The 56,824-nt window shown below is 56.0% G+C and carries 56 protein-coding genes, 3 pseudogenes and 2 riboswitches; of the genes and pseudogenes, 34 read left to right on the plus strand and 25 right to left on the minus strand.

The annotated features are described in order from the left end of the window. Together C5Y44_RS08855 and C5Y44_RS08860 are read left to right on the plus strand one after the other, a co-directional pair. A pseudogene (locus C5Y44_RS08855) lies at window positions 1-528 on the plus strand (IS3 family transposase); the annotation flags it as partial. A gap of 164 nt (window positions 529-692) precedes the next feature. Next, window positions 693-1,301, plus strand: a complete 609-nt coding sequence (locus C5Y44_RS08860; RefSeq protein WP_105324609.1) for a hypothetical protein — start codon at window positions 693-695, stop codon at window positions 1,299-1,301. A 142-nt stretch (window positions 1,302-1,443) separates the two neighbouring features. On the opposite strand, the gene C5Y44_RS08865 is transcribed toward C5Y44_RS08860, so the two are convergent. Further along, on the minus strand, window positions 1,444-2,019 hold the full coding sequence (locus C5Y44_RS08865; RefSeq protein ID WP_158255476.1) for a TetR/AcrR family transcriptional regulator: 576 nt from the start codon (window positions 2,017-2,019) through the stop codon (window positions 1,444-1,446). Window positions 2,020-2,095: 76 nt separating this feature from the next. On the opposite strand from C5Y44_RS08865, the gene C5Y44_RS08870 reads away from it, so the two are divergent. From C5Y44_RS08870 to C5Y44_RS08920, 13 genes are all read left to right on the plus strand, one after another. Further along, window positions 2,096-2,749: a CPBP family intramembrane glutamic endopeptidase gene (locus C5Y44_RS08870; protein ID WP_105324611.1), complete on the plus strand. Its 654-nt coding sequence runs from the start codon at window positions 2,096-2,098 to the stop codon at window positions 2,747-2,749. Between the two features lie 74 nt (window positions 2,750-2,823). Further along, window positions 2,824-3,249 carry a hypothetical protein gene (locus C5Y44_RS08875; RefSeq protein WP_105324612.1) on the plus strand — a complete coding sequence of 142 codons (426 nt, stop codon included), beginning with the start codon at window positions 2,824-2,826 and terminating at the stop codon, window positions 3,247-3,249. Next, window positions 3,246-3,593: a transcriptional regulator gene (locus C5Y44_RS08880; RefSeq protein ID WP_105324613.1), complete on the plus strand. Its 348-nt coding sequence runs from the start codon at window positions 3,246-3,248 to the stop codon at window positions 3,591-3,593. Before C5Y44_RS08875 ends, C5Y44_RS08880 begins: the two co-directional genes overlap by 4 nt. 52 nt (window positions 3,594-3,645) lie before the next feature. Beyond that, complete coding sequence (locus tag C5Y44_RS08885; protein WP_105324614.1) at window positions 3,646-4,068, plus strand: hypothetical protein; 423 nt, start codon at window positions 3,646-3,648, stop codon at window positions 4,066-4,068. Between the two features lie 31 nt (window positions 4,069-4,099). Beyond that, window positions 4,100-4,255: a hypothetical protein gene (locus C5Y44_RS13310; protein ID WP_158255477.1), complete on the plus strand. Its 156-nt coding sequence runs from the start codon at window positions 4,100-4,102 to the stop codon at window positions 4,253-4,255. Further along, entirely contained in the window at window positions 4,215-5,201 is a 987-nt protein-coding gene (locus C5Y44_RS13385; protein WP_199186021.1) for a GNAT family N-acetyltransferase, read from the plus strand. Before C5Y44_RS13310 ends, C5Y44_RS13385 begins: the two co-directional genes overlap by 41 nt. Next, a complete protein-coding gene (locus tag C5Y44_RS08895) occupies window positions 5,198-5,815 on the plus strand; it encodes a histidine phosphatase family protein (RefSeq protein WP_105324615.1) in 618 nt (205 codons plus the stop codon). The genes C5Y44_RS13385 and C5Y44_RS08895 overlap by 4 nt, the downstream gene beginning before the upstream one ends. Before the next feature lie 316 nt (window positions 5,816-6,131). Then, complete coding sequence (locus C5Y44_RS08900) at window positions 6,132-6,377, plus strand: hypothetical protein (protein ID WP_105324616.1); 246 nt, start codon at window positions 6,132-6,134, stop codon at window positions 6,375-6,377. Continuing rightward, the gene (locus C5Y44_RS08905; protein WP_105324617.1) at window positions 6,374-7,363 is read left to right on the plus strand and encodes an SRPBCC domain-containing protein; all 990 of its coding nucleotides are present in this window, start codon (window positions 6,374-6,376) and stop codon (window positions 7,361-7,363) included. The genes C5Y44_RS08900 and C5Y44_RS08905 overlap by 4 nt, the downstream gene beginning before the upstream one ends. 12 nt (window positions 7,364-7,375) lie before the next feature. After that, window positions 7,376-8,776, plus strand: a complete 1,401-nt coding sequence (locus tag C5Y44_RS08910; RefSeq protein ID WP_233189926.1) for an ABC transporter ATP-binding protein — start codon at window positions 7,376-7,378, stop codon at window positions 8,774-8,776. Between the two features lie 93 nt (window positions 8,777-8,869). Beyond that, a complete protein-coding gene (locus C5Y44_RS08915) occupies window positions 8,870-9,421 on the plus strand; it encodes a hypothetical protein (protein WP_146108486.1) in 552 nt (183 codons plus the stop codon). Window positions 9,422-9,465: 44 nt separating this feature from the next. Continuing rightward, window positions 9,466-9,633, plus strand: coding sequence for a hypothetical protein (locus C5Y44_RS13315; RefSeq protein WP_158255478.1), 168 nt, complete (start codon window positions 9,466-9,468; stop codon window positions 9,631-9,633). Then, window positions 9,630-12,143, plus strand: coding sequence for an AAA family ATPase (locus C5Y44_RS08920; protein WP_105324619.1), 2,514 nt, complete (start codon window positions 9,630-9,632; stop codon window positions 12,141-12,143). Before C5Y44_RS13315 ends, C5Y44_RS08920 begins: the two co-directional genes overlap by 4 nt. A gap of 846 nt (window positions 12,144-12,989) precedes the next feature. Here C5Y44_RS08920 and C5Y44_RS13250 read toward each other — a convergent pair. Then, on the minus strand, window positions 12,990-13,601 hold the full coding sequence (locus C5Y44_RS13250) for a transposase (RefSeq protein ID WP_146108487.1): 612 nt from the start codon (window positions 13,599-13,601) through the stop codon (window positions 12,990-12,992). Then, window positions 13,598-14,053: a hypothetical protein gene (locus C5Y44_RS13320; protein WP_105324623.1), complete on the minus strand. Its 456-nt coding sequence runs from the start codon at window positions 14,051-14,053 to the stop codon at window positions 13,598-13,600. Before C5Y44_RS13320 ends, C5Y44_RS13250 begins: the two co-directional genes overlap by 4 nt. 357 nt (window positions 14,054-14,410) lie before the next feature. Here C5Y44_RS13320 and C5Y44_RS08945 point away from each other — a divergent pair, with 357 nt between their 5' ends. Further along, entirely contained in the window at window positions 14,411-16,018 is a 1,608-nt protein-coding gene (locus tag C5Y44_RS08945; RefSeq protein ID WP_105324624.1) for a hypothetical protein, read from the plus strand. A 56-nt stretch (window positions 16,019-16,074) separates the two neighbouring features. On the opposite strand, the gene C5Y44_RS08950 is transcribed toward C5Y44_RS08945, so the two are convergent. Continuing rightward, window positions 16,075-16,263: a hypothetical protein gene (locus tag C5Y44_RS08950; RefSeq protein WP_105324625.1), complete on the minus strand. Its 189-nt coding sequence runs from the start codon at window positions 16,261-16,263 to the stop codon at window positions 16,075-16,077. Between the two features lie 277 nt (window positions 16,264-16,540). Here C5Y44_RS08950 and C5Y44_RS08955 point away from each other — a divergent pair, with 277 nt between their 5' ends. Then, window positions 16,541-16,963: a cupin domain-containing protein gene (locus tag C5Y44_RS08955; RefSeq protein ID WP_105324626.1), complete on the plus strand. Its 423-nt coding sequence runs from the start codon at window positions 16,541-16,543 to the stop codon at window positions 16,961-16,963. Window positions 16,964-17,025: 62 nt separating this feature from the next. On the opposite strand, the gene C5Y44_RS08960 is transcribed toward C5Y44_RS08955, so the two are convergent. The 3 genes from C5Y44_RS08960 to C5Y44_RS08970 form a co-directional block, all read right to left on the minus strand. After that, window positions 17,026-18,495, minus strand: coding sequence for an aldehyde dehydrogenase (locus tag C5Y44_RS08960; protein ID WP_105324627.1), 1,470 nt, complete (start codon window positions 18,493-18,495; stop codon window positions 17,026-17,028). 2 nt (window positions 18,496-18,497) lie between these two features. Then, on the minus strand, window positions 18,498-19,409 hold the full coding sequence (locus tag C5Y44_RS08965; RefSeq protein ID WP_105324628.1) for a dihydrodipicolinate synthase family protein: 912 nt from the start codon (window positions 19,407-19,409) through the stop codon (window positions 18,498-18,500). Window positions 19,410-19,499: 90 nt separating this feature from the next. Further along, window positions 19,500-21,005 carry a sodium:alanine symporter family protein gene (locus C5Y44_RS08970; protein ID WP_105324629.1) on the minus strand — a complete coding sequence of 502 codons (1,506 nt, stop codon included), beginning with the start codon at window positions 21,003-21,005 and terminating at the stop codon, window positions 19,500-19,502. Between the two features lie 248 nt (window positions 21,006-21,253). Between C5Y44_RS08970 and C5Y44_RS08975 the strand changes: the two genes are divergently transcribed. From C5Y44_RS08975 to C5Y44_RS09005, 7 genes and pseudogenes are all read left to right on the plus strand, one after another. After that, window positions 21,254-21,922, plus strand: a complete 669-nt coding sequence (locus tag C5Y44_RS08975; RefSeq protein WP_105324630.1) for a GntR family transcriptional regulator — start codon at window positions 21,254-21,256, stop codon at window positions 21,920-21,922. A gap of 207 nt (window positions 21,923-22,129) precedes the next feature. Continuing rightward, window positions 22,130-23,332: an FAD-binding oxidoreductase gene (locus C5Y44_RS08980; RefSeq protein ID WP_105324631.1), complete on the plus strand. Its 1,203-nt coding sequence runs from the start codon at window positions 22,130-22,132 to the stop codon at window positions 23,330-23,332. Further along, window positions 23,329-23,658: a (2Fe-2S)-binding protein gene (locus tag C5Y44_RS08985; RefSeq protein WP_105324632.1), complete on the plus strand. Its 330-nt coding sequence runs from the start codon at window positions 23,329-23,331 to the stop codon at window positions 23,656-23,658. The genes C5Y44_RS08980 and C5Y44_RS08985 overlap by 4 nt, the downstream gene beginning before the upstream one ends. Continuing rightward, entirely contained in the window at window positions 23,651-25,132 is a 1,482-nt protein-coding gene (locus C5Y44_RS08990; protein WP_146108489.1) for an FAD/NAD(P)-binding oxidoreductase, read from the plus strand. The genes C5Y44_RS08985 and C5Y44_RS08990 overlap by 8 nt, the downstream gene beginning before the upstream one ends. Beyond that, window positions 25,133-26,134 carry a proline racemase family protein gene (locus C5Y44_RS08995; protein ID WP_105324634.1) on the plus strand — a complete coding sequence of 334 codons (1,002 nt, stop codon included), beginning with the start codon at window positions 25,133-25,135 and terminating at the stop codon, window positions 26,132-26,134. It begins immediately after the preceding gene. Window positions 26,135-26,412: 278 nt separating this feature from the next. Continuing rightward, entirely contained in the window at window positions 26,413-26,814 is a 402-nt protein-coding gene (locus tag C5Y44_RS13475) for a hypothetical protein (protein ID WP_233189927.1), read from the plus strand. A 108-nt stretch (window positions 26,815-26,922) separates the two neighbouring features. Then, window positions 26,923-28,284 (plus strand): annotated as a pseudogene (locus C5Y44_RS09005) (bifunctional UDP-sugar hydrolase/5'-nucleotidase). 300 nt (window positions 28,285-28,584) lie between these two features. Here the strand turns inward: C5Y44_RS09005 and C5Y44_RS09010 are convergent. From C5Y44_RS09010 to C5Y44_RS09065, 10 genes and pseudogenes are all read right to left on the minus strand, one after another. Further along, window positions 28,585-29,073: a hypothetical protein gene (locus tag C5Y44_RS09010; RefSeq protein ID WP_105324635.1), complete on the minus strand. Its 489-nt coding sequence runs from the start codon at window positions 29,071-29,073 to the stop codon at window positions 28,585-28,587. Next, window positions 29,070-29,939, minus strand: coding sequence for a DUF3100 domain-containing protein (locus C5Y44_RS09015; RefSeq protein ID WP_199186023.1), 870 nt, complete (start codon window positions 29,937-29,939; stop codon window positions 29,070-29,072). Before C5Y44_RS09015 ends, C5Y44_RS09010 begins: the two co-directional genes overlap by 4 nt. Beyond that, on the minus strand, window positions 29,936-31,162 hold the full coding sequence (locus tag C5Y44_RS09020) for an amidohydrolase (RefSeq protein WP_105324637.1): 1,227 nt from the start codon (window positions 31,160-31,162) through the stop codon (window positions 29,936-29,938). Before C5Y44_RS09020 ends, C5Y44_RS09015 begins: the two co-directional genes overlap by 4 nt. Window positions 31,163-31,173: 11 nt before the next feature. Next, on the minus strand, window positions 31,174-32,721 hold the full coding sequence (locus C5Y44_RS09025) for an aldehyde dehydrogenase (protein ID WP_105324638.1): 1,548 nt from the start codon (window positions 32,719-32,721) through the stop codon (window positions 31,174-31,176). Between the two features lie 21 nt (window positions 32,722-32,742). Continuing rightward, window positions 32,743-33,654 (minus strand): NAD(P)-dependent oxidoreductase, encoded by a 912-nt coding sequence (locus tag C5Y44_RS09030; protein WP_105324639.1) that lies wholly within the window; start codon window positions 33,652-33,654, stop codon window positions 32,743-32,745. A 71-nt stretch (window positions 33,655-33,725) separates the two neighbouring features. Beyond that, window positions 33,726-34,601 (minus strand): MurR/RpiR family transcriptional regulator, encoded by an 876-nt coding sequence (locus C5Y44_RS09035; protein WP_105324640.1) that lies wholly within the window; start codon window positions 34,599-34,601, stop codon window positions 33,726-33,728. 594 nt (window positions 34,602-35,195) lie between these two features. Continuing rightward, a pseudogene (locus C5Y44_RS13605) lies at window positions 35,196-36,385 on the minus strand (IS3 family transposase). 105 nt (window positions 36,386-36,490) lie between these two features. Then, a complete protein-coding gene (locus C5Y44_RS09055) occupies window positions 36,491-38,149 on the minus strand; it encodes an amidohydrolase (RefSeq protein ID WP_233189929.1) in 1,659 nt (552 codons plus the stop codon). Beyond that, window positions 38,150-39,499, minus strand: coding sequence for an NAD(P)/FAD-dependent oxidoreductase (locus C5Y44_RS09060; RefSeq protein WP_105324642.1), 1,350 nt, complete (start codon window positions 39,497-39,499; stop codon window positions 38,150-38,152). A 55-nt stretch (window positions 39,500-39,554) separates the two neighbouring features. Next, the gene (locus C5Y44_RS09065; RefSeq protein WP_105324643.1) at window positions 39,555-41,042 is read right to left on the minus strand and encodes an APC family permease; all 1,488 of its coding nucleotides are present in this window, start codon (window positions 41,040-41,042) and stop codon (window positions 39,555-39,557) included. A gap of 216 nt (window positions 41,043-41,258) precedes the next feature. Between C5Y44_RS09065 and C5Y44_RS09070 the strand changes: the two genes are divergently transcribed. Continuing rightward, entirely contained in the window at window positions 41,259-41,849 is a 591-nt protein-coding gene (locus C5Y44_RS09070; RefSeq protein ID WP_105324644.1) for a TetR/AcrR family transcriptional regulator, read from the plus strand. Between the two features lie 56 nt (window positions 41,850-41,905). Further along, on the plus strand, window positions 41,906-42,856 hold the full coding sequence (locus C5Y44_RS09075; RefSeq protein ID WP_105324645.1) for an aldo/keto reductase family oxidoreductase: 951 nt from the start codon (window positions 41,906-41,908) through the stop codon (window positions 42,854-42,856). Between the two features lie 9 nt (window positions 42,857-42,865). On the opposite strand, the gene C5Y44_RS09080 is transcribed toward C5Y44_RS09075, so the two are convergent. Then, entirely contained in the window at window positions 42,866-43,480 is a 615-nt protein-coding gene (locus C5Y44_RS09080) for a YdhK family protein (RefSeq protein ID WP_105324646.1), read from the minus strand. A 63-nt stretch (window positions 43,481-43,543) separates the two neighbouring features. Then, complete coding sequence (locus C5Y44_RS09085; RefSeq protein ID WP_105324647.1) at window positions 43,544-45,625, minus strand: heavy metal translocating P-type ATPase; 2,082 nt, start codon at window positions 45,623-45,625, stop codon at window positions 43,544-43,546. 156 nt (window positions 45,626-45,781) lie between these two features. Here C5Y44_RS09085 and C5Y44_RS09090 point away from each other — a divergent pair, with 156 nt between their 5' ends. Beyond that, window positions 45,782-46,396 carry a CueP family metal-binding protein gene (locus tag C5Y44_RS09090; RefSeq protein ID WP_105324648.1) on the plus strand — a complete coding sequence of 205 codons (615 nt, stop codon included), beginning with the start codon at window positions 45,782-45,784 and terminating at the stop codon, window positions 46,394-46,396. Here the strand turns inward: C5Y44_RS09090 and C5Y44_RS09095 are convergent. After that, window positions 46,389-47,465, minus strand: a complete 1,077-nt coding sequence (locus tag C5Y44_RS09095; RefSeq protein WP_105324649.1) for a low specificity L-threonine aldolase — start codon at window positions 47,463-47,465, stop codon at window positions 46,389-46,391. The genes C5Y44_RS09090 and C5Y44_RS09095 overlap by 8 nt on opposite strands. A gap of 47 nt (window positions 47,466-47,512) precedes the next feature. Then, window positions 47,513-47,722: a hypothetical protein gene (locus C5Y44_RS13485; RefSeq protein WP_233189930.1), complete on the minus strand. Its 210-nt coding sequence runs from the start codon at window positions 47,720-47,722 to the stop codon at window positions 47,513-47,515. A 377-nt stretch (window positions 47,723-48,099) separates the two neighbouring features. On the opposite strand from C5Y44_RS13485, the gene C5Y44_RS09105 reads away from it, so the two are divergent. The 7 genes from C5Y44_RS09105 (at window position 48,100) to C5Y44_RS09135 (ending at window position 53,217) form a co-directional block, all read left to right on the plus strand. Beyond that, entirely contained in the window at window positions 48,100-48,558 is a 459-nt protein-coding gene (locus C5Y44_RS09105; RefSeq protein ID WP_105324651.1) for a type II toxin-antitoxin system Phd/YefM family antitoxin, read from the plus strand. A gap of 2 nt (window positions 48,559-48,560) precedes the next feature. Further along, a complete protein-coding gene (locus C5Y44_RS09110) occupies window positions 48,561-48,911 on the plus strand; it encodes a hypothetical protein (RefSeq protein ID WP_105324652.1) in 351 nt (116 codons plus the stop codon). A gap of 95 nt (window positions 48,912-49,006) precedes the next feature. Continuing rightward, window positions 49,007-49,102, plus strand: a riboswitch (TPP riboswitch). An 85-nt stretch (window positions 49,103-49,187) separates the two neighbouring features. Further along, complete coding sequence (gene thiM, locus C5Y44_RS09115) at window positions 49,188-49,997, plus strand: hydroxyethylthiazole kinase (RefSeq protein WP_105324653.1); 810 nt, start codon at window positions 49,188-49,190, stop codon at window positions 49,995-49,997. Beyond that, window positions 49,994-50,644: a thiamine phosphate synthase gene (gene thiE, locus C5Y44_RS09120; protein WP_105324654.1), complete on the plus strand. Its 651-nt coding sequence runs from the start codon at window positions 49,994-49,996 to the stop codon at window positions 50,642-50,644. The genes thiM and thiE overlap by 4 nt, the downstream gene beginning before the upstream one ends. 8 nt (window positions 50,645-50,652) lie before the next feature. Next, window positions 50,653-51,699: an ABC transporter substrate-binding protein gene (locus tag C5Y44_RS09125; protein ID WP_105324655.1), complete on the plus strand. Its 1,047-nt coding sequence runs from the start codon at window positions 50,653-50,655 to the stop codon at window positions 51,697-51,699. Next, window positions 51,699-52,481, plus strand: a complete 783-nt coding sequence (locus tag C5Y44_RS09130) for an ABC transporter permease (protein WP_105324656.1) — start codon at window positions 51,699-51,701, stop codon at window positions 52,479-52,481. Before C5Y44_RS09125 ends, C5Y44_RS09130 begins: the two co-directional genes overlap by 1 nt. Continuing rightward, a complete protein-coding gene (locus C5Y44_RS09135) occupies window positions 52,471-53,217 on the plus strand; it encodes an ABC transporter ATP-binding protein (protein ID WP_105324657.1) in 747 nt (248 codons plus the stop codon). Before C5Y44_RS09130 ends, C5Y44_RS09135 begins: the two co-directional genes overlap by 11 nt. 1 nt (window position 53,218) lies before the next feature. Here the strand turns inward: C5Y44_RS09135 and tenA are convergent, their stop codons facing one another. The 4 genes from tenA to C5Y44_RS09155 all read right to left on the minus strand — a co-directional run bounded on the left by tenA (window position 53,219) and on the right by C5Y44_RS09155 (window position 56,743). Next, on the minus strand, window positions 53,219-53,890 hold the full coding sequence (gene tenA, locus C5Y44_RS09140) for a thiaminase II (RefSeq protein WP_105324658.1): 672 nt from the start codon (window positions 53,888-53,890) through the stop codon (window positions 53,219-53,221). Then, window positions 53,890-54,552 carry a TenA family protein gene (locus tag C5Y44_RS09145; protein WP_105324659.1) on the minus strand — a complete coding sequence of 221 codons (663 nt, stop codon included), beginning with the start codon at window positions 54,550-54,552 and terminating at the stop codon, window positions 53,890-53,892. The genes tenA and C5Y44_RS09145 overlap by 1 nt, the downstream gene beginning before the upstream one ends. Beyond that, on the minus strand, window positions 54,549-55,397 hold the full coding sequence (gene thiD / locus C5Y44_RS09150; protein ID WP_105324660.1) for a bifunctional hydroxymethylpyrimidine kinase/phosphomethylpyrimidine kinase: 849 nt from the start codon (window positions 55,395-55,397) through the stop codon (window positions 54,549-54,551). The genes C5Y44_RS09145 and thiD overlap by 4 nt, the downstream gene beginning before the upstream one ends. Before the next feature lie 67 nt (window positions 55,398-55,464). Beyond that, window positions 55,465-55,555, minus strand: a riboswitch (TPP riboswitch). Between the two features lie 36 nt (window positions 55,556-55,591). Continuing rightward, window positions 55,592-56,743, minus strand: coding sequence for a calcium:proton antiporter (locus C5Y44_RS09155; RefSeq protein ID WP_105324661.1), 1,152 nt, complete (start codon window positions 56,741-56,743; stop codon window positions 55,592-55,594). Window positions 56,744-56,824: the final 81 nt, after the last annotated feature.

Genomic DNA, 56,824 nt, shown 5'->3' on the forward strand with positions numbered 1-56,824 from the left:
GCATAGTAGGTAGAATACCTTTCCTCCCAGCCCTAACGGCCGAGAATCTAGATGTCTACCAAACAGGGGTCAGGTCCCTGTATCTCGCCACGGTGATCGACTGCTTCAGCCGCCGCTTGGTGGGCTGGGCCATCGCGGACCATATGCGTACTGAGCTCGTCGCTGATGCGCTCAAGGCCGCTGCCGCGACCCGTGGATCGCTGGCCGGCGCGATCTTCCACAGCGACCACGGCTCGGTCTACACCTCCAAGGCATACGCCGAGCTCTGCGCCCAGCTCGGACTGACCCAGTCGATGGGAGCTGTCGGTTCCAGCGCCGACAACGCGATGGCGGAGTCCTTCAACGCGACAGCGAAGCGCGAAGTCCTCCGGGACGCTGCGTGCTTCACCGACGAACTTGTCCTGCCGTCGAAAGATGTTCCGCTGGCTGACCCGCTACAACACCAGGCGCCGCCACTCCTGGTGCCGCTACCAGCCCCCGAACACCTACGAACGCACCCACTCCGATAAGCTCGCGCTCGCAGCGTAAACAACCCCCGTGTCCACGAACCGGGGTAGGGCCCGACCATCGAGGCCGAGCAGCGAACATGGGCGACGATTGCGCACCTCGCCGATCAGTACGAGACGATCGCGCAAGAAGCTCAAGCCGAGCACATCACCGAGCTGTTGGAAGGCACAGGGCTCGAATCTGACGTGCTGGCGCAGATCACCGACTCCGAGACGTTCGGATCGATCGTGACTACGCTCCGCCGAGCAGAGGCCACCTGTCATCAGCCCGAGCGCCTCATCACTCGCGCGCTCAAAGCTGGCCCCGTCAGCAGCGCGGACGATCCGGCGAGCCTGTTGCGTCACCGCATCCAGCAGCTTGCGACCCGCACCACGCCCGGACGCCGCACCAGCCAGCGTCGCCGGTTCATCACGGGATTCATCCCTGAAGCCACCGGCACCATGCCCGCCGATATGAGACATGCTCTGGATGAACTCCGGCAACACATCGAGGAACGAGCAGAAGCCCTTGCAGAGGAAGCCGTCACGACCCGCCCTGCCTGGATGAAGAGCCTTGGCACCGTGCCGAGAGAAAGCACGAACGCACGTGAGCGATGGGAGAAAACGCTCCGCGCGGTCGTCGCCTACCGGGACCGATACGGAATCGACACCCCTACGAGCTTGCTTGGTCCGGCATCGGACAACACGCAACACCGCATCGACCGGGAACGCATCGAAACGCTTCTCGCCGAGCCCGCTGAGCCCGCCTCGTCCCACGCTCCATCAGCGATGACTCGGGAAGGGGTGCAGCGGTGACGGCTGAATAGTGCGTTGCGTCGACGACTTCGCTCACTACCTCAGGATGCTGCCCCGCTGGCTCACCTCATACCCGTACGAAGTCCCCTGTTCCTGCATCAGACCCACGCGTCATACTGTGCTCTTGGCGGGAGGTGGATGGTCATGCAAGCACGGCGAGGCGGGCTAGGTAGGTGTCGAGTGCGGTGGTGATGCTGTCGGGGGTGAAGGTCTTGGGGGCAGTGATCGCGTTGAGCGTGAGGCCGTCGGTGAAGGCCCGTAGCAGGGTGGCTTCGCGTGCGACGTCGGCACGCGGAGCGAAGGCGTGCACGGTGACCTGGCACAGGTGCTGAAGCCCGTCGTTGATCTCTTGGACGATTGTTCGGAGTTCCGGGGTTCGCGCTGTTGCGGTGATGGCGAGCCAGACGTGTGCCTCGGTGCGGCGGGTGTCGTCCAGTGGGAGTGCGTGAAGCCAGGCCTGTCGGATGTCGTCTCGTGTGCTGCCAGTCGGCGTGAGGGTGGCGAGTCGTTCAGCCTGATCATCGCGGAGCAACTGGATGGTCGAGGCGAGCATGCCGTCGCTGCTGGGGAAGTAATGCCGCAGCGTGGACGGCTGTATGCCCGCTTCGGCGGCAACCGTGCGCACGGATACGGTATGGATGCCGTCGCGTTCGATCACCCGGGCAACGGCGCGTGAGATCGCCGTCCGGCGTGCATCGTGATCAACGATCTTTGGCATCGAGTCTCCTTTGCCTGTACCCATCCCTATTATGGTACGACTGTACTACAATATTTAGCGCCTCCGGAAGGATCCCATGTTCAAACTCTCGGCCCGTCACGTCACGGGGCTCCTCGTTGTGGGCACGACCTCGGGCATGGCCATCCCGCTGACGCTCTGGCTGCTTCGCGATCCTGTACGCTTCACTGCTGATCTCCTCGGGATCGGCCAATCCGCGGGCTTGATCCCATGGGCCTGGGGGATGGCGACGGTCATCGCCATCACTTATGTCACCTATACATTCTGGGCGGTCCCCTTCGTGAGGGAGCACGCCACAGAGCTCACCGGCCTGAAGCTCCTTGCCGTTCCGCTGGCGCTGGTCAGCGGAACGCTAGAGGAGCTGATATTCCGGAAGTTCCTTATGGACTGGCTTGATGCCCTTGGCGCAGCCGGCTTCCTGCAAGTCCTCGGGACCGGAGTGGCTTTCGGTGCCGCACATTCTTTGTGGGTGCTGTTCTCGCGCGATGCGCGGATCATCCTTCCCGTCATCACCGCTACCACCGTCCTCGGGGCGGCGCTCGGGGTGACTTACCTTCTCGCGGATCGCAACGCGCTCCCGGTGATCGTTGCGCACATCGTCATCAATCTCATCATCGAGCCATGGCTCCTTCTGAGTGCGGTCAGTGAGAGGTGGGGCGCGCCGCAACCTGTACCGGCGGGTCACGAGCTATCGCGCGCGAACTGTCCCTAGCGAGGTCCGGCATCCTCAGGGCGGCGCGCCTGGCCGGTTGGTCAGACAGACTTTATGTCTGATAAAGTAATTGCATGCCTGATAAGAAGTTCTCTGTTGATGATGCAACTCGTCTGGTCGCTGTGGGCGAAAAAGCCGAGACGGGCGCGCGGCGCGCGGTGCGGTGGTTCCGTGTGTTCGTGGTCATGCAGGCGGTGTACGCGCTAGCGTTCACCGTGTCGATCGATGTGGCCGGAGTGGACTATTGGAAGGCGTTCGCGCCGTTCCTGCTGGTCACGCTGTGCATCTGGATGATCGCGCTCCAGCACCGGCAGTCCGCGCCGCGGCACGGCCTGCGGAACGTGGGCATCGCGGTGGCGACGTGGTTCGCGCTGTATACGCTGATGCTCGACCCGGCGCTTCAGCTGTTCGGCGCGTCTTCGCCGTGGTGGTGGGTGCTTGCCGGCATGGTTTCGGTCACACCGATCCTGGCCTGCGTGTTCGCGAGCTCGCGGCGATGAGCCATCCCCGCAAGGACATCGACACACTCATCCACTCCCCGGTGCGGTTCTCGCTGCTGGCCGCGCTGCGCAACCTCGAAGACGTCGATTTCCGGTTCCTCGCTGACCTGTTGGAGGTCAGTGACTCCACGCTTTCCCAGGCCCTGACCGTGCTGTCGGAGGCGGACTTGGTGAGCGTCCGCAAGGAGGCGGTCGGGCGTCGCACCCGCACCTGGGTCAGGATCACCAAGATCGGGCGTGAGGCGTTCGAACAGCACCTTGCGACCCTGCAGGCCATCGTCGAAGCCGGCACCCAGACCTCACGTGGAGAAGAGAAGCCCGATGACACACCAGCTCCCGCATGATGACACGGCACGACCTGAAGAACCTCGCTTGGAAGAGCCACGTCTTCCGGGGATGAGCTCAGCGACGATATGGCCGAGCACGCTCATCCTGACCGCGGGAATCGCGGGGCTCGCCGTCCTCAACGCAGAAGGCGATCTGAAGCTCCCCGGCTCGGAACGGTTGCAGGTCCTTGACGATCCTGAGGGGCTGATGGGGCTGATCTCCTACGCCGGAGTCGTCCTCGGCGCCATCGCCTTGGGCGCACTGGTGTTCAGCTGGTGGCGCGGGCGTCGCAAACCCGCTCATGCTCTGACCTACTGCGGATCGGGACTTGTCCTCTGCGCGCTCGGCGTGGCACTCATCATCGGTGGCGGCGGTGAGCGCCCTGTGCCTTTCGCCGCGCTGGCCTGGATCACGACGGCGACCGGCCTGATCATGACGGCCTCCTCGCTGACGCGTTTGATCAAGCCTCATCCGGCTGACCGAAGCCCCTGACTTAAGAAAAGGCCGACGCACCCGTACCTGGGTGGCGATCACCGACACCGGCCGTGATGCCTTCGCACGCCACCTGGCGACCCAGGCCATCATCGGCTCCGGCACTACCGACCCAGCAGCACCGCAGACCCTCAAGAAAGTGACCGATGAGCACCTCCATCCTCCTAGCCCGCCCAAGCGATCTTGATCCGGCCGCCGATACGCTCACTTCTGCGTTCGAGGATTACCCGTGGACCCGGCACGTCATCCCCGAGAACGACTACACCGCACGACTGCGTCAGCTGCAGCGTCTCTATCTCGGCTACGCGCACGCGCACGGCCTGGTCGCCGTGACCGAGGACCTGGCAGGGGTCATCGTGCTCCTGCCTCCGACCGCTCCTGAACCGGATACGGAGATGATCGAGCAGATCCTCCAGTTGCATGGGGACCGGATCGACAGGATCGCTCCTGGTGAACCGCCGGCAGGCGCATGGCGGTTGGAGACTCTCGGCGTACGCCCGGACCGGCAAGGACGCGGGATCGCCACTGCGCTGCTGACCTTCGCGCTGGCCGAGGTCGCCGACCGGGGTGGGAAGCAGGTGGTGCTCGACACCTCGGACCCGCGCAATGTCCGCCTGTATGAACGTCATGGTTTCCGTGTCACCGCGCACATCCCAGGAACTGATGGCCCACCGGTGTGGACGATGCGCGCAGCCATCGAACGACCACCCGGCCATGTAACGTCGTTCCCCGCTTCCGCCGAAGTCGCCCTGAGTGAGTACCTGAAGGCGACCAACACGCATGACTTCGATCAGGTCGAAAAGATCCTTACCCCCGGCGCGGTCTACTTCTTCGGTGACGCGACCTGCGTCGGCCTCACCGAAGTCCGGGCCTACTTCGAGAGCACCTGGGCAGCGATCCCTGATGAGCGGTACTGGGCTGAGGACACCTCGTGGGTCGCTGACGGCGCCGACGCCGCGGTGGCCGTGTACACGTATCGCTGGTCCGGGACCCTGGACGGGGCGCTACGCTCGGGAGCCGGGCGCGCCACGAACGTGTTCACCCGCACCGGCCAAGGGTGGCGACTGACCCACGAGCACCTCAGCGGCCTGCCCGTTACAGAGAACCCGAGAGCTCAGGAGGAGACCGCATGAGGACGCTGTGCGTCGTCACCCATCCCGAGGCCACACACCACGTGCATGAGCTCGTCGGGGGCTGGCACGACTCCGAACTCACCCACACCGGTCTAGAGGCCGCAGAGAGGATCGGCGCCACACTGGCCAAGCGTGTCCCTGCCGGAGAGCCGGTCGAGGTGTTCTCCTCCGACCTGCGGCGTACCGCGCAGACCGCGGAAGCGATCTGCCGATATCTCGCCGTGCCGCCAGTGTTCGATGCGCGGCTACGGGAGAAGTCGTACGGTGCCGCGGAAGGCAGATCGCAGGCGTGGCTGGATGCGCGCTTTCGCACCCCGCTGGCTCATGGTGAGCGGCTACGCCATGACGAAGGGATCGACGGGGCCGAGACGATGCACCAGTTCGCCACCCGCGTCTATGACGCCATGGACGAGATCCTGGCGCGCGAATGCGCGCATCAGATCATCTCCACGCACGGTGGTGCGCTCACCTTCATCGCGGCGGCATTCCTGCGCCTGCCCATTGATGCGCTCGGGCACATGCGACTGCGCTCCGTACCAGGTGGGATCACCGTGCTGCGGGAAGACGACTATTTCCATAACCGCATCCTGGTCGAGTTGAACACGGTGCCCTAACCGCCCGAGCTCCATTTCGGTCGCACCGACCGAAAGCTACCCACCCTTCCCGACGCTCTGTGAAGCCGTCTCAGAATCCGGTTAAGGCAACGTCGTTGTTGTCTACCCACCGGTGGCGGGGTCGTGTTCTCGTGCTCGAACAGAGGGCGCGCTGGGCGGCTCCGGGAGAAACTCGTGGCAGAAGACGACGACGATTTCGACAGGCCCCTTCGTCTAGGCGTGCGTAAGTTCCGCGTTACCGCTTCTTCCCTGCTGGCGATGCCCACGTCTTGCAACTCAGGTTGACAGACGTTTCTGTGCAACGTAGGTTGACAGTATGGAGTCTTCACAGGTCGCCGAGGTCGCGGAGGACACTACTGATCCGAGGGCGGGGTTGCGGGCGGTCGCGTCGTTGCGGGTGCTTGCGGACACGTTGGAGTTGCGGCAGGTTGAGGCTGCGTTGCGGGCGGGGATGACGTGGCAGGAGATCGCCGATGCGCTTGGGGTGAGCCGTCAGGCCGCGCACAAGAAGCATTCCAAGAGGGTCGATCCCTCGATCCCGATTGCCAGGAGGAAGTCATGAGTAAGTTCGTTCAGGCCGCGCAGACGAGTCAGGTGCTGTCCTTGACGGCGCTGGAAGAAGCGTCGCGGCAGGGGCTCCGGGAAGCGGACATTGAGCATCTCTTCCTTGCGCTCGTGCTGTCGGATCAGGTCGCAGGACGCGTGCTCCGGGAGATGGGGATCGGCATCGATGATGCGCGCCGGGCGGTGCGCGAGCAGCATGACGCGCAGCTGGCGTCCCTGGGCGTGCGGGCTGTGCTGCCCGATCCTGGACGGATCGTGTTCCACGAGACCGATGGGTACGAGTTGAAGCAGCGCGCCGCTGACTTGATCGGGCGTGCGGGCGGGAAGAGTCGGGATGGCAGTGCGGCGGCGGTGCTCCGTGAGCTGCTGGCCGAGCCCAGTGGCCTGATCGCGGATATTCTGCACCTACTCGATGCGACGCCGCAGGAAGTCTCGGAACGCCTCGACCGGAGCGTCGCAGGTGGTGTGGCGGCAGCGCCTGAGCCGAGCGTGGCGAAGGGCCGGACTACCGGCACGCAGGAGACATTCGTCCCCGCCCCAGCCGCACAGGTCTGGGACCTCCTTGCCGATCCTGTGCGCGTGCCCGAGTGGGAGGTCAGCGTCGGCTCGATCGAGCTTTCGGACCAGGAGGGGCGCCCTGGCGCGGTGTGGAAAGGCCGAGCGCCCGAAGCACGCCAGGACGGGAAGCCTCTGAAGATCAAGCCACTTTTCCGTCGTCGCCTCATCGAACTCGTGACCGCAGAATGCCCTCACAAGGTGGCGTGGAGCTTCGAGTATCCGGATGCGCCGCAGAGTCGTCCGATCCTCACCGAGTTCACGCTTGCGCCGACGACCGGTGGCACGCAGGTCACCATCACCACCTCATGGGCCAGGCGCACGGGATGGCGGCGCTTGATCGGTGTGCCGTTGCGTCCGTTGCAGAAACTCATGGTCTGGCTTCACCTGTTCCAGACCGGCAGCGCCATCAGCCGCGCTTTCCGCTAAAGCGCACTAAAGATGATCACGAAAGACACGATGACCTCCTCTGAATCTCCGATTGACGATATCGACGACGCGAAGTCGGGCAGCCCTGCGGTCCCGTTCCGTGAAGGTATCGCGCTGTTGTGGTCGTACTCGCGTCCGCATCTGCGAACCCTTATCGTCGGCGTGCTGCTGGGGTTGTTCGCAACGGCGATCACGCTTGCGACACCGATGGTCACCAAGTGGGTGCTCGACTCGCTCGGCACCGATCTCGACCTCGCCGGCCCGATCACAATCCTGGTGCTGATCCTGATCGTCGGAATCATCGCGAACCTCGCCCAGAGCGTGCTGCTGGGTAGGCTCTCAGAGCGCATCGTGCTGGATGCTCGCCGTGGCCTGGTCAGCTGGTTCTTCCTGGCGAAACTGGAACAGATTCAGCGCTTCCGCACCGGCGAACTCGTCACCCGCGTCACCAGTGACACGCTGCTCTTGCGGGAGGCGACGACGAACAGTCTCGTGCAACTCATCAACGGCCTGGTGTCACTGGTTGGAACCATCGTGTTGATGGCGATCCTCGACTGGCCTCTCCTGTTGACCACGCTCCTCGCACTGGTCGTGGTCGGCGCATTGTTCGGTGTGCTCGTCCCGCAGATCGGTAAAGCCGATAAACGTGCACAGGACGCCATCGGAGACCTCGGTGCGACATTGGAGGGCGGGGTGCGAGCCCTGCGTACGGTGAAGTCCAGCCGCGCCGAGCACCGCGAGATCGCACGAGTGAACACGAAAGCCGAAGAATCTGCCCGGCACGCTATCCGTTCGGTGTGGTTCTCAGCACTGACGTGGGCGGTCGCTGGCGGCGGGATGCAGCTGGCGATCATCGTCATCCTCGGTCTTGGTGCAGGACGCGTCGCACTCGGCGAGCTTGCCGTCTCCACTCTCGTCGCGTTCCTGCTCTATGCCTTCAACATCGTTGACCCGATCGCCTCACTGTCGGAGGCATTCGCGACTCTCCAGAGAGGTCTCGCCGCCGCCGCGCGCATCCGTGAGACCGAACACCTCGAACTCGAGAACACGCACGCTCGACCCGCCGATGCATCTACCCACCCGAGCACCCCCGATGCCCCGGTCCTCGCGCTCCGTGCAGTCACAGCGGGCTACGCCGACGCAGAAGCCCCCGCACTGCGCGACGTAACTCTCGCCATCCCACGCAAGGGGCACGTCGCGCTCGTCGGCCCGTCCGGAGCGGGAAGGACAACGGTCTTCTCGCTGTTGCTGCGCTTCATCGACCCCACCTCGGGGCGACTCGAACTGAACGGTGTTCCATATGATCGGTTGAGCATTGATGAGGTCAGGTCCGGCATCGCCTACGACGAGAACATCGACGCGCTCAAAGCGCGCCCGCTCGGTCGTCTGCACATCGAGGATGAACCGTCATAAGCGGCGTGCGGGGCGAGAGCTTGAAGAAGGCCCAGGATGGCGGAGAATGTTCGTCGGCCTCGCCCTCGGGCTTGCTGGTGCAGGGCGCCTCTGTTGTCGGTGAGAGCCGGGCGCACGTTCCTCGCGGTCCTGGGCACCGCGCTCGTCATCAGCGCTCTCTGGGTCGGGATCGCGTGCCTCACCGCCGACTCGCCACTGGACATCCTCCTCGCGCCTGCGATCATCGGCGTCATCGCGCTCGTCAGATTGCTCGTCGGCGCGCCGCTGCTCTGCCGCTTCGTCGAGGCACAGGAGGTCGCCGGCCGCCTCGAGGTACGGTACGTGCTGAGAGCCCGCGTGATCCCCGTCCCGGACATCGACGAAGTGGTCTTGGTGCGGACCCTGCGCCTATCCTCGTGGAGCGGTAGGCCGTCCTCGGCCCCGCGGGTAGTGCTGCGGCGAGGCGGGCGTACCGTGGAGCACGGCCACATGGAGCGGATCGGTGACGACTTCTTCGAGGTCGTAGTGATCCTTGATCTCGTCCCGAACCCAATCCTTGGCTGCCTTGCGGGTCGGGAACGTCATACGGGGCAAAACTACTGGCTTTGCGACACCCATGTCTCGGCCTCCTCGCATGTCCATCCAGGAAACGTCCCGTCCCGGTGAGACGCAGGCGCTTGGCCGCCCGACAGAACAGTAGAATCGGCAGCATGTCCGACCTGTTGCCCAATGCGGAGCCTCTGGCTGAGATGCTCCAAGGCGCTACCGAGCCAAAGAACGATGCCCGTGCCATCGTTGCGGCAGCCAGCGCAGCATCATCGGTGGACGAAGTCGATACGGCCATCGGCACGCTCATCGAAACCTGGCGCACGTCATGACACAGACCAGGATCGTATCGCTGGAGGTACGAGGATTCCGAGCATTCGGTACAGATGCTGCGCGCTTCGAACTCGACGCGCCCGTAACAGTCGTCCACGGTGCGAACAGCCAGGGCAAGACTAGTCTCGCGGAAGCGATCGAGTTCCTCATCTCGGGCCGCAGTAGCCGCAGAGACCTCCTTGGCGGCGCCAAAGCCGAATATAACGACAGCCTCCGCAACGCTCACCTCCCCGCAGGTGAGCAGGTCTACGTTGAAGCTGTCGTCCGGATTGGAGACGGCTCCCTCCACACCGCTCGGAGAAACCTCACCGGTGACTTTGGCCGCGGAGCGGAGTGCGACAGCGTAGTTCTGATCGATGGCGACGACGCGGAGGACCTGTCCAGCATCGGGCTCTCGCTGGCAGACCCGCCCGTGAGCGCGCCGGTCCTCCTGCAACACATACTTCGCCACGCGCTTTCCACCGAGCCGAAGCAAAGAGTCGCCTACTTCAAGTCTCTTCTCTCGCTCAGCGACCTCGACCTTCTCAGAGAGCGAGTCGCCGAGGGCCGGAAGCAACTGGAGCAAGAACCCGACGGACACTGGCTGCAGCAGGTCGCGACCCTTCCCGAAGAACTTGTCGACCTTCAGAAGCGGCTCAGCTCTATCGCACGGACAGCAGAATCACCCAACGATCTCGCCGCCGCCATCGGCGATGCCTTGCGAGACGCAGCCGAGATCGTCACCGGCGATACGCACGCGTCACTCGCTGACGCCAAGGTAGCCCTTGAGTCGCGGGTGAGCGCGAAGAGCGAAGCCGTTTTTCCGATCGCTGGATTGCGTGCGCAGCCGATACCGCCCCTCGACCTTGTCGCACCCGAGACAAAGCAATACGCCGAGGTCCTCTCGGCAGTCGACGCGGAGGTCGCGCGACTCCAGCCGATCCTGGCGGCCGTGCTCCAGGTCGATGAGATCGCCGACGCCTCCGCACCAGTGGACTGCCCCGTGTGCGCTACCCCAGAAGCGCTAACACCTGCCCGCATCGAAGCGCTGCGAGCAGAACTGGCTAGCGCCACGAATCTCGATCAGATCGCGGCCGAGACGCTCGCCGCCATCGACCGTGCGCAGGACGTTCTCACTGTTGTCACCCGTTATGTCACGACCGGGGTGCCGCAAGCTGCAGACGCGCCCGAGCCTGAGATCTCGCCTCTAGCAACCAAACTTGACGCGTGGGGACTCGACGCGGATCTTGTTCGTGACAGCTACGCGAGCGCCAGAAGCATCGCAGCTGACATGCGCTCACTCACGCCCGATACACAGGCTGCCAGTGAAGCGCTGATTGCGCTCAGATCCGCTGTCCAGCGACGGCAGCCGCTACCAGAAGTTGCTCCTGACTTCGCTGACCTCGACAACAAGCTCCACTCCCTCCGACAGCAGCGTCAGGCGCACGCCGTCACAGTCAGTGCGCTTGAGCAAGCGGTTGCTCCCGTGATCACGCAACGAGCAGAGATCACCTACCAGCGCCAACTATTGCGGCTCTTCGACGCGGTCACCGGGCTGGGTGAAGACCTCACCCGCGTGGCGCAACGAGATCGAGCACTTACACGCGTGAGAGCGGCAGAGAAAGAACTGCAGAAAGCTTCTGTAGCGCTACTCGACGCGCGCTTCACCGAGATGAGTGAGACTATCAAAGCCTGGTGGCTGACGATCCGGCCAGAAGAACTCGTCGACTTCCTCGGAGTGAAATCCAAAGCCAGCGGCAACCGCTTCGTCAACCTCATCGCCGCCCTGCACACCGAAGCAGGGACAACCCCGGTCGAACGAGACGCCCTTGGGGTATACAGCGATTCCCAACTGAACGCCCTGGGGCTTTCCATCTTCCTGGCACGAGCAGAGCTATTGGGCTCACCCATTGTCGTCCTCGATGATCCCATCCCAGGCAGCGACCCCGATCACCGACTCACATTCGTCCAGAACACCCTCACGAAGCTCCTCGATGCCGGAGTCCAAGTCATACTCACGACGTACGACGGGAAGCTCGCGGACTGGAGCAAGAGTCACCACGACCATCGTGGACTTGTGTCCTACGAGCTCAACCTCGCAAGTCCTAAAGCAGGCACCGTGCCCACACAGACTTCGGACGTGTTCAGCCAGCTCATGCTCGACGCGGAAGACAACCTGAACGCTCCGACCGCTCGGGGCAGGCGCGCAGGGTGTGGCAGCTACCGCTCGGCAGCGGAACGGCTTGCGAAGCAGATTATCGCCACCGCACGCACCGAATCAGGCACCCTCTGTTCCGTAGCGGACGTTGAGGCGGAAGCAAGCGTCCTCGGGCAACTCGTGCCGCTTGTTCGCGGATTCGCGCTGAGTAACGATGAGAAGGGGAAATGGAACACGTTTTCAACCGTGTTGAACCCTGGCAATCATGACGACGATGTTCCTTCCACAACAGAACTCAAAGTCATGCGTGGGAACCTCCGTGCGATCGCGAAGTCGCACCGTGCCCACTGGACGAACGGTCTGGTGGCGTAAGCTTCCGCCTCTCGACATGACCCCCGAGGTTCGCAGTTACTGCCTATGAACATCAAAGCGACCGCGGTACGGACGATGGGCGCATCTCCACTCCAGCGCGCACAATCTTGGACCGAACTGTTCCCGGGCTATATCCGAAACGTTCTCCGAGACGAGCGAGAGACTCACCATTCTCGTAACGACGTGCAGCATCTTTGATTTCGGCTTCGGTCATTCTCCGAGGCGGAGCCGCGACGCCTGCGTCATACAGAATCTTCCGGACCGATGCTTTCGTGACCCTCAGGCTGCTTGCGATGTCCTTGACATATGTCCCGGCGTGAAACAATCGAATGGCTTCGGCTCGGTCCGCGTCCGAAATCTTCCGTCGCGTGATCGATGTACACATCTCTCCCCGTGAGTCGACAGCTCCCGAAACGCTGGCTCGCTGGACCTTTCCGTCCCTGACACGGGATGCGGCACGGGCAAGGCGCTGAGTGGATCCGCCGTGTTTGACCGTCTTCGCGTCCATTTCACAAGTAAAAGGCTTGGTAGAGAAAATCTACCAAGCCTTTTGCATTTTGTTTGGAGCCTAGTTCGGGGTAAAGCGACATAAAACGTGTCTTTATCGGCGTGTTGAGTGCTGTGACATTTCGTGTGTCCCCCTAGCCGTGGCGTAGGGCCTGGGCTGGGGGTTTAGTTGTTAGCGCATGGTTCCTTTGCGTATGCCGATATCGTTGGTGTGCGTGCTTTCGATTCCGGTGTCGTACTGTGCTGGTGTGCCGTCGTGGTCAAAGGACGTGTCGTTGGTGGACGCAGCGGTTACTTTGGTCAGTGCGCTGCGTCCACCACTTCTGTTGTCGAGCGATCTCAACGGGGTTGTCGGGGCATTGGGTGTGATTGGGTGTGTAGGTAGCACCACCAGTCGATGGCAGTGCGTTGATGTTCTGGGCTCATGCCGCGGTGGTAGCGGGCCAGGTTTTTAACCCGGGCGTTGATTCCGCCTTCAAGGCTGTTTGTGGTGCTGGCGAGATTATTGCGTCTGGCGGTATCGCTATCGCCGTGGTCGTCCACTGCGGTCAGGAATGTAAACAGGTGTTGTTTTTTGTGCAGCTTGACTAGTAGTTTCCAGGCTCGCCTATGGCGGTAGTGGGTATAGAAGTAGGTTTTGTTGCTGCGAAACTGTGTGGGGATGTCTGCGTGTTGGATGTCTTTGACGTAGGTCTTTTCGTTAAGCCAGGTGCTGTAGGTGTGTTCGAATTCGTGGAGTTTGGCGGTCCATGCAGCAGCTTTGGCGCGGGTATCGACCTTGAGCAGTTGTAGTGAGAGCCAGCGCAGTACTTTGCCGGAATTGAGTGTGGGGTTGAGTCCGACGTCTTGTTGAATATTGCGTTTGACGTGGACAAGGCAGCGTTGAATCTGGGCTGTGGGCCAGGTATCGCGGATGGCTTTTAAAGCTCCTGCGTGCCCGTCGGTGGTCACGACTTGTGGTGGGGGATTTTGTCGAGGAGCCGGTTGTAGTTGTAGGTGTTTTCATGTTTGCACCAGTGCCAGGCTAGGACGTGGTCTTTGGACGAGGCGATCAGTAGGCAGTTGTTGCCGAAGTAGGTCCCGTCGATAAAGACCTGTTCGTAGATGCGGTGTGGGTCGAGGTTGGTGGGTACGGTGACGTACCAGAAGGTGTCGAACCAGCGTTGTAGCTGACGGCGGCTGCGATGATGGTCGTCGGCGACGGTATGTAGTGGGGTTGATGTCAATATCCAGCGTAGGAAGATGCGGAAGCGTTTGGCTTGGATCGCGGTATCGCTGGTGTTGGTGAAGCTGTAGCCGCAGGTGGGGCTGGTGCAGCGCCATCGTTGTGTGCCGGCTGAGGTTGTGCCATTTTTCTTTATTCGCCCGTGGCATAGCGGGCAAGTGTTGTGTTGGTTTACCACGCACCATAATTTTTCCTGCGGGGATACCAGCTACCATAACTTGGGTCTAGTGCGTGTATTTCCGGACCGAAAGGGCTGGTGCAGCCGCAGGCAGACAGCAGATTTGCTGTTTGTGCTGACCAGCCAGGCTAAAAACTACGATCCGGACACACATTAAGACGCTTTACCCCTAGTTCGCGTCGCCAAATATTCTTTGACCAGTTAATATTGGCATGGCGAATGAAAAGTAAAGGCGCTCGACCCATGGGGAGGGGAGCGCCTTAGAAGTTGGAATGGGAAAACAGGTAAGAGAATGTTAGGCGAACCCAAGAATTGCAGTTACGTGAATCCCATTTGCACTCTTAGGATAACACACTCATGATTACCATCAAGCCGGAACGGCTTGGGAGCCTAGTTCCACGAATGTTAGAGCTAACATCTCGGACCACGCCGTGGCACCGCCTTGACTGGCGAGCCGGAACCCTTGAACTCGTGGAAGAAACATTAAACGAGGTGATGATACCGGGGACTCGCACGCAGGCATTGGAGCAACTTCGGGAATATATGAAAATCGCGCTTCGCGACGACGATGGCGTGACAGGAACCCAAAAGAAGCTCAACGATTGTGTCAAACATATAGATCCGAGCAGTGCGCATAATAGTCACAATGTTGAGCTTGCTCAATACCATGTGAAGGATCTCAAGAAGACCTATCTACAGAACTGGGCGGATCTATTAGAGGAGCCAGATCGAGCTGGTCAAGTGGATGTAGAGGGTACCGCGAAGCGTATTATTTCGCATTTGATTTACTGTGGAGTTCCGCCCGCCAGCGTGTATCAAGTGATTCATGACCAGCAACAATCTTCCGTTGAAGTTACGCTTTCAGATGTACTCCGAGAGTTAGATGAAAAATCAAAGAGCAGGCCAAGGGATTTTAGTTTTGCTATACCCGTTGATCGTACACCGAAGTTTCTACACTCTTCGCCTGCTCCTCGCGGTTGGTTAACACCAAAACAACTAAAGCAATGGAAACATCAAAATGCCCCGCGAGCAGATGTAGTACGACACTATGGTGGTTTCGTTCTCACGGTTCAGGCAAGGGATGTTAATGAAGCTGCGGCAGAGATTCAGCGGCTGCTTCCTCAACTATCATTCAAATTTCAAGCTGGCTCAGAAAATGGATTTTCAATTCTGCCTGTTATGTGGTCAAAAGAGAGGGGAACTGAGTTCCCAACAAAGCGGACTTCTCACCCGTTGAAAATTAAAGCTTTTCAAAGAGCGGATACGCTGGACGATTTGCACATAAACTACCGGACGCGGAATATTTTGGCACTTATTGAACCTCTCAAGACCAATGACTCGCACGTTGCTGTTGTAAATGGGTGGGTCGCGCTTGAATCATTGCTTGTCGATTCTGTGGAAAATGACCGTCTTGCTGCTGAAAGAATGGCGAGAGTCGTCGCTGCAAGTTATTTTCGTACTGAAATGACTTGGCTTGCGCGGAACTATGTTGATGCATACAAAGGCAAGTCGTTTAGAGCTGACGAGATAGGCAAAGCCGATACGAGTGCCGAGCGTGCAAAAATGATGGCCAATCTTATAAAAGACGAGGAGAATTTTGAACTTCTAGCCGAGGTGGATCGTCTTGCTATCCGAAAAATGCATGTTGCATTGACGAAACCGGGTGAGGTTTTTGATCGAACGCAAAAAATTCTTGCCCGAGAGTTTCAGCGGTTATATCGGAAACGTAACCTCTTTGTTCATGGTGGCAGGGCCGTGGAGCATGGGATTGACTCAATAGATGAGAAAGTTGTTCCGCTTCTCGTAAACGGCATAGATCAGTTGCTCATTGCGAACATTCAATATGGGCTGGATCCTCAAGCTTTTGCAGCTTCGATTGCGTTTAAGGCTTCTCACTTGGCCCCCGACGGGCGTTCAGATACTTACGCAATATTGGATCTACTTGATATAGAGAATCCTGTTTAGAGCATTGTGTCGTTGAACTCGGGGCCCTTTGGGGATTAGAACTGAGACGCGCGCTACTACGCTCTTGCGGCTCTTTGGTCGAGCCAGTCTTGGGTAATGGCCATGAATGCAGTTGCAATAGCAACCATTCCGAAGATCCAGTTGAATACTGGGCTGCCAATGAGTACGACGGAAGCTGCGAATAGCGCTGCGAAGACCAAGGAAACTACAAGATAGGTTTTGACGCTGATATCAGGGTTGTACATAGACGAATCCTTTTGAAGATTTGAGGTACCCCGACAGCTGCCAGGGCAGTGATTTTCCTTGCCGGCGAGCCTACACGAAGGAATCCACTCTGTCGCCACTCAAGCCAAGGTCATATTGCCCAAGCATGGTTTCACGTGAAACTTATCGAAGCCGCGGAATACGACTACTACCGGAGAATCTCAGCTCAAGATTTCCAAAACTCCTGTTAATTGGGCTGCCACCAGCCTAGGGTGGGAAGTGGAACATTCACCGCCGCGGCGCGACTAAGGAGTTTTTGTGAGTTATAACAATTTTAAACAAATCTTTGAAACCGGTGAAAAGCTTGAAGAACTCGCGGAGTACTTTGTCGGCCAAAGCTACAGGGCGCCGCTTGTCGATGGCACCGTCCCCGTCGCTAATATCACCTTTGAACCGGGCTGCCGCAACAATTGGCATATCCATCACGGAGAAGATGGCGCAGGCGATCAGATCTTGTTGTGCACGGCGGGAGCTGGTTGGTACCAAGCGGAAGGGGAGGAGCCCGTCAGCTTGGAGCCAGGCAGCGCCATTCGCATCCCCGCCGGATTGAAGCACTGGCATGGCGCGAAGGCTGATTCGTGGTTTAGCCACCTCGCCTTTATTACGCCTGGCGAAGGCGTACGTAATGAATGGCTCGAACCGGTCACCGAAGAAGAGTATGGCCAGTTACCAGGCAATTAACAAGCGAATGCCTTGAGACGTGTGTACCTCAAGGCATTCGCTTTATTTATGGAAGGGTTTAGCTAAGGTGCGACCCAAACTGTTTTGGTTTCTTGGTAGTTCGCTAGTGCTTCTGGTCCATTATCGCGCCCCCAGAAGCCGGACTCGCGAAGACCGCCGAATGGGGTTGCAACCGTGCCTTCGGAGTAGCCATTGACAGCAACGGTTCCCACACGTAGCTGGTCAGCCCACCACTTCATCTGAGCGACATCTTCGCACCAAATTGTGGATGCAAGACCGTAGCGTTCGCCGTTGATTCGTTCTACTGCTTCCTCGCGAGTCGAAACCTGCAATACCTGACTAAGAGGACCGAAGACTTCTTCCGTCGAAAGAGCAGTCCCAGCAGGTGCTTCAGAAATCAGTGTCGGGGAAACCCAAGAACCTTCCGCAGGTACGGCAGGTCCTTGGTAGAGGACCTCTGCGCCAGCTTTGGTTGCTTCGTCAATCCAACCCTTGATGCGATCTGCCGCACGCTGATTAATGACTGGACCCATGTTGACATCAGTGAATGGATCTCCAACCTTAAAATCCTGTGCAGCGTTAACCAAAGTATCGGTGAACTTACTGAAATCATCTGGCTCGCCGCCTACAAAAATGATGCGTGAGGAAGCCGTACAATTTTGGCCACTGGTGCCAAAGGCTGCGCCGATGATATCCGCTGCGATGGCATCGTAGTCACGGGCATGTTCGGCGTCGACGAGATAGCCAGCGCGTCCACCAAGCTCCAAAGAAACAGCCTTGAGGTTGGATTCGGCTGAGTAGTTGAGGAACCTACGGCCGGTTGGTCCAGAACCGGTAAAGGTTAGAGCATCAACATCATTGTGCAATCCTAGTGCCTGGCCCGTTACTGCGCCTTGGCCGGAAATGACATTAATAATGCCTTCTGGAACCCCGGCTTCAATAGCAAGACGCGCGAAGAACAACGCCGAAAGCGTTGAATCCTCCGATGGCTTAATCACCAAGGCGTTGCCGGCAGCAAGCGCAGGTGCGGCCTTCCAGCCAAGCATGGCAATCGGGTAGTTCCACGGCAGCACACATCCAACAACCCCAACTGGGATTTGCTCGACCCAACCCCAGCCGTCGGAACCTTGTAGGAATCGGCCTTCGGCTTGTTCTACGAGGTTGGCAAAGAACCGAAGATTGGCGACAACGTCGGGGACATCCTCCGAAAGAGACTCGTTGACTACTTTTCCGGCTTCAATGGCATCGAGGTATGCAATGTCATCCGCCTTGGCTTCCACTACTTCTGAGAGTTTGCGTAAAGTGGCGATCCGACGCTCGGTATCAGTTGACCACCAGCTGTCAGTCCAGGCATGTCGAGCGCTCTTGACTGCCTTATCGACATCGTCTGCGCTAGCTTCTGCCAATACGCCTAGTGTTTCGCCATTGGCTGGATTGATCAGCGCGAATTCTTCACCTGACCCGGTGTCAGGTTGCCCGGATATAAACAACCCAGAATTCGAGTTAACAATCTCATTGAGAAATGAAGTCATAATTATTCGATCTCCTTCAATGCTTTTAGAGCTTCTGCGAGTTCTTCGACCGCTTCATCGGTAGCTGTAGGAAGCGGCGAGCGTACTGGACCCTGTTCTACCAGTTCTCGGCTGAGACTCTTCTTCAGCAAGGAAATAAATGCAGGTGAGGATTCAATCAGACCCAGTGGCTTGGCAAGTACGTCCCACACCTGGACGGCGTGTGCCCAGTCCTTGGTTTGTACAGCTTCCATTAGTTTCTGGCATTCTTTCGGCAGCAACCATGCCGATGCAGCGACCCAACCGGTTGCACCTTGGGTGAACCCTTCCAACGCAATGCCATCAGCACCAACGAATACTTCAACCTTGTTTCCTTGCTCGCCCGCAGCATCTAGTGCAGAACGTAGTTCGCGAACCCTCAGAGCTTCACCGGAGGTTTCTTTTACTGCCCAGAAGGTTCCGGTATCGACGAGGCTCGCGAGGTGTTCGGGCGAGAGATCTACACCGGTTGAGTGCGGGTTGTTGTAGACCAAAATTGGTAGTGGTGACTCAACCATTACTTCGCGGAGAGATTCAATTGCTACTTCCGGCTCTAGTCCGCCGTAATAAGGCGGGGTGATCATCGCTGCTTGAGCCCCGAGTTCGGCTGCGGTTTTTACCTGCTCAAGGACTTCCTTTGGGGTATATCCCATGCAGCCAACGACAATATTGGCACGGCCATCGATAGTAGAGATTGCATGTGAGACTTGCTCACGGCGCTCATCTGGTGAAAGTGCGAGAGCTTCGCCGGTTGCACCAAGCAACAACAAGCCAGTGACACCTGCATCGATGGCACGGTTAATGCCCCGGTCGAGCGCTTCGAGGTTTTGTTCGCCATTAGAAGCGTAAGGGGTGGTCGCTACTGCAAAGACACCGCTGTTGAGAGTGGAATTCATGATTGCTCCTTGAGAAATAGAAATGATTGGAAGTTAGCTGACTGTGGAAACTTTGAGGTGGAGAAAGTCCACGTGAAACTGCATGCATGATTAGGTGGTTAGGTTTCTGACTTCTTCTTTGACTTCTTCGTCCTGGTCAGCAGTGATCCAGAAATCTGCGCCCTTGATGCCTAGCTCTTCAGGATGGAAGACAGGGTTTTGGCCGGCGTTACGCTGTCGCTCGTAGTCTTTGTAGACCTTGATAACTACTGGAAGCAGCAAGAGGATGCTGATCATGTTGATGAAGCCAAGGACTACGTATCCGATATCTCCTGCGGCCCACATCATGTCTGCGGAGATAACACCGCCGACGAAGGAAATGACTAGGGAGCCAATCTTTAGAACCCACAGTGCCTTTTCATTCACTTTTTCTTTCGTCAAGAAGATGAGGTTTGAAGAAGCGATATAGTAGAAAGCGACTTGGCTCGTGAAGGCGAAGAGAAAGATAGCCAGAGCAACGAAGACAGAACCGAAACCTGGGAATACCGTATCGATTGCTGCTTGGGCATTAGCGCCACCGGTTACTAGGTCAGCTGGAATGTGTCCTTGGTGCAGCACTTCGCCGATTGGTGTGATGACGTTATAAGAATCAGTAGCAACAATCAGCAAACCGGTTGCCATGCAGACGAATAGAACATCGACATAGATGGAGAATGCTTGGACCAACCCCTGCTTGGCGGGATGGCTGACCTGCGCTGCGGCTGCACCGTAAGTTCCTTCGCCAACACCGGCAACAGATGTGAAAATTGCGCGGCGGATGCCCCAAGTAATTGCGAAGCCGAGGATGCCTCCGAATACTTCGTGCGCGCCGAACGCACTGGAAAGAATTAGTCCAATGGTCTCTGGAATATCTTGGAAGTTCCAGAAGATGACGACAAGTGCGACGACGATATAGCCGACTGCCATGAAAGGAACGATAAGTTGCGCGACATTCACAATTCGCTTCGTTCCGCCAACGATGACAAATCCGAGTAGCGCGGTGACGATAGTCGCCGTGATCCACGGATCGATGCCGAATGCGTATTCAACCGTTGAAGAAATATTGTTGGATTGGATCCCTGGAACAAGGAATCCATAAGCCAAAAATGCGACGAGCGCTGCAACTACTGCGAGCCAGCGCAGTTTGAGGCCGTGATAGATGTAGTACGGAATTCCGCCTCGGTGTTCACCGTCGATTTTGCGCTTGTACACCTGCGCAAGGGTCGATTCTGCATAAGAACTGGCTGAGCCAAGGAATCCAGTTACAGCCATCCAGAAAATCGCGCCGGGACCACCAGCTGCAATTGCGGTTGCAACACCAGCGATAGCACCGACACCGACGCGGCTAGCGAGTGTCATTGATAGCGCCTGGAAAGATGAGATTCCCTCTCCATCTTTGCCCATGGTTCCGCCAGTAGAGATGAGGCGCATCATTGTGGGAAAGCGTCGAAGCTGGGTAACTCTGAAAACAACGGTGAAAAGGATGCCGAGGGCTAAGGCAAGGTAAGCAAGCCATTCCCAGCCCGTATTGCCTATTGCTTGGAGTATTTCTGTAATTCTAGCCATGATGTCACTCATGTCGTCCCTTACTTTCAGTCGGGCATGTGATGTAGAACTCTTCCTTTTGGAATATGTGACATATTACAGGCTAAGTTTGATTTGTCTAGCACTTTCTTCAATTGCTGCAATTAACGTGGGTTTGAGGGGCTGAAATAGGCGATAATGAAACGATAAGACGCGATGAAATGCAAAGGTCGGACAACTGCACAGGCAAGTGTTGGTTGATTTGCCCCCTTATGCGCCATCGATTTGAGGAGAAGTAGAAAATGGTTTTTGCAAAAGCTGCGGATATTCAGAACCCGCCTAGCCTGCGTGAGCAGGTGGAAAGATCTATTTCTGCTGCGATTACTTCTGGACAGTTGGAGCCGGGGGAGTTGCTGACGGTTCCGACTTTGGCATCAAATTTTGAAGTATCGGCAACCCCGGTTCGTGAGGCGCTATTGGAACTTGCTCGGCGGGGATTTCTGGAGCCGGTAAAAAACAAAGGCTTCCGCGTTACCGACGTTTCAGATGATGAGCTGGAGTCAATTGCGAACATTCGCTTATTGCTTGAGCCGCCAACAATGGGGGCAATTGCTCCAGGTTTTGACGAAGGTAAAGAGGCTGAGATGCGAGAGCTGGCCGACCGGATTCAGCAGGGGGCGGAAACGAATGACCTCAAGCTCTACCTAGAATGTGACGTGGAATTTCATGCACGACTTACGGATATGGTTGAAAACCCCTTACTGACGGATATGGTCAGTGACCTGCGTACTCGAGCTCGATTGGGGAACTTAAAAAAGATGGCGGAGTCAGGACGTCTTGCCACTTCAGCAGCGGAACATTATGAGCTTTTGGATGCTCTCGTGGCGCATGATGCGGAGCTGGCGGAAGAGGTTATGCGCCGCCACGTTGGGCACACCGTGGGTATTTGGGCAGGTCGCGAAGAGTCTTAGACCCCTCCCCCCCCCCATCATTGTGGCGTGCATCGCTTTAGGGAATTTTGTGAGACTGGTTGCACATTTATCCACCCTCGTTTAATGTGTGACATATTACAGCGGTGGTTTTATCCACCACTCCACGTTTTCACCAGTAATCCTTGCTTCACATGAAACATTGCGGCAGGACTCACTGGTGCTGACAACGAATGAATGGAGTCCCTAATGGCCTTTGACGTTGCCATCATTGGAGCAGGAATTGTAGGTGCAGCGTGTGCCCACGCGCTTAGTAATCGTGGAATCTCAGTTGCAGTTATCGATCGCTCTTTGCCGGCGAGTGGTACCAGTAGCCACTGCGAAGGCAATCTGTTGGTTTCAGATAAAGGTGCCGGTCCAGAGCTTGATTTGGCGCGGCACTCAATTGCTTTGTGGGAGAATTTAGCGCAATCATTAGGTGAAGAGCTCGGGCCGAAATTTCCTTCGGTTGAGTTTGAACCTAAAGGTGGCATCGTCGTTACGACGACGGAAGCAGGAGCTCAGCCTTTAATAGACTTTGCGGGAGAGCAAAGAGCTTCGCTTATCGATGCCCGCGTAATGGATCTATCAGAAGCACTCGAGCGCGAACCACACCTTAACCCCGAGATCACAGCAGCTGTTTACTATCCAGAAGACTGTCAGATCCAGCCAACGATTGCCACGGAAGCGTTATTGGCGGTTGCACGCAAAAACGGTGCCGAGGTTTTTAGCAAGACAGAGGTAGCTGCATTGCTGCGGGATCCTTCAGGTGCGGTACAGGGTGTGCACACTGCCCGCGGAGACATTAAAGCAAAGAATGTCGTGGTAGCAGCAGGGCCGTGGTCGGGGAAAGTTTCAGAAGCTCTCGGGGCACCGGTACCAATTAAACCTCGTCGCGGAAACGTACTTGTCACCTCACGCATGCCGCATCGCGTGTTTCACAAGGTCTACGACGGGGATTATTTCGGTGCTACGCAGTCTGCCGATGCATCACTGCAAACAGCCGCGGTCATTGAATCATCGCAAGCCGGAACTGTATTAATTGGCTCGAGCCGTGAGCAAGTCGGTTTTAACGAAGCAATGCACGCTAACGTACTTGCGGAAATGGCGCAGAAAGCTTTGCGAGTATTTCCATTTCTATCCGACGCAGCCATCATCCGTTCTTATGGCGGGTTCCGTCCGTACATGCCGGATCATCTTCCGATTATTGGCGATGATCCACGGATTCCTGGTCTTTTCCATGCATCAGGTCATGAAGGCGCAGGAATTGGGCTATCCGTTGCAACCGCAGAAATCTTAGCCGCTCGTCTTTCCGGCGGCACAGCATCCAGTCCGTTGGGAGACATTGATGACGCGCCCTTCGATCTGCGCAGACCTACCTTAAGTGAGTGCTTCCAGGAGGAGACCGTATGAATTCTCGACTAGTTCCACAAAGTAAAGACCCTATCCAGCGCAAACCCGCACAGCCGATTCATGTCACTTTTGACGGACAAGAACTTGCTGGTGAACAGGGCCAAACTGTAGCCGGCGTATTGATGGCTAATGGCATTGTCTCCTGGCGAACAACGACGGTTAATTCCCGTCCGCGTGGACTATTTTGTGGCATTGGAGTTTGCTTCGACTGCATTGTCCAAGTCAATGATCAACGTGACGTTCGAGCATGTCAGCGCCGGTGTAAAGACGGCGATGTCATTGTTCCGCAGCATGATGAACTGCCGGTGGTGAAAAGCAATGACTAGTACACCAGATATGTTTGCCTCAAATTCTGATTCCAGGCATGTAGTGGTGGTTGGTGGTGGGCCAGCCGGGCTTGCCGCTGCGGTTGCTGCCTCAAAGCAGGGCGCGCGAGTAACCCTTGTTGAAGCATCTGATGAACTTGGTGGCCAATTCTGGCGACACCTGCCCGAAGAAAGAGCAGGCGCGAAAGAAGCCAAGCTGCACCACAACTGGGACACCTACGTGCAGCTGCGTGACTCAGTTCTGAACGATGACACTTGCGAGGTGCTGCTCGAAGCCCAGGTATGGGCTATCGAGACTGAAAATGCGAAGTCAGTACTCAACGTGGTTGTAGGAAATGTTGATGACGGCGACCGAACCCCCGTGCGTTTATATCCAGACGCCTTGGTGTTGGCTACTGGAGCTCACGATCGAACTCTTCCATTTCCAGGTTGGGACCTACCGGGAGTATTCACCGCCGGTGCTGCACAAGCATTCGCGAAAAGCGAGCGCATTGCCGTTGGCGAACGCGTCGTCGTAGCTGGAGCTGGACCATTCCTTCTGCCAGTGATGTCCTCGTTGGCGGCAGCGAACGCCAAAGTAGTTGGCGTATTTGAGGCAAACGGCATCGGTAATCTTAGAAACTGGCTGTTGAATGCGCCGTGGAAGCTAGCCGGTGCAGCGCACAAAGGCGGTGAACTCGTCGAGTATTTAGCAACGGGAATTCGACATCGGATTCCGTACCACTTAGGTACCGGCGTTATTGCCGCTCACGGTAAAGATCGAGTGGAGGAGGTAACCGTTGCAAAACTTGGTAGCAACTGGGAACCGATTCCTGGGACAGAAAAGCGCTACAAGGCGGATGCCGTATGCGTAAGCCACGGATTTACCCCGCGTTTAGAGCTGGCTATCGCAGTAGGCTGCGAAATCTTGCCAACTAAGTTCGTCAAAGTAAATAAAGACCAAGAAACCAGCGTGCCGAATGTCTTCGCCGCAGGTGAAATCACGTCCATCGGTGGTTGCGATGCCGCATTGGCTGAAGGCGAGATAGCGGGGCACCGGGCAGCAGGCAGCAAGCGCGACAGTCCACAGCTGCGCAAAGCAGTGCGCATGCAAGCGGTATTCAATCACTTCGCCGGCAGACTCGAAGCAGCACATGGTATTCGCAAGGGCTGGACAAAGTGGCTTGAGCAAGACACCTTGTTATGCCGTTGTGAAGAAACAAAATACGGGTCATTCTGCGACACCATTTCAAAGACAGAATCATCCGGACTGCGGTCCGCGAAGCTGACAACCCGTGCTGGCCTTGGTATCTGCCAGGGACGAATATGCGGACGCAATGTCGAAGCAATTCTTACGCAGTTAACCGGTGACTCAGCTGGTGATGGCGCTCGAACCGACCGCCGGCCCATTGTTAGTCCCGTGAGGTTGGGAGATATTGCCAACTTCGGTAACAAGCAGCCTGCGTCCTTCACCTCAATTGAAAGCGAGAAATAAATGCGTTCCAAACTTCTTTTTTCAGCAGTCGATTCCCACACCGAAGGCATGCCCACTCGGGTAATCACCGGGGGATTCAAGCCGATTCCCGGTGAAACCATGAATGATAAGCGTCTTTACTTCCAGAAGAATCTGGATCATCTGCGCCAATTGCTAATGACTGAACCGCGTGGACATGGTGCGATGAGTGGAACTATCTTGATGCCGCCAACGCGCGATGATTGTGATTTTGGCGTTCTGTACATTGAGGTTTCCGGTCTGCTTCCTATGTGCGGTCACGGCACCATCGGAACTGCAACGGTCCTGGTTGAAACCGGAATGGTGGAAGTTCAAGAACCGGTAACCACCATTCGACTCGATACCCCGGCGGGCCTCGTGGTTGCACGCGTCGCGGTCAAAGATGGGCACGCGGAGTCAGTAACCATTGAAAATGTACCAAGCTATGTTGACCGCCTCGATAAAACCGTTGACGTTCCGGGTTACGGTGAGGTGCCGTATTCTTTGGCATTCGGTGGAAATTTCTACGCCATGGTCGAGCTCGACGACGTCAATCTAGAATTCGACCGGAAGAATCAGCAAGAGATCCTCAAGGCAGGGTTGGCGATTATGGATGCCATCAATGACACCGATGCACCGAAACATCCCACTATTGAAGGTCTTGATCACGTACACCACGTGGAATTCATCGCGCCGGGCTCTGATGCCAAGCTCTCACGACATGCGATGGCCATCTACCCAGGCTGGTTTGACCGTTCACCATGTGGCACGGGTACGTCAGCGCGAATGGCAGAACTGTGGGGCCGCGGTGAGCTGGAGCTCGACACTGACTTTGTCAACGAATCATTCATCGGAAGCCAGTTCACAGGCAGGCTGATTAAAGAAACTAAAGTCGGCGACTATGACGCGGTCATTCCTTTGATTACTGGCCGCGCGTGGGTAACCGGTATCGGTCAGTACATGCTTGACCCGACCGATCCTTTCCCAGCTGGATTCCAGTTCTAAAGCTACACTGACACCTAGATTCGAAATGCTGCCGGAACCACACTCTGATTGTGGCTCCGGCAGTATTTATATGTCCAGGTTAGAGGTGTTATCCTCGAGGTCTGATGATTTAAGCTCCAAGTCTTTGCGAACGGATTGCGCCCTGCGTGGGTTATTGAAAATGGGCCGAAAATACCCTCTCCTCGTGAACTTTTGGTTACCACATCAGCGGGGTGGCCTGAGAGCCAGTAATTACTTATCTGAGGGTGAAAATTTCAGATAAATACACAGGAGAATCGATGTCCATTTCTAAGGTTCGAATTGCGATTGCTGCCGGCACGGCTATGTCCACGGCGTTCATTGGCGTAACCGTTGAGCAGGTGCAAGAAGAGATTTCGCAATTTAACATCACCAACATCACTGACTTCCACGGATATATTTCTCCAAGCGCGGCGCACCCGGGTGCGCCGATGCTCAAGTGTGCAGGGGATCAGGCCGCAGGCGGCCTGATCCAGGCGTTTGTTTCTTCCGGCGATAACATCGGCGGCAGCCCGTTCGCGTCATTCATTCTCAATGATGAGCCAACTTTGGCGGCGCTCAACCTCATGGGCTTGGACTACTCCGCAGTAGGCAACCACGAATTTGATAAGGGCTACGGTGACTTAACTGGACGCGTAACCGAGCTCTCTGACTTTGAGTGACTTGGAGCCAACGTTGAGGGCGGCACCCCAGCGTTGGCGCCTTATGGCATCTCTGAGCTGGACGGAACCAAGGTTGCTTTCGTGGGCACCGTGTCCCAGGAAACCCCGATGCTGGTCAACCCATCCGGCATTGAAGGCATCACTTTCACTGACCCGGTTGAGGTCACTAACACGATTGCTGATGAGCTGGTTGCCAGCGGTGAAGCTGATGTTGTGGTGGCGTTGTACCACGAAGACATCACCGGCAATGAAGCTTGGTCTGAGAACGTTGATGCAGTGTTTGCAGGCCACACCCACCAGGCGCGTGACCTAGTCACCGTATATGGTCCGCTGATCTTGCAGGCAGGCAACTATGGCCATGCGCTTGCCGATGTCGATTTCTCCTACAAGCACACCACCGACGAGCTTGTCATCGATAACGCTTCAGTACTTGGCGTTGAAGAAATCAACGCCTGCGGCAACCCAGACCCAGCGCTAGAAGCAATCGTTGCCCAAGCACAGTTGGATGCGGGCGAGGCAGGCAAGAAAGTTGTTGCCACCATCGATTCCGACCTTCTGCGCGCCAAGAACGAGGGCGAAGAATCAGGTTCCAACTACGGTGCTGAATCCCAGCTGGTCAACATGATTGCCACCGGTGTGCGTTGGTCCATGAGCACCAACACCTCCGTTACTGCTGACATCGGTTTGATGAACGCCGGTGGTCTGCGCGCTGACCTCTTCGCAGGCGACGTCACCTATGAAGAAGCTTTTGAGATTTAGCCATTCGCTGGTGAAGATTCCTACGTGACGCTGAAGGGCGCGGACTTCAAGGATGCACTGGAGCAGCAGTGGAAGGAAGAGGGCGCACGCCCAGTAGCGGCCTTGGGTGTTTCTGACAATGTTTCCTATACCTATGACATCACCCGTCCGATTGGTGATCGCGTCACGTCAGTAACCATTGATGGCGCGCCACCGGATCCAAACGCGGACTACGTAGTTGCCGCTTCGCTTTACCTGCTTTCTGGCAACGAGGGCATGAGTGCATTGACCCGCGGTACCGCCCCTGCTCAGACCGGTATCATCGATGTGAACTCCGCCATTGGCTACCTAGCTAATAAAGACGTCAAAGCCCGCACCGGCCAAGGACAGGTTTCTGTCACCCCATCTGGTGAGTTCAAGGCCGGCGAAGACATCAACTTGGAACTTCCTGGTTTGCGCTACACTCAGGGCGATACGGCCTCTGAAGACACCGTGACCTTGGGTGATGAATCCGTTACCGCTCCAATTGACCCAACTTTGGGCGAGCCAGGTTTCGTTGAATCCGGCACTGCGACCGTCACCCTTACCGTACCTGCGGAACTTGAAGGAGCACACGAGCTCAACTTCACCACCGATGCAGGCACGGATATCTCCATGCCAGTCGATATCGCTGCTGCAGAGACCGACGATGACAACGGCGGCAATGACAACAACGAGCGCCAACGAAGATGAAGGTTCTTCCATGAAGGATGCCGGTATCTTTGGTAGAACCGTGGGCCTCATCCTCGGCCTGATAAGTGCCATTGGAGTCATGACCTGGGTTGACCCACACTTCATTAAAGATGCAGCAGAAGCTGTTCATCTGAGTAGCTCAAACCGAAGTGTGCCTGAACTGCTCCGGAAAGCGGACTGATCAATCAGGTGCTGGTTTCCGGAACGCAGTTCAGGAAGCTTAACATGCCCGTCTGTAGTTTTATCTACTAGCGGTTTAAAAATTTAGACGGTTACTCTACTGGGAAAGTTGCGTTACCCCTAAATGTTAAGCACGAAGTGCGCAATGACTGCTGATGAAATATAGGTACCGAAAATAACGAGCACTGCAACTATTACGAGCTTCCATCCCGATTTCTTAAGGATATCTATCTCAATCTGACTGATCGCGAGACCGGCGTAAGCCAGGCATGGAACTGTGAGTGCTAGGAAATCCAGCTTTTCGACATGCTCGATAAAGAATGGGCCCCATGGCGTGAAGGGGAGTGTAGCGGCAATTCCAATCAACGAGATCCAAGCAACGCTCGGAATGCGAACCGGCACGTATCGTCCGATGAGTACTCCGATAATGCACATGAGTATAAGGAGGAAAAGCCCGAATACTGCTTCGATAAAGTTAATGTCGACTGCAATTAGTTGAACTGGAATTGCAATTACAGCGACAATAAATAGCAGGCTGAGTTCTTGAGTTAATGGCATGCTTGGGGGAGCATCATCATTTTGCACAAACGTATTATCTACCTGGCTCACTTTGAAGCACCTTCCATTTCATTACGGCCTCGTCCTGATTTGCGGTATATCCATTCAACTAATGGAAGAGCTACGAAAAGACTGACATACATACCGGTTGCATAAGTAAGGAGATTGCTTGCTCCCGCTAGGGCTACAATTGTGTCTTCCATCATGGGTTGAGCGCTGATGAGCCCGCCGCTGCAGGCAGCCATCATGGAACCACTACCCACACCACATGCCATGGCTAGGGCACGTATATCGAGGATGTCCATCGAAGCAAGCAAAGAGGCCGTGATTGTAAAGATGAGGGTGCCGAAAAGTGTACCGACTACGTAAACTCCCATTACACCCGCACCTTCAGGACTTTTAAGCCCGTACCGATCGGCAATAATGGCAATGTTTGGTTCCCGTGCAATTGAAAAGGTGGCCCCGATCAGCTCTCTACCCATCTTTAGGACCCAGAGTCCTAGAGGGAATGCGATGAGGATGGTGCCAAGATTACCGATTTCTTGGAGTAGTAGTGCAGGACCAGCAGCGATAATCTCTTCCATCGAAGGTCCAATTGTTGTGCCGAACTTAGCAATGAACGGCATGATAGCGATGACGATGATGGGTGATGCTCTTTGGACATCAGCCTGACGAATAAATACAGCGAACTTGCCCACAACGTTTGGATTGGTGAGGGTGGCCAATACGAACGCAAATAGCAATGGCAGTAGCAAAATTGCGCCGAACCCAATGGGGATCTCACGTGTCCCGATCAATTGAGAAATGACTGCAATGACAACTACAGTCAGGTGCACGCGCCAATCTCGAGCTATCGCACGAAAAGTCGACATATCTTTTCCTTGGTTGTGTGATCCGCCGTCTATTGATTGAGTCATGTGCGGTTCTCCTCACCTGATGGCCTAGAGGCGGTTCGGTATTGAATGAAATGGCTTCGGTGTTTCGGAGACATCGCAACATCGATGGTGGTAAATGCCAAAGCAGCGGCGGCTTCAAACATTGTCTCGTAGGCAGACGAGGTATTCGCGATCTCGGCGAAACCGGAAGAATGAATCGGATCTTGAGCCCCCGGGATGCTTAGCCAAGGATGCAAGGAGGGTATTACTTGGGAAATGTTCCCCATATCGGTTGAACCTCCGGACATTCCACGAGATGGAGATGTATTATGACCAAACGAGGCCATAGCCTCTGTCCATCCGTCGGCAAGTATCTCGTCTTGAATCAAAGATTCATAAACTGGTTGGGTGGCGCTAATTTCCAAGGACGCTCCAGTTGCTACTGCCGCTCCTTCAAAGCATTGGTGCACACGGGGAACAAGAGCTTGGAAATCATCCATAGTGAACGCCCTGCATTCAAAGTCAACGACTGAAGTTTCAGGGATGATATTGGTTACATCACCGGCTTCTTTAACGAACAACCCAACTCGGTGGTCATCGGGGAGTTGTTGACGAAGTAACCCGACGGCGACTTGACTTATTACCGCCGCATCGGCGGCGTTGGTTCCCATGTGTGGAGCGGCGGCTGCATGGGCAGCTTTCCCACGAAATACCGCACGATAGCGACCTAGTGCTTGTGCACCCGTTCCTTTAGGATTCGCAGTTTGTCCCTCTTGTACAGGGTGAAACATCATGGCTAGGTGGACACCTTCGAAAGCGCCGCGCTCAAGCATTATGGATTTTCCGGCACCGTGCTCCTCAGCTGGGGTTCCGATGGCTTTGACTGTGATTCCAAGGTGGTCGGCTAGCGGAGCTAAGGCTAGGGCCGCTGCAACGGATGCGCCCGCAATGAGATTGTGGCCGCAAGCATGACCGACTCCCGGTAAGGCATCATATTCAACGCAGAGCGCAACTACTAAGTCACCTGAACCTGTAGAAGCGCTAAATGCGGTGGCTATGTTTGAGGTACCGCGTTCAACCTCAAATCCTCCTTTTTCTAGTAACGCAGTTATCTCTGAGGCGGATTTAACCTCCTTAAATGAAACTTCGGGATGGGCATGCAGATTGCGACTCAATGTGAGGACTTCGTCCTGCCAACGTATAAGTTCTTGAACCAGATCGAACTTCATGCCATTCGTATTTCTGGCTATATCTACCAATTCCATTGTGCTTTCCTTTAGTAGTTCAATGACGGAAACGGTGCTCCGGTGGCTTGCGTTGGCACCCAGATTGCTTTGTCCTGGGTGTACTCACCGAGTACGCCCGGTCCGGAGGAGCGTCCGTGCCCTGAGTCTCCAAAACCGCCGAAGGGAACTGCGACGTGGATTGTTTTGTAAGAATTTATCCAGAAAGTTCCCGCATTAACTGACCTGGCCACGTGGTGTGCGCGGGAGACGTTGTTTGTCCAGACAGCTCCAGCTAGCCCGAAGTCAGTCCTGTTGGCTCGAGTGATTGCCTCTGTTTCAGTCTCGAATGAATCCGCTCCGACAACCGGACCGAAAACTTCGGTCGTTTCCAATGGATTATCGGAGTGTATGCCGTCAATTAGGGTCGGCATGATCCAATGTCCCCCAGAAAGTTCTGAGTTTTTCAAGGAGTCCGGAAGTAATTCTCCGGTTACTTTCTGTCCGCCGTATTCAATTCCCGAACGAATAAGGGAATTGACAGTTTCGTACTGGGGTTTCGTAAAAATTGGACCCACTTCGGTCGCAGGATCAAAAGGATCTCCCAGTTTCAAACGATTAGTCTTGTCAGCTACACGTTCGATGAACTCATCATGGATGCTGCGTTCGATTAATAACCTGGAACCTGCAACACAGGATTGCCCGGCATTTGAAAAGATTGCTGCGATTGCCCCATCTACGGCGCGGTCGAGATCTGCATCGGCAAAAACGATATTTGCGCTTTTTCCTCCAAGCTCCAGAACCGTCGGTATACCTTTTCCAGCAGCCGCTACAGCTACTTTCCGGCCTGTGGGGACAGAGCCGATAAAGCTTAGCTTGCCTACACGACTGTCGGTGCTAAGTGAGGCGCCGACGGTATTTCCGAGTCCTACGGCGACGTTGAATACACCGTCGGGTAGGCCAGCTTCGTGGGCTAACTGAGCAAGACGGACTGTAGAAGCGGGAGTAAATTCACTGGGCTTGACAATGACGGAGTTTCCTGCAGCTAGCGGAGCCGCTGAATTCCACCCAGCAGTAAAGATAGGTGCGTTCCAAGGAGTGATGGCGACTACGACGCCCCAAGGAACACGCTCCGTATACGTGTGCCAGTTACCAGGGACCGGTATAGTTTGCCCCATTATCTTATCGGCCCATCCGGAATAGTAGTTGAACATTTCAACAACTTTTGAAACTTCAGCGCGGGCATCCCGGATGGGTTTGCTTGTCGTCGCTGATTCTAGAACTGCTAGTTCCTCGTGGTGCTTTTCTACGACTAGTGCGATATTTCGAAGTATGTTCGCACGCTCGAACCCATCCAATGCCATCCATGTCTGTGCACCTCTTGATGAGCTTTCGAGCAATGAATTGATTCCTTCATCACCGAGATCTGAGTATTGAGCGAATGGTTTCCCTGTTGCGGCGGCGGTCAACATTATAGAAGACCCACTTCCTTTTTCCACCCGTCCGTCGATGAAAGAACCAAAACCGGTTGGGAACGTGGTATTGAAGATGGCTCCTGTGTTTTGGGTAGTGAAAGCTGTTGGTGTAATCGTATTAGTCATTTGTGCTAAATCTCTCGAGTATCAGAGGTTTTCGGCATTCGATAGGTCACCTGATTTTGTGATTGCAGGGGCCACGGAATGCGCTATTTCGGTGAAATCGGCTGTTGGTCCCAAGCTGGTCAGCGCTTTCTGCCATTGTTCGCTGACCGATTTGAGTAACTGAGGATCCTCACCAATTTGTTGGGAGATGCTAACGGCAAGCGCAGAGTCGCGGGCCATGAGTCCGAGTGCGAAGCCGGAATCATGAGTTCCTGATAGGACCCATGTTGGGTACATATGATTCGAAACCTTACTTCCTCCAGAGGCGTTGCTGATGCTGGCAGCGGCGGTACTCGGATTAATGCCGTATGCATTTGCTACAGCTAGGGCTTCTCCGACAGCGACCAGATTGGTAGCCGCTAAAACGTTGTTCAGCAACTTGACTACGTTCCCACTACCAGGGCCACCGATATGGTCATAATTCCCACCAGTGAGGGCCGTTAATATTGGCTCAGCTGATTGAAGTGCTCTTTCTGTGGCGCCGATAAAGGCACTTAAGGTTCCATTTGCTGCCCCGTCTCGGCCCCCGGAAACGGGGGCGTCTACGAAACTTGCTCCTTGTTGTTCAGCTAGCGCAGCCATTTTAGTGCTGACGTCGGGTTCTGAGGTGGTGGTATCTACAATCGAAATTGTTTCAGATCCCTTGAGTAGCTCAGGAACGGTGAGTTCCACGACTTTTGCGGATGGTAGCGAAAGTACAGCAAATGGCGTACTGGAAATTCCTTCTAATGCGCTGACAGTTTTAATGCCAATTTCTTCAGCATTCTTGCGTGCAGCCTCCGAAGGGTCGAAGCCCGTAACTTGCCAACCAGCAGAATGCAGGGTCGAAGCCATAGCTCCCCCCATGGCTCCTAGGCCAATGACGGCGGCTCGCTTATCAAGTTCATTTCTCATATAAATTCCTTTTGTCTGATGACGAAAATTGAATAGAGATTGAAGGGGTTTAGGAATCTGGGATGCAAATCCTAATCCACGTAAATGTCCAATTCTTTTCCAAGGTTTTGAGAGCGACGTAGGATCGCTCGACTACGTTCTGGTTGTGCGGCCTCCATTCCGGAAAGTAGGCCGTAAATTACAGAGGTAGCTGTGGTGACTGATTGAAAGAATGAAATTCCTTCGGAAGGGATAATCAATAGATGGTCTGCGACAGCTGCTAAGGGTCCATGTCGCATATCAGTAACAACCACAATGGTCACTCCGGCTTGTTTTGCAGATTCAGCGACGGACAAGACCTCCCGAATCTGCCGCCATACATTCATGACTACGAGTACGTCGTTCTGGTCGAGGGTATTAATACTCGTGACTAGGTGGAGCCCTCCGCGGTCTTCCATGGAAATTGGGTAACCCATGGTGGAACCCAAGTGCGCCATTACTGTCGCCGGTCCTGCGAATGACCCCGACCCGATGACTTTTATGGAGCGTGCTGAGGATAATGCGGAAACTGTAGATTCGACTTCTGATGAGGAATTTGCTTCCAAGGTTAATTGTAGATTTTCAATATCGTGGTGGATCGCTGCATGCACTGGACTTTGGTGATCTCCGCTGTCGGTTAGTTTTTCAACGGTGGAAATTGTTGCCAAGTACCGAGCTCTAAGCTCACGCTGAAGATCTGGCCAACCGCGATAGCCCAGGCTTTGTGCCGTTCGGACAACGGTTGAGCTGTTGACTCCTGCGCGCTCTGCGATGTCTGATAATTCAGCATAAGAAGATAATTGGGGATTTCCTGCGATCACTCCTACTACGCGGGTTTGTGCTTTGGAGAGGGGGATATCCGGCAGTGCGTCACCGAGCCATGATGTTGGGTCGGGAACGATTTGCGTTGACGAGAGACTGTTGTACATATCCTATTACCACTTCTTTGTTTTGTGGGTCACAATGCAACACTAATTGCTAAGTTACATTTTGGCAATAGCGGTTGCAGAGTTAATGCAAGGAAGGTGTTTTAACCGCTATTCGGTGTGCCTGTGCGGTGTATAGGCGGCAATCTTCGATAGATAAAGTTGCGGTTAGTCGACTGATGCAGGTAGGAAATCGATTATGTCCAAAGCGATGCAGGTCGGATGCCACTGAAGGGTATAATCCTTGAACGGTGTTCGAATTGCGAATGATCAATCGATTTCGACCAAACCTGTACTCGAATGATTTAAGAAATTGTGCGATATTTACTGCTAAAACTGTCTAGTGCGCTTAAAGGATGGTTGTCTTTCTGAAGCTCAACCGTGAGCCGACATGGCCGAGCTATTTCGACTTAGTGAGTGTTAGCTCTGGTGGAGACCTAATTCAGCAACAAATGTTTCTTGATAGCAGCGGTAAAGGCATCGACGTCGGCTTCGGTGGCGTCGAAAGAACAGACCCAGCGGACTTCATTGGTTGTTGCGTCCCAGTCATAGAAGTGGAAGGGCGTGGCCCCTGAAAATTAGACAGGTTAGGGGCAGTTATGCTGCCTTGGATAGTGTACTAAATCGTGCTTCGAAGTCATCCGGCGATATCTGTCCGCACTATGAATGCCGGCGTCGGGTGCTGTATTTTATGCACCAGCGAAAGACCTCCTGACGGCATTGCAGCGGATTGACAAAGACTTTCCTTTCACGAAGGACTTCTCTTTTCATCGAGGAATTAAGAGACTCCGGCATAGCATTACCAGCGCTGGTACCAACCGCGCCCATGGCCTGGGCCACACCTAAAGCCTGACAGCGTGTGCTAAACGCCCCTGACGTGTACACACAGCCGTGATCTGAATGGAAGATGGCACCGTCAAGCCCGCCACGTACCGCATTGGCATGTTCTAAAGCTTCAATCACGAGGCTGGTACGCATATGATCAGCAATCGCGAAACCAGCAAGCTTGCGCGAGTACAGGTCAATGACTGTAGCTAGATACATATTCGTACCGTTCTTACAAGCCAGATAAGTAATATCGCCGACATATACCTGGTTCGCAGCGTTGGCGTGAAAACGGCGCTTTACCAGGTCTGCGAAAGCCGGATTCGCCGTGCTGCGCCGGGTTGTCACGCACCGGCGGCGTTTTGTAAAGCCACGTAGGTTCATGTTTTCATGATCCGGACAACCTTTTTATGATTAACTCTGGCAAAGTCTTTGACTTCGTTTAGCGAGGCAGTGATGCGTTTAGTACCGGACAAGCCTTTTCTTCATCAAAGACCGCAGCAATTCGGGCTCCAAGCACACCATCAGCACACGTCCTTACGACATGACGTGTCTGTCTGGCTTTCCATTTGTAAAACGATGAGCGCGTGAGCTTTAAAACAGTGCACATCCGCTTGACCGAGTATTCGGTGCGGTGGTCTTTGACAAACTTAGAAGCGGATCACCAGCGTGTCTGGTCGGCAAAATATTTCGCAGCCTTACGCAAAATGTCTCGTTCTTCGCGTAGTTTGGCGTTTTCTCTTTCCAACGCACGTATACGTTCGGCATCGGATACATATTCTGCCTGGGCTTTAGCCTCAGCCATGCGTGTCTTCTTCCCGGTGCCGAATTCCTTTTTTTCATTGATGCAATGAGGCCCGATTGACTCCTAATTCAGCCGCGGCAGCAGCCAGAGACAAGTCCTCATTTCTTTGATTATTGGCCGAGTATGGGTGACTGAGATTGGACAATACTTGTTCGATCCGACAGTTCCATTCTCAGCTGGATTCCAGTTCTAGGAAACTTGGATAAAAGAGTCATGCTGCCGAGGCAATAGTTTGATTGTCGCCTCGGCACTATTTATGTATTCATGCCAGCAGCCCAACGCCCAAGCACTTTCGTGTTGTGGACGTCCTTGATTTCGCCGATGAAGATGTTGCGGTCAAGGGCGATGAAGTCGGCGGATTGCTGGCTTCGATGGTCCCGGTCTCATCGGCAATGCCTAGGGCCTTGACGGATTCGCGGGTGAATGCGGCCATGGCTTGGGGCAGTGTGTTGGATTGGGCGATGTTGACGGTGCGGTCGCCGTAGTCCGTGCCTGATTCGCTGCGGGCTTTGCCGTCATTGGCGGCAGCCTGGCGGGTGACCATGCCTTCGATGCCGTGCCAGGGGTTAAGAACCGGGAGGCCGACGGGCCAGTCAGAGCCGCCGGCAACCAGGGCGCCGGTGGCCGGGAGATCTTTGAAGGGCCAGATATTGGCCATGGTTTCATCGGCGACGAAGGCGCCGACTCCATCGTTGAGCGGGCTGGGGAACCACATGAATGGGCAGGCATCGGCAGCCACGTTGAGTTCCGCGAAGCGCGGAAGATACTGCTCAGAGATAAAGGACATGTGGGCGATCTGCATTGAGGGGCCGCCGTCGGCGTCTCGACGGACGATTTCAGCGGCGTCGAGAGCCTGGCGCACAGAAGCATCGCCGGTGGCGTGCAGCTTGGCATCAAGCCCCAACTCCGCACAGCGGCGCAACGCGGCCACGAGATCATCCAAAGTCCAGTAGAGCTCACCGCGGAAGTTCGGATCGTGGCTGGAGTGATTACATTTATACGGATTTAACAGCGCGGTTGTATGCGTGGTGGGAACACCGTCTAAGACGAACTTCGCAAAACGCGGCTTAACGTGTTCGCTCTCATAAGGTATGCCGGCGGCGAAGAGTTCTTCACCCACGGTGCCATCTTCAATGAAGGGACGCATGGGCATCGATGCAATCACGCGCATGTCCAACTCGCCGGCTTCTTCCAAAGCGGCCAGGCCTGCAAAGTGCGGAAGCATGGTCGCGGCATCTTGCACGGTGGTTATCCCCAGCGCAGCCAGACGATCTAGTGCGGTGCGGAGTGCTTTAACCTGGCGCTTTTGCGGATCAACGTGGGACCTAGCAGCTACACCTTCGGCCATCGCGCAGGCTAGCTCCCATAAAGCGCCGGTAAGCCGGCCTTGATCATCGCGAACGTACGTGCCGCCTTCTGGGTCAGGGGAGTCAGCGGTGATACCCATGGCTTCAAAAGCGGCGGTGTTGATCTGCCGGTTGTGCATGGTGTCATCGCGCAGAAGCACCGGATGGCCGTGGGAAGCTTCGTCGAGTTTTTCTAGAAACTCCACGTTATTCAGCGTGGGCAGCACACCGCTGCCGATGATGCCGCCAATGATCCACTCGCCTGGTTCCAGGCGTGAGGACCACTCGCGCACCTTTGCCAAGATAGTTTGAGCACCATCGGTGGGATCTAAAGGTAACTCGTGAGCCAATTGGGTGCCGCCGAGGCTTAAGTGAAGGTGGCCATCGATAAGCCCTGGCGTAACAATGCCCTTATCAATCGTAACTGTTTCATGCTGCTCACCAACTTGGTTCTCGACGTGTTGCTGCGTGCCGGCGGCAATGATGCGGCCATCTGCAACGGCGAAGGCTTCGACCCAGTCATTATCGGCAATACCGGTCCAAATCTTTCCGGTGTATACGGTTGTCTGCGCCATTTACTGCTCCTTCTTATCCCGTATGCCGTTGATGACCTGGCGGGCGGTGGTCAGGCCTTTCTCCAAAGCGCCGTCGACGCAGACCCCGCGCCAGCCGTAGGCGTAGTCCGATCCGGCGAAGAAGAGCTGGGAATCGATGTCGTCGAAAAGGCTCCAGCCTTGGGTGAACTGGCCCTTACGCAGCGTGCCCCAGGCCTGGCCAGCCCACTTATCGGCAACCCAGTCGTGGCCGGTGGTATCTACTACTTCCAGGTCATCGCGCCATTGGTTGATAACAGCTTGGGCGTCTTCGATGGAGTTGAGATCAATATTGGTGCTGTCGTAGCCAAAGCCCACCAGGATGGTGGTGTCATCATCCATGAAGTATTCAGAGCGCACCACGGACATCTTGGCCGGCTTTGGTGCATAGCCTAAGAAGCGGTGGTGGCCTTTGATCTTGATCCAGATCTTCGCACCTTGGGAGTTCCACTTGTCATCGATAACGCTTTGTACAGCATCGGGCAGGGCAGGGGAGAATTCAATATTGCTCAGCGCGCCCACTGGCACGGTGCAGATTACTGCCGATGCTTCGATGACCTCACCTGATTCAGTCGTCACGGTTGCGCCATTGTCGTGGTGCTCGACCCTAGCCACCGGGGTGTTGAGGCGAATATCGGTGGTGAGGTCGCCGGCGATGCCATCGTAAAGCGAGCGCATGCCGTTATTCAGCTTCCACTTCAAGGTGATATCTTCCATCACTCGGTAGCGATTATCAGACAGTGCACCCCATTGCTTCGCCATCAGCGCGGAGCCGGTGTACGGGTCGCCGATGTATCCGGCGCACCAGAAGGCATCGACAAGATCGATGGTTTCTTGGTCGAATCCAGCATCTTTGACAAGATCAATGGCGTTTTTCTGGTCATCGGCAAGAAAACGTTCACGCACTTCGGCTGGGCCGTCGAAGTCATCAGAGAGAACCCATAGCGGATTAAGCGGGTTGGGGAAGTACTCTTCACTGCCTTCATAGGTCACGTCCATTGCGGCGGTGAGCTTTTCATCCAGGTCATCCTCGGTACCCTTGACCACCTTGCCGTCAGTTACCCAGTGGGCATCATTGCCGGAAGGAGACGCCGTGATTTCCGTGCGCTGACCATAGCGCATGACTTCAGTCCAGGTGTGTGCTTGGAACCAGTGCACCCAGGTAGCACCCAACTCCAGCGGGCGACCCATGCGCTCTTCGGTCCAGGCACGCCCGCCGATGCGGTCTTTGGCCTCCAAGATTTCATATTCAATGCCAGCGGTTTGCAGCTCGCGCGCAGCAACCAGACCTGCGAATCCGGCGCCGATGATGACAACTTTGTTGTTGGACATGTCAGAAGTTTCCTTTTCTTTAAGTGAATGATGCTGGCTTCGAGTAGGCAAGTACCTACACCGTCGCCGCGGGCTCGGGTTCGACCTCCGCTACCTCGCCCGTGATGTGCGCGGAGTTCATGGTGTTGCGGCGGATCAAAATCTCACCCCAGATAAGGCCAATGAGCCCGGAACCTAAGATGATGGCCGGCATGATCCAAATCATGAAGAAGTCTTCGGTGTCCATCATGAGGTTGAAGTTGATAAGAATCAGCGCGGTTACCACCGCCATACCAATGCCGGCGAACAGTGGCGCGATAGTTTTCACAAACACGCTGTACTCACGGTGGTAACGGTTCGCCCACACCATCACGGCGAAGCTGGTGACCGCCAGCAGGAAGGTCAGGCCAAAGGCCGCGGCGTTGGTAAACCAGGTAAATAAGGTCACCACCGGAAACAGTAATTCTTGTTCTGAGCCACTGCCGACGATGGCAAAGACCACCAGGACCACAATTGCTAGGATGGATTGAGCTAGCGAGCCACCGATTGGTGCACCGTTCTTCGCGGCTCTTCCGAAGGCTGCAGGAAGAACTCCGGATTGGCCAAGGGAGAAGAAGTAGCGGGCGGCCGCATTGTGGAACGCGATGAGAGCTGCAATCAGGCTGGTGACAAAAAGCAGGTGCGCGGCATTCGATGCCGTGGAACTAAAGTCCGCGAGCCAGACAAAGACCAGGTCGGGGCCAAATTCTTGTGCTTGGCTAACGATGCTCCTTGGCCCCACGCCCATCTGCAACGCCCACGCGGAGAACGCATAAAAAGCAGCGATGATACCGACGGCAATATATGTTGCACGGGAAACAGTGCGTTCAGGATTCTTGGCTTCCTCCGAATAGATCGCGCCGGATTCAAAGCCCATGAAAGCGGCCATCGTAAAGGCTAGAAGCACACCGATGCCTGGGGTGAAGAACTGATCCGGCTGCCAACCGCTCGTGCTAACTCCTTCTGGGGCATTGGCAATGGCCATGACGGAAAAGACAATGACCAGCAAAAATTCCAAGGTGACGATGACGCCCAGTACCTTGGCCGAGAAATCAATGTTGTTCACGCCCAAGATGCCAACGATGAGCCAGCCCACGATGCCGAGCAACCACCACGGAAGTGCTACCCCGGCTAATGCCTCAATGGCATTAGCCGCGGAGAACCCAAAGAGCCCATACAGGCCAATCTGCATGAGGTTATACGCAACGAGCGCCAAGATAGCGCCGGCAATTCCTTGGCGCAGCCCCAGACCACGCGCAATAAACACGTAGAAAGCACCTGAGGATTGAATCTTACTGGCCATACGCCCATAGCCCACGGCGAACAGTGCCAGGATGATGCCAAGTACCACGTACCCAATGGGCACTCCGAGCAATCCTGCAACCGCGTAGTTAGTGGGCGCACCACCCGCCAACACCGTCAAAGGTGCCGATGCCGCGATGATGATAAATACCAATGACGCCGTGGACAGCTTTCCGCTTTTGAGTCCATTGTGAGTGTCTTGTTGTAACGGTGAAGTAGTCATATCGGTCTTTTCTGCCGGGAATAAGAATTGATGTGAATCTCTCTAGGTGCTGAAAGTGTTTCACGCCACGTTTAAGTTCTACTGGTGTAGAGAATAAACCCGAAGTGACGCATTGGCAAGGGGATATCTGAAATTAGTTTGAACCACGCAACAACCAACTTGAGCAGCGTGAGTGCTTAGTACAATGTCAACAGCACTATTGAGTGGAGAAAATGAATGCCAAAAGTAGTTGACCATGTACAGCGCAAGCGGGAGCTTGTTGAATCAACGTGGCGGGTTATTGCGCGCCTAGGACTCGCCGGTGCCACGATGCGGCAGATTGCTGAAGAAGCGGGTTATGCCAATGGTGCATTGAAGCCGTATTTTCCCACCAAGATGGACCTTTTAGAGGCCACGTTTGAACACGTTTATAGCTCCACCGAAGAGCGTATTAGCAAGTCCATCGAAGGCCTGCGTGGGTTTGAAGCACTGCGTGCGATGTGCCTGGAAGTCCTCCCATTTACTGAACGACTGCGTGATGAGGCGCGGATAGTTGTGTCATTCTGGGACAGCGCTGCCCAAGATGAAAAACGTGCGGCACTAGCTGCGGTTTCAACGAACCGGTGGTGCGAAATGGTGGCCACGATGCTCAAAGAAGCTAAAGATGATGGGCTGCTTCGTTCAATTTCCAACGTTGAAAGCACGGCGGAGATACTGGTGGTTTTCTTGCAAGGCTCGCAGATCACCGCGGTTATGGACCCAGACGGTTTTAACGAGGAGCGGATCCTTAATCAGCTGGAGGCGTACTTGGATCTTCTGCGCGCATAAAAGGCTAGACTCGCCCGGAACAGATCCGAGTGGACTACAAGCCAAGAGGAAGATTTATGCCAAGCGTTGAACTAGGCAGCAGCGGGCAACAAGTACCCAACATTATCGCGGGAATGATGCGCATCGGAGATAAGTCTGATGCGGAGATTCGTGGTTTATACGATGCCGCGCGTGAGGCTGGCGTCAGCTACTTTGATCATGCGGATCTTTATGGTTTCAACGTTCCCGAGGGCGGGTATCACTTGTGCGAGCGGAGGTTCGCAGAGGCGTTGAAGCTATCTTCAGCGGAGCGCGAAGATATTATTGTGCAGTCGAAAACGGGAATCATCGACAAACCATCGGGCTATGACCAGTCCTATGAGCACATTGTTGCTTCAGCAGAGCGATCGTTGCAGGCCCTGAATATGGACTATTTAGATGTGCTGTTGCTGCACCGCCCAGACGCTTTGGTGGAACCGGAAGAAGTAGCGCGTGCTTTTGATGATCTTGCGGCAGCTGGGAAGGTGCGCGCTTTTGGCGTCTCCAACCACACTCCACGTCAGATTGATCTGCTCAAGACTGCCGTGGAGCAGCCGATTCAGATCAACCAGGTGCAGCTGTCAATTACACATTCTGCTTTGGTTGCGCAGGGCATGACGTCGAATATGACTACTACTGGGGACGCCATCACCCGCGATGGAGGCGGATTAGTGGACTACGCGCGGATTAATGACATCACGCTGCAGGCTTGGTCGCCTCTGCAAAAAGGGAGTGAGCCGGGAATCTTCCTGGGCTCGCCGGACTATCCGGAACTCAATGCTGAGATTGAGTGTCTCGCTGAGAAATATGGCGTGGAACCCATCGCCGTTGCGTGCGCCTGGATCACGCGTCATCCTGCGAATATGCAGGTTGTGCTGGGCACGACGACGCCCTCTCGCATCGTCGATGCCGCAGCGGGTTCAGATATTTCGCTATCCCGCGCAGAGTGGTACAGCCTTATCCAGGCAGCTGGTCACAAGCTGCCTTAGGCTGATGGGTTACTGAGCGGGTTCGATTTCGCTTTCGGTAACCCACTTGTGGTTTTTCATGGTCATCTCATCATTATCAATGTCGACCATGTACACCGTTTCCTGAGTGGAGTAATCAATCGTGGCCTCGGCGTCTTTCATCCCGGGCATGTGCTCAGCGGTCATCACTGCCTTGGCGCCATCAGCAAGCGGTGCTTCGCCGGGATCCACGAGTTCTTCGTGCACAACCCAACGGTGATCAGTAACTGGAGCATCGCCGTTAGTGGGGGTGTAGCTCACGGAATAGGTCGTAGTATCAAAGGCGCCGGAGATGGTTGCGGTTGCGCCATCCATGCCCGGCATGTGATCCGCGGTCAAGGTGACCTCAGTGCCGACGGGGTAGGTCGGGTTTTCTGCTTCCTGGATTCCGGCTGGGGGAGCGCCGCCGTCTTCAGGATGGTCGTGAGCCATGTCTTCATGCCCTTCGTCCTCCGTCGCGTTTTCTGAAGTCGCAGCGCTGTCCGAGCTATCGGCACTTTCAGAAGTAGCCGGCGCAGGCTCAGCGGAATCTGAGGCGTCGCTGCAGGCACTCAAGGTAAGACCAGCGGCGAGCGTGAGAGCGATGAGAGAAGTGGAATGTTTCATGTGAAACCTTTCAGAGGTTGAGAAAATTATGGTTTAGAAAGCTTTATCATCAAGCGGTTATGGTTAAAGTTTTTCGCTTGAGGTAACGGGTGCTACATGCGTTGGTTTTAGATCGATCCTTCTTAAAAGTTGGGCATTGAAGGCCACGATTATGGTCGACAATGACATCAAAATTGCGCCCACCGCTGGCGAGAGAACAAAGCCAATGGGAGCTAGTACACCAGCAGCGAGTGGGACCGCGAGGATGTTGTAGCCCGATGCCCAGACCAAGTTTTGAACCATCTTGGAGTAGCTGGCCTTGGACAAAGTGATCATGGACAACACCGCGCGGGGATCATCGCTGGCGAGCACAACGCCAGCGGATTCCATGGCTACATCTGTGCCCGCGCCGATAGCGATGCCAATATCGGCCCGCGCCAGGGCAGGCGCGTCATTGACGCCATCGCCGACCATGGCCACGTCGAATCCGCGTTTCTGCAGCTCAGAGACCTTGGTGTCTTTGTCCTGCGGTAGAACCTCGGCAAAGACTTCGTCGATACCCAATTCTTGGGCCACGCTTTCTGCAACTTGAGAAGCATCGCCGGTAATCAGCGCGACTTTCACACCCGCATCTTGCAGTGCCCGGACGGCATCGTGGGATTCGGGTCGGATATGATCCTCGACGGCTATGGCCCCAATGACTTCCTTGTTGCGAAGCACGTGCAAGACTCCTGCGCCGCGGGAGGTCCACGTAGAAATCTTGTCGTGCAGTGAGCCAGGGGAGTCAACGCCAAGCTCGCGCAGCATATTGGGGCCTCCAACCATGATGTTTTCTCCATCGACGGTTGCTTGCACGCCACGACCCGCGGCGGTGCGGAAATCCGAGCCAACGCGCGGGCTTTGCGATGCCACTGGGTGCGCGGCTGCAGCAGTGACGATCGCTCGGGCTAGTGGATGCTCACTATTAATTTCAGCTGCAGAAGCTAGGGCCAGAACATCTCCCTCCGGCACTTCCGATGCTGCCGCGACACCGGTGACCGCGTGTGCACCTTCGGTTAAAGTGCCAGTTTTATCAAATAAAACAATATCGATGGAGCGCATGCGTTCAAGGGCAAGCCGGTCCTTGATGAGTAAGCCAGCTTTGGCGGCGCGTTCCGTAGAGATGGCAATGACCAGGGGGATGGCCAGGCCCAGGGCATGGGGGCAGGCAATGACCAGTACGGTGACGGTGCGGACAATGGCGTCATCAGGGCTGCCGATGATTGTCCAGACGATGGCCGTAATAATGCCAGCGGCTAAGGCAAACCAGAAGAGCAAAGCCGCGGCCCTATCGGCTAGGGCTTGCGCACGGGAAGAAGAATTTTGTGCTTCGGCAACCATGCGTTGAATACCAGCCAAGGTGGTATCAGCGCCGATCTTTTCCACTCGGACGCGCACGGTGTTATCCGTAGCCACGGTGCCGGCAATAACGGTTTCGCCACTGTTGCGATATACAGGCTGGGATTCGCCAGTGATCATCGATTCGTCGAATTCGGCGAAACCATCGATGATGGTGCCGTCAGCAGGTACTCGCGCGCCGGGGCGAACTAGCACGATGTCATCAGCAGTAAGCTCAGAGATGGCTACCGAGTGGATAGCATCGCCGTCAACCTTTTCTGCTTTCTCCGGAAGGAGGGCAGCTAAGGCATCGAGGGCAGAAGATGCAGAACCTAGGGCCCGCATTTCCATCCAATGGCCCAACAACATGATGACAACCAGCAGGGCAAGCTCCCACCAGAAGTCGAGTTCAAAACCACCGATGCCCAAAGTGGTAACCCATGAAGCGACAAATGCGACTGTGATCGCCATGGCAATCAGCAGCATCATGCCCGGTTGACGCGAGCGAATCTCTGACAGTCCACCTTGGAGGAAAGGGCTGCCGCCGTAGAGGAAAATCACGGTTCCTAGAACCGGGGCGACCCAGGTTGAACCTGAGAATTCCGGCACGGTGTAGCCCAGGAAGGTGGCAAACATGGGGCTGAAGACAATCACCGGAATGGACAGTAGGAGGCTCAGCCAAAAGCGGTCTTTAAACTTCGTAACGCTGTGACCCGCATGTTCATCATGGTTATGTCCTTCATGGCCATCATGGCTTGAGGACTTGTGATCGTGGTGTGGGGTACTCATGTCACTTCTTCTCTCAATTTTTAGGATTTTAGGAAACCGAGATGTGGAGGAGATAGATAATTAAGCGCTACAAACAACGGTATACCCCGACAGGGTATGTTTCAAGGAAGGCTAGCTCTTTGTCGGGATAGGAGAAATGGTGCTATTAATTAGCCTATGGAAAATATTCAGGATGGAGCTGGATCGCAACCAGCAAGCCCCCAGCGGGCTGCGAGAAAAAGCGCATCAATTGTTAGCGCAATCGTCGGTGCTTCGCTCGCTTTAAGTGCTTGTTCATCCTCGGGCGAGGAGCAGGAAGAAGTACTAAACGCGTATGGCCTAGTGGGGATGGATGCTCGCGAAATTATTGACTATCTGGATCAGCAACCGATCGCTGAACGCCCTACTGATTTGATGGCTTCAGTAAGAAGCGAAGAATTGATCCTGAGCAACGAGGCGGGAGAAGTCACACTCGCTATGCCTGAGGACCTGAGTTATGTCTCGGTCGCCCCCTTCGTGTCCCAAACCCATGACTGCTACTATCACAGCCTTACCACCTGCGTAGGAGAGCTGGACAATGAGCCAGTAGAGGTATCAGTCTTTGATGAGGAAACCGGCACAACGCTTGTCGATGGCCCCGCTACGACCTTCGACAATGGCTTTGCCGGGTTTTGGGTTCCGCGCGGAAGCGCCGGTACCATTACGGTGAATTACCAGGGCTTAGAGGGCACAACGGAATTTGCCACGGGAACAGAAGACGCAACGTGTATCACCGATTTGCGCCTTAGCTAGGGTGTGAAGCCCACACTTGTTTTATGGCTGCGGCAAAAGCGTCAATGTCTTTTTCAGTGGTGTCGAAAGAGCACATCCAGCGCACTTCATTGGTTGCGGCATCCCAGTCATAGAAGTGGAAGTCCTGACGAAGTTCTTCGGCGACGCCATCGGGCAGGGTGGCAAAGACCGCATTAGATTCGGTGGTTTGGGTAAATTTCAAGCCCGGTAGGTTCGCTTCTTCCAGGGTGCTGCGCAGGCGCTTGGCCATCGCGTTGGAATGACGAGCGTTGTTAAGCCACACGTCGCCTTCATATAGGGCGATGAGCTGCGCGGAGATAAACCGCATTTTGGAGGCTAATTGCATTGATAGTTTGCGCACGTACGGCAAGGCTGCCGCGCCACCGACTAGTACGTCAGGGTTGAGAACCACGACGGCCTCAGCGCCGAGCGCACCATTTTTGGTACCGCCCAGGCTTAAAACATCCACGCCAGCCTCGGTAGTAAAAGCAGACAGCGGTAGCCCGAGTGTTGCGGCCGCATTGGAAATGCGCGCGCCATCCATGTGCAACGCCATGCCGCGGGCATGGACATGATCCGCTAGCGCCCGAATTTCCTCTGGGGTATAGCAGGTACCCATCTCTGTGGTCTGGGTTATGGAAACCACCAGCGGTTGCGCGCGGTGCTCGTTGCCAAAGCCCCAGGCCTCGCGGTCGACAAGTTCTGGGGTGAGCTTGCCATTGTCCGTTGGCACCGGCAACAACTTGATTGAGCCCATGCGTTCGGGTGCGCCGCCTTCATCGACATTGATGTGCGCAGTCGCAGCACAAATCACCGCGCCCCAGCGCGGCAATAACGCCTGTAAGCCCACAACGTTTGCGCCAGTTCCGTTAAAAACCGGATACGCGGTGGCGGTGGAGCCAAAATGCTTCACGATGACATCGTCAAGCAATGCCGTGTACTCATCCGCCCCGTATGCCGCCTGGTGCCCGCCATTAGCCGCCGTCAACGCCGCGAGTACCTCCGGGGCAATGCCCGAATAATTATCGGAAGCGAAACTGTGCGCTTGTACGTCATGCAGGGATTTCACGCGGGACTCCTTCGAGATTTTCGGCTCTGCAGAAAACCGTACACCGGTTACAACGAGAACTTGTGGGGGTCCATGCCGCCCTCTGGGAATTGGTCGAGTGTGAAGGGGGTCAGCATGAACCTGCTCATCCACGGAAGAGGGAACTCCCATACGTAATCCCAGCCATCTTCATTCTGTTCTGCTTCGTCCCGAGTTAAGTAGGCTTTAAGGGGGATGAAGTCACTGAACTCGGCAGCCAGCGGATCGTTCTGATCCATGGAGCTCTGGCCTGGAATGAATACGGAAGTCGGTGGGGAGTCAGGGTTTACGGTGAATGCGAGGGGCACCTCGGCCGAGACGAGAGGTGTTCCTTTTGCTCGGGCCTTGTCTGCCAGGCTACGGACCTCATCTTCTGTCCATACTGATCCACAAACGACTGTCCACGTACGGGGTTCGTTTGGGCTATCGATCCAGGTCACAGTTCTGCCTCGGTAGATAATAAACATGCTGTTCATCGGCACTCCTTAAGTAGGCGGGAAACAAGGGCCTTTGACAATCAAGAGTAGTAACAAAACTCGGGCCATAGGCGGACTCGAGTTCTTTGTGGAATGCTGCAACCCTGGATTTCCGAATACATTCCGAATAGGATGTGGTTATGCCTATTACAGCTGATCGCCCCGACCAGACACGTCGCTCTTCGGATCTGAGCAAGCACTCCGCCGAGGTCTTCGCCGCGGCCGAAGACCATCCTGTCACGATCACGCGTCGCGACGGCGAGGCGCTGGTGTTGATGTCGCAGCGCGAGGCTGAGGGGCGCGCACGTCTTCTCGAATTTGCTGCACAGCTGATCACCGTCGCCATTGAGGAAGATGGAACGCTCACCGAACGCATGACGAAAATTTTTCCCTGGATGCTCGCCCTGTCGACGGCGGATCGTGAGTCCTGTGCGCAGGACCTCGTCGACGCTGCCCGCGCTTCGTTTGCCACCGAACAACCACACCTAGCAATCTCCGAGCTGACCTCTTGGAAAGAGACAGCTACCGCCGTTGCTGCTGGACTGGGAAGCGCTGACCTCGAGTGGCTTGAAGACGACGAGATCGTGGAGCGACCGTAATTGTGGCGGCCGCCAAGAAGGGGGAGCTGGTTCCTCGGCCCCTGAAGAAGACTGAGTATGAGATCCACTTCGCCACCAACGACGCTCGAAAAGGATGGCGGGATCTTGTTGCGACGATTCGCAACCCTATAACAGAGACGTGGGACTTTCTGACGAGAACACCGCTGGCCACAACACCTACCAACTACCGGCTGAAGGGCGATCTCTCGACGGTCCAACGCGCCGGGAAAAGCTATGACCGCTGGCAGCACAAACCGACGGCGAAGGGTGCGGCGCGTATCTGGTTTTATGTGGACGGGCACAAGGTGTTCCTCGAGCAGGTACACACGAGTCACCCAAACGAGACGAAGTAGCACGCAGAATGCTCGAAAAGGATATAAATTCTTCCCCCAGCATGCTCTGACGCAGAAAGTTATTGCCGGCACGCATCACCTGGGTTAGTGTGGTGCGTTAAGACACGGGGTGCCGTAGCAAGCGGCTGAGATTACACCCGTCGAACCTGATCTAGTTAGTACTGGCGAAGGGATTGTCCGGATGAAACTGGCTGTGCGCGGATACCTGAGGTGTCCTGTTGTGCGCTGCGGTGATGCTGCACATTCTTCTTCGTCAGAGGAAGAAAGCGAAAGGCCATGACCTTATCTTTTGCCGCAGCATTGCTCGGTGAACTACGCGCGCACAATCCCTTGGTGCAGTGCATAACCAATTCGGTGGTTACCAACTTCACCGCCAATGTGGTGCTTGCTATCGGGGCGGCACCAGCGATGACGGACATCGTCGGGGAAGCGGGCCCTTTCGCCCGAGTCGCGGGCGGGGTACTGGTGAATTTGGGAACCCCCACGCCGGAGCAGCGCTTAGCGATGGAAGAAGCCGTCGCCGCCGCCAACGAATCTGCAACACCGTGGGTGTTGGATCCAGTGGCGATTGGCGCGTTGCCCATTCGCACAGCCTTGGCGCAGAAACTCGCTCCGCAAACCCCGTTTGCGATTCGCGGTAATGCCTCTGAGATTCTTGCCCTCGCCGGGGAAGGCGCTGGTGGCAAGGGCGTGGAGTCCACGGATTCCACAGAAGCTGCCGCGCCGGGCGCGATTGCCCTGGCGCAGCGTCTCAACACCGTGGTCGCGGTATCCGGGCCGGAGGATTTCATCACCGATGGCACGCGCGTTATCCGCGTGGCTAACGGCGATGAGCTTTTAACCAAAGTCACCGGCGGCGGTTGCGCGCTGGGCGCGTTGATAACTGCGTTCGCTGCGGTGCGCGGGTCCTATTCCCCGGTTGAGGCAGTCGCCGCCGCGCATGCAGTCTACGGCATTGCGGCCGAACAAGCTGCCGCGCAAGCAGCAGGCCCAGGGTCTTTCGCAGTTTCGCTTATCGATGCCCTCTCCACCCTCACCCCGTCCACCATCTCCGCGGAGCAGCGCATTCGGGAGTACGCGGCATGAGCAACGAAGAAGATTATGCCATTTACCTAGTCACCGACCCAGTGCTGTGCGGGGCGCGCGGCGTGGTGGAAACCGTGCGCCTGGCCGTGGACGGCGGCGTGCACACGGTGCAGCTGCGCGATAAACACGCCAGCTTTGACCAACAGCTATCCCAACTTGAGCAGCTCGCAGTTGTCATCGATGGCCGCGCGAAGCTAGTGATCAACGACCGACTCGATGTCGCAGTCGAAGCTCAAAGGCGTGGCATTGCCATCGACGGTGTGCATCTTGGCCAAGGCGATAAATCCGTACTCGTCGCCCGCGACAAGCTCGGAGCGGACGCCGTCATCGGGCTGACCGCTAACACCGAAGATCACCTCGCTGCCGTTGCCGCACTTCCCGCAGGCACCGTGGATTATCTCGGCGTCGGTGTTATCCGGCCGACTTATACCAAGCCGGATCATCCACCAGCACTGGGCATCGCGGGCTTTGCGCACCTGACCGCGTTGGCATCAGTGCCGACCGTGGCCATCGGTGGTGTCCTCCAAGAAGACATTGCTGCTCTGCGATCCGCTGGAGCCGCTGGTGTCTGCTTTGTCTCCGCGCTATGTGCTGCCGAGGATCCCGAGCATGTCGCCCGCAGCATGGCCGAATCCTGGAAGGAATAACGAAAACCGTGAAAACTACATCAATTTCTCTTCGCACCATCGCCGCAGCCGGCGTCCTTGCTCTCACAACCTTGCTGACTAGCTGTGCGGGAGGTGATGAGGCGGAGGGGGCATCGGCAAGCAATGCGAAAACCACCGTCCGCTTCGCGCTGGACTGGACACCGAATACCAACCACACCGGGCTCTACGTGGCATTGAACAAGGGCTACTTCGAAGAAGCCGGCATTGACGTGGAAATCCTGCCGTTTAACAACAGCAACCCCGAAGTGCTTGTCGATGCCGGCCAAGCCGAGTTCGGCATCAGCTTCCAAGACACGGCGTCGATGTCCATGGCCTCTGGCGCGGACCTGAAATCAGTACTCGCCGTGGAACAAACCTGGGCCACGGAAGTAGCGGTACTGGCAGATCGCGATGACATTCAAAGCCCTGCCGACTTGGATGGGCTGACCTTCGGTGGATTCGATAACCCGGCGGAGACCAAAACCATGCAAGGCGTGGTGCAATCCGCGGGCGGCGACGGGGAATTCGAAACCGTGACGTTGGGAACCTCTGCCTATGAGGCGTTGTACTCCGGCGATGTTGATTTCACCGTCCCTTATGTCGCGTGGGAAGGCATCGAAGCCGAACACCGCGGCGTGGACCTGAAGACTTTCGCGTACACCGATTACGGTTTCCCGGATGCGTACCAAGTCCTGGTGGTGGGCAATAACACCTGGTTGGAAGATAATCCGGATACCGCGCGTGACTTCGTGCAGGCCCTTGCCCGTGGCTATGAAGATTCCGTGGAAGACCCCGAAGCTGCTGCAAAGATTCTGCAGGAAGAAAACGCTGGCCTGCTCACTGACCTAGACATGCTGGTGGAAAGCCAAGAGATGCTCGCGGATAAATACATGCTCGATGACAACGGTGACTTCGGCGTGCAAACTGAGGAGCACTGGAGTGAGCTGGGGCAGTTCCTCTTTGCTTCCGATTTGCTGACTGATAACAACGGCAAACCGTTGGATAAGCAGCCTGCGTGGTCAGAGTTTTTCACCAATGAATATCTGCGGGACTGATGAAGCAGTATTTTTCGATTCAGAATATTTGGGTGCCCGCAGGCTTTCTCGCCGTGCTCCTTGTCGCGTGGGAGTTAATCGTGCGCCTGACCGCGGTGCGCCCGCAGGTGCTGCCGGCGCCATCCTTGGTGGCAAGCTCCGGTTGGGAGCATCGCAACGCACTTGGCGCGCATGCTTTGGCCACGTTAAATGTCACGCTATTGGGCTTTGCGGTGTCATTAGTGTGCGCGTGGCTGATTGCCATCGTCATTGATTTCTCCCCGCTGATGCGCCGCGGCCTGGTGCCGCTGCTGATTTCTTCCCAAACCATTCCGATTGTCGCAATCGCGCCGTTGATGATCATCTGGTTCGGCTTCGGGCTGCTGCCCAAGATCCTGGTGGTGGCTCTGGTGACTTTCTTCCCAGTCACTATCGGGCTGGTGGAAGGTTTTGCGCGCGCGGACAGGGAAGCTTCGGCGTTGCTGCGCAGCATGGGCGCCGGCCGCATCAAAGAGTTTCTTTTCCTGCGGCTACCTTCGGCGCTGCCGCTGTTTTTCACTTCTTTGCGCATCGGCATTACGTATGCCGTGGTGGGCGCCATCTTCGCTGAGTATGTCGGCGCGAAACAGGGCCTGGGCATTTATATGAGCGTGCAAAAGAATGCTTTTCGCACCGATTTGGTGCTCGCCGCTGTTGCCGTCGCAGCTGTGATCAGCATTGTGCTCTACCTATCCACGTACCTGGTGGAACGGGCCGTTATTCCGTGGCATATCAAAGAAAGGACCGCTGCCAATGAGCGTTAAAACCGTACCGCGTCTGCAACTCGAGGGCATTTCACGCACCTTCCCGCTTGCTGATGGCCGCCAGCGCGCAGTGCTGGATGACATCTCTTTGACGGTGAATCCTGGCGAGTTTGTCTCCATCATTGGGCCATCCGGTTGCGGCAAGAGCACGCTGTTTAACATCATCGCCGGTTTGGATTCACCGACTAGCGGTACGGTGGGCATCGATGGGGAAGTGGCCTATATGCCGCAAAAGGATGCGTTGTTTCCGTGGCGCAGCATCGCCGCGAATGCCGCGCTCGGCCTGGAAGTCCAAGGTGTTAAACGCCGTGCGGCGCGGGCACGGGTCAAGGAATGGTTTCCCCGCTTTGGGCTCGCGGGCTTTGAAGATTCCTTGCCGTTTGAGCTTTCCGGCGGCATGCGCCAGCGGGCAGCACTTCTGCGCACGGTGGTTCAAAACAAGAGCACTTTGCTTCTCGATGAACCCTTCGGCGCCCTCGACGCCCTTACCAAACAGGATTTACAAACCTGGCTGCAACAAGTGTGGGCTGAACATAACTGGACAGCACTGTTGATTACGCATGATGTCCGCGAGGCAATCTTGCTCTCCGACCGCGTGGTGGTGCTCAGCCCGCGCCCCACGACAGTCAGCCTCATTTTGGATGTTGACCTGCCGAAGCCGCGTGGGATCGATGCGCTGACCAGCCCTAGGTTCTTAGAGCTGGAACGCATCTTGCTTCAAACACTAGGCAGCTGAATCAGGCAGCTGAATCCAGTGCTTGCTGCCAGAACGCAGCTTCCAAGCGGGTGGCGGCGCGGAAGATTTCTACTAAGGAATCAAAGCGCTCCGCAGTGACACTACCTGCGGTTAGCGCGTCGAGTCGTTCGGTGGCAGCTTGTGCTGCGGTTTGAAATTCTGTGCCGGAGTATTCAGCAATCCACTCGGCGTATGGGTGTTCTTCGCCGGCATCGAGAGCCTGTGTTCGTTGCGGCTCCAGAGCTGCACCAATTTCTGCGTAGCCAATGGAGCACGGTGAAAGTGCAACGTGCATATCTAGCAGGTCGCCAGACATGCCGGTGTCTAAGACGTAGCGGGTATAAGCCACGGTGGTTTGTTTTTCTGCTGCGGAATCAAGCTCTTCTTCCGTGATTCCCCAGCGTGCGGTTAGTCGGCGGTGTAGTTCGGTTTCGTGCACGATAGCCTGCAGTGCGCCCGTCGCGTCTTTAATATCGGCCAGCTTGCGGCTTTTGTATGCAGCCAGCGCATTCGCCCGCGCGAACTGCACCAGGAAGTGATAATCCTGCACCAGATAATCCTGGAAGACGGGTAGCGGCAAGGTGCCTTCGCCAAGTTTGCGCACGAATTCGTGCTCGGTGTAATCGGTCCACTCGGTACCGATGGCCTTTTTCAATTCAGCAAATAGTGTCATTATTTTTCTCCTGTGATGGGGTGGGCGTAGGCAGCATCAAAAAATGCGAGCTCGATTTCGACTGCGCGGTGAAAGAAGTCTTGTGCGACAGCGCGCCGGGCTGGGCCGACGCGGTCGAGTTCTGCGCGTAAGAATGCGATGCGCTCGTGGAATTCCGGAAAATCATGCAGTCGAATCCATTCCGCGTGCACGAAGTTGTCCGGCAGTGGGCGTGCACCGCGGGTTGCCCAGTCGAGGTACAACCATTCCGCGACCAGCAGCACCGCGACGATTGCTACGTAGTCACGCGTCTCCGCAGCCTCGCGCATCAACGCGCAAAACGCGGTGGTTGGCTCGGTATTCGGGATTTCTTCGCGCTGCTTTGCGCTCACGCCCAGCGCGTTGAAAGCGTCGAGGAAGTAAGTATTTTCATCGCCAGCTATCTCGCCGATGAATTGCGCAAATCGCAGCCGTGGTTCCAGCGCATCCGCCGTGCTTACCGATGCCCCCAGCAACACCAAGAAACTATCCAAAAAGCGGTAGTCCTGCACCAGGTAGCTGGCCATGACGGAGTCGTCGATGGTGGCATCGAAAAGCTCTTGCACAAAGCGGTGAGAAACTGCCTTCTCCCACGTGGTGTGGTTTTGCTCGCGCAAAAGGTCCGTAAATCGCTGAGTGCTCATCGTTGTGTTCCTTGCAGCTGTAAAGGCGCGTTGTTCCACAGCGCGTGGAAGTGATGGACCGGGCCGTGGCCTGCGCCAACGTCCAATTCATCCGCGTGGCGCAGTGCCTGCGTGAGATAGTCTTTGGCGCGCCGCACTGCTTCTTCGTATCCGTGCTGGGGCAAAAGTGCTGCTATCGCGGCTGATAGTGTGCACCCGGTGCCGTGGTCATTGATGGTGTCCACACGAGGCGCCGTGAGTTCTACGGTTTCTTCACCGGTAAGAATGTCGGTGCTTTCCGCGCCATTTAGATGCCCACCTTTGAGCAGTACCCACTTTGCGCCTAGTGCGCGCAGATCATCTAAAGATTCACGCATTTCTTTAAGGCTGCCCATCTCTACCTCGCGGCCAAGTAGCACCGATGCCTCCGGCAGGTTCGGTGTAATCAGCGTTGCCCGCGGCACCAGACGTTCCCGAATTGCGTCAACATCGTCCTGTTTGAGCAGGTGATCGCCACTTTTAGCGACCATCACCGGATCCAACACCACTGGGCACTGCGCGTATTTATCCAGTGACTGCGTAATCGCGTCGGCGATATCAGCATTGGCCACCATGCCGATTTTCACTGCATCGACGCGGACATCCTCGAAGACCGCCGCGATTTGTTCGGCCACGAAGTCAGGTTCCATGGCGACGATGCTTCCCACACCGCGCGTATTTTGCGCGACCACCGCGGTGACCACGCTCATCCCGTATGCGCCGTTGGCTGAAAATGCTTTTAAGTCTGCTTGAATCCCCGCACCACCGGTGGGATCTGTGCCAGCAATGGTTAATACATTCGGTATCAACGCTTGTCTCCGTTTCATCACTCATACCGAGTTCGAAGAAGCGAAGCGTGCCGCAGTAGATACAGGTATCCCTGCATATACTGCCTGCGTCGTTTACCGACATCCCTCCGCGAGTCCGAACTCGATCAGGTTCTCGGGTTTAATCTCAGCCCTTTCGGGCACCCCGTGTCTGGCGCCCACGCTAGCACAAAATGTCCTGGCAAGGAACGACTTTAAGAAAAGATGCTGAGCGCGTAGAGGATGAAGACGAATAGGTGTGCTCCACCGTGAATCGCGGTGACTTTCCGGGAGTTAAACGTCGCGATGCTCAAAGCCAGGCTGATTCCTAGGAGCAGCAGGTTGGTGGGATTTTCGGCGAGGGTGACGGTCTGCCCAGTAAGCAGACCGATGATGAGCACGACCGGCAAAGTGAGGCCAACGCAGGAGACGAGCGCGCCGTGGGCGAGGTTAACCACGCGTTGTCCTTCGCCACCCCAGGCAGCGCGAACGGTGGTGATTGCTTCGGGCAAAAAGACAATCATTGCGATGATGATGCCGGAAAGCGCGATGGGGGCGCCGAGGCGATTAAGGCCGTCATCGAGAAGCGATGCCATATCGTGAGAGAGCAACACGATCGGAATTACCGTGATGAGCAAAACCATCGCGCGGGCGAAAATTTCTCCTTTGTGCTCGCGGAAAATCGCACCGATTCCAGGGCGAAGTTCAGTACCATGAACATCGCCGGAAGCAACGACGTCCTTGTCTGTTTCCGTGAAGTCGGCATGCTGGGCGCCGGTTTGGCGGTAGAGAAAGAATGCGTACAGGATGACCGTCAAGGTCACGATGGTGATGGCCTGCGCGGTGTTATATGCGCCATCCGTGCCGATGACAGCCGGAATGGCGAAGGCGGTGGCGATGAGTACGACGAGCATCGACAAGTATGCGGAAATTCCGGCGCGGTTGACCTGCAGGTTGTTATGCCGCATGCCGCCGACGATGAGCGCCAGGCCAATGACCAGATTGAGGACAATCATGACCGTGGCCATGACGGAATCACGCGCGATGGTGTGGTGATCGCCGGGTCCGAGCATGACCGCGGAGATTAGAATGACTTCAATGCCGACAATTGAAAGGGTCAGCACCAGGGTGCCGTAGGGATCGCCAAGCCGGTGCGCGAGGTATTCAGCCTGGGTGACAACCCCGCCGGAACACGCGATGATAACGCCCACGATGAGCGCAAGAAGGGTGAAGACGAGGGGCATCGATAAGCTGCCGGTGAGAAAACCTGATGCCAGTGATAGTAGTGCGACCGCAACCCAGCCCAATACAATTCGGGCGATGACAGATCCGGTGAGAACGCCGCGCAGGGCAGTAGAGGCTGACATGGACGAAGACTCCTTTTATTGCAGGGTCGTCCCGGCTCTAGCTTTTACTGTGCAGGTCGTCCTGCCAGCGTGTTCTAACCA

Source organism: Corynebacterium sp. J010B-136 (genome assembly GCF_002967075.1).
Lineage (GTDB): Bacteria > Actinomycetota > Actinomycetes > Mycobacteriales > Mycobacteriaceae > Corynebacterium.

Bases quoted from the DNA above. Each gene is read 5' to 3' on its own strand.
- C5Y44_RS08865 (WP_158255476.1), bottom strand. From the start codon at position 2,019: ATGCCAAAGATCGTTGATCACGATGCACGCCGGACGGCGATCTCACGC.
- C5Y44_RS08870 (WP_105324611.1), top strand. From the start codon at position 2,096: ATGTTCAAACTCTCGGCCCGTCACGTCACGGGGCTCCTCGTTGTGGGC.
- C5Y44_RS08875 (WP_105324612.1), top strand. From the start codon at position 2,824: ATGCCTGATAAGAAGTTCTCTGTTGATGATGCAACTCGTCTGGTCGCT.
- C5Y44_RS08880 (WP_105324613.1), top strand. From the start codon at position 3,246: ATGAGCCATCCCCGCAAGGACATCGACACACTCATCCACTCCCCGGTG.
- C5Y44_RS08885 (WP_105324614.1), top strand. From the start codon at position 3,646: ATGAGCTCAGCGACGATATGGCCGAGCACGCTCATCCTGACCGCGGGA.
- C5Y44_RS13385 (WP_199186021.1), top strand. From the start codon at position 4,215: ATGAGCACCTCCATCCTCCTAGCCCGCCCAAGCGATCTTGATCCGGCC.
- C5Y44_RS08895 (WP_105324615.1), top strand. From the start codon at position 5,198: ATGAGGACGCTGTGCGTCGTCACCCATCCCGAGGCCACACACCACGTG.
- C5Y44_RS08900 (WP_105324616.1), top strand. From the start codon at position 6,132: ATGGAGTCTTCACAGGTCGCCGAGGTCGCGGAGGACACTACTGATCCG.
- C5Y44_RS08905 (WP_105324617.1), top strand. From the start codon at position 6,374: ATGAGTAAGTTCGTTCAGGCCGCGCAGACGAGTCAGGTGCTGTCCTTG.
- C5Y44_RS08910 (WP_233189926.1), top strand. From the start codon at position 7,376: ATGATCACGAAAGACACGATGACCTCCTCTGAATCTCCGATTGACGAT.
- C5Y44_RS13315 (WP_158255478.1), top strand. From the start codon at position 9,466: ATGTCCGACCTGTTGCCCAATGCGGAGCCTCTGGCTGAGATGCTCCAA.
- C5Y44_RS08920 (WP_105324619.1), top strand. From the start codon at position 9,630: ATGACACAGACCAGGATCGTATCGCTGGAGGTACGAGGATTCCGAGCA.
- C5Y44_RS08945 (WP_105324624.1), top strand. From the start codon at position 14,411: ATGATTACCATCAAGCCGGAACGGCTTGGGAGCCTAGTTCCACGAATG.
- C5Y44_RS08950 (WP_105324625.1), bottom strand. From the start codon at position 16,263: ATGTACAACCCTGATATCAGCGTCAAAACCTATCTTGTAGTTTCCTTG.
- C5Y44_RS08960 (WP_105324627.1), bottom strand. From the start codon at position 18,495: ATGACTTCATTTCTCAATGAGATTGTTAACTCGAATTCTGGGTTGTTT.
- C5Y44_RS08965 (WP_105324628.1), bottom strand. From the start codon at position 19,409: ATGAATTCCACTCTCAACAGCGGTGTCTTTGCAGTAGCGACCACCCCT.
- C5Y44_RS08970 (WP_105324629.1), bottom strand. From the start codon at position 21,005: ATGAGTGACATCATGGCTAGAATTACAGAAATACTCCAAGCAATAGGC.
- C5Y44_RS08975 (WP_105324630.1), top strand. From the start codon at position 21,254: ATGGTTTTTGCAAAAGCTGCGGATATTCAGAACCCGCCTAGCCTGCGT.
- C5Y44_RS08980 (WP_105324631.1), top strand. From the start codon at position 22,130: ATGGCCTTTGACGTTGCCATCATTGGAGCAGGAATTGTAGGTGCAGCG.
- C5Y44_RS08985 (WP_105324632.1), top strand. From the start codon at position 23,329: ATGAATTCTCGACTAGTTCCACAAAGTAAAGACCCTATCCAGCGCAAA.
- C5Y44_RS08990 (WP_146108489.1), top strand. From the start codon at position 23,651: ATGACTAGTACACCAGATATGTTTGCCTCAAATTCTGATTCCAGGCAT.
- C5Y44_RS08995 (WP_105324634.1), top strand. From the start codon at position 25,133: ATGCGTTCCAAACTTCTTTTTTCAGCAGTCGATTCCCACACCGAAGGC.
- C5Y44_RS13475 (WP_233189927.1), top strand. From the start codon at position 26,413: ATGTCCATTTCTAAGGTTCGAATTGCGATTGCTGCCGGCACGGCTATG.
- C5Y44_RS09015 (WP_199186023.1), bottom strand. From the start codon at position 29,939: ATGACTCAATCAATAGACGGCGGATCACACAACCAAGGAAAAGATATG.
- C5Y44_RS09020 (WP_105324637.1), bottom strand. From the start codon at position 31,162: ATGGAATTGGTAGATATAGCCAGAAATACGAATGGCATGAAGTTCGAT.
- C5Y44_RS09025 (WP_105324638.1), bottom strand. From the start codon at position 32,721: ATGACTAATACGATTACACCAACAGCTTTCACTACCCAAAACACAGGA.
- C5Y44_RS09030 (WP_105324639.1), bottom strand. From the start codon at position 33,654: ATGAGAAATGAACTTGATAAGCGAGCCGCCGTCATTGGCCTAGGAGCC.
- C5Y44_RS09035 (WP_105324640.1), bottom strand. From the start codon at position 34,601: ATGTACAACAGTCTCTCGTCAACGCAAATCGTTCCCGACCCAACATCA.
- C5Y44_RS09055 (WP_233189929.1), bottom strand. From the start codon at position 38,149: ATGGCGCAGACAACCGTATACACCGGAAAGATTTGGACCGGTATTGCC.
- C5Y44_RS09060 (WP_105324642.1), bottom strand. From the start codon at position 39,499: ATGTCCAACAACAAAGTTGTCATCATCGGCGCCGGATTCGCAGGTCTG.
- C5Y44_RS09065 (WP_105324643.1), bottom strand. From the start codon at position 41,042: ATGACTACTTCACCGTTACAACAAGACACTCACAATGGACTCAAAAGC.
- C5Y44_RS09070 (WP_105324644.1), top strand. From the start codon at position 41,259: ATGCCAAAAGTAGTTGACCATGTACAGCGCAAGCGGGAGCTTGTTGAA.
- C5Y44_RS09075 (WP_105324645.1), top strand. From the start codon at position 41,906: ATGCCAAGCGTTGAACTAGGCAGCAGCGGGCAACAAGTACCCAACATT.
- C5Y44_RS09080 (WP_105324646.1), bottom strand. From the start codon at position 43,480: ATGAAACATTCCACTTCTCTCATCGCTCTCACGCTCGCCGCTGGTCTT.
- C5Y44_RS09085 (WP_105324647.1), bottom strand. From the start codon at position 45,625: ATGAGTACCCCACACCACGATCACAAGTCCTCAAGCCATGATGGCCAT.
- C5Y44_RS09090 (WP_105324648.1), top strand. From the start codon at position 45,782: ATGGAAAATATTCAGGATGGAGCTGGATCGCAACCAGCAAGCCCCCAG.
- C5Y44_RS13485 (WP_233189930.1), bottom strand. From the start codon at position 47,722: ATGGATCAGAACGATCCGCTGGCTGCCGAGTTCAGTGACTTCATCCCC.
- C5Y44_RS09105 (WP_105324651.1), top strand. From the start codon at position 48,100: ATGCCTATTACAGCTGATCGCCCCGACCAGACACGTCGCTCTTCGGAT.
- thiM (WP_105324653.1), top strand. From the start codon at position 49,188: ATGACCTTATCTTTTGCCGCAGCATTGCTCGGTGAACTACGCGCGCAC.
- thiE (WP_105324654.1), top strand. From the start codon at position 49,994: ATGAGCAACGAAGAAGATTATGCCATTTACCTAGTCACCGACCCAGTG.
- C5Y44_RS09130 (WP_105324656.1), top strand. From the start codon at position 51,699: ATGAAGCAGTATTTTTCGATTCAGAATATTTGGGTGCCCGCAGGCTTT.
- C5Y44_RS09135 (WP_105324657.1), top strand. From the start codon at position 52,471: ATGAGCGTTAAAACCGTACCGCGTCTGCAACTCGAGGGCATTTCACGC.
- tenA (WP_105324658.1), bottom strand. From the start codon at position 53,890: ATGACACTATTTGCTGAATTGAAAAAGGCCATCGGTACCGAGTGGACC.
- C5Y44_RS09145 (WP_105324659.1), bottom strand. From the start codon at position 54,552: ATGAGCACTCAGCGATTTACGGACCTTTTGCGCGAGCAAAACCACACC.
- thiD (WP_105324660.1), bottom strand. From the start codon at position 55,397: ATGAAACGGAGACAAGCGTTGATACCGAATGTATTAACCATTGCTGGC.
- C5Y44_RS09155 (WP_105324661.1), bottom strand. From the start codon at position 56,743: ATGTCAGCCTCTACTGCCCTGCGCGGCGTTCTCACCGGATCTGTCATC.